The sequence below is a fragment of the Limnohabitans sp. B9-3 genome (genome assembly GCF_002778325.1).
Classification (GTDB): domain Bacteria; phylum Pseudomonadota; class Gammaproteobacteria; order Burkholderiales; family Burkholderiaceae_C; genus Limnohabitans; species Limnohabitans kasalickyi.
In genome coordinates, this window is sequence record NZ_NESI01000003.1 from 329,876 (window position 1) to 384,997 (window position 55,122).

Sequence of the window (55,122 nt, forward strand, 5' to 3'; positions counted from 1 at the left end):
TGCCAAACCAAAAGCCAAGATGCGACCAAACAAGGTGAGGGCATACACGTCTTGTGTGAACCACGCGTACACCGGCACGGCGGCCAAGGCGGTGATGAGCAGGCCAGCCAATAAGGTACGCAAACGGGTGTGTGATGTTGCTTGCGGGGTACTCATTGTTGACGAGCCTTCACCGGAAACAGGCCATCGGGTTTGAACGCCAGCACCAAGACCATCAACAAATACACCAGCATGGAGGCCAGGGCCGGACCTGCGGCATTGGCCACGGAGGCGTCAAACAATTCACGCAGCCAAATTGGCAGCAACACGCGGCCCATTGTGTCGACCACGCCAACGACCAAGGCGCCTAGGAAAGCACCGCGAATCGAGCCAATGCCGCCAATCACGATGACCACCAAGGTCAACACCAAAATCGGCTCGCCCATGCCTGGCTGGATGGACAAAATCGGCCCCACCATTGCGCCTGCTAGACCGGCCAAGCCTGCGCCCAAGGCAAACACAAAACGGTTGAGCCAGCCAATATTCACGCCCAACGCTGACACCATCTCGCGGTTGCTCGCGCCTGCACGAATCAGCATGCCAATGCGCGTGCGCTCAATCAGCGCATACAAACCCACAGCCACGCTCAGGCCCACGCCGATGATGGCGAATCGGTAAGCGGGGTAATTGAATCCAAAAATTTGCACCGAGTTCGACAGCGCCTCAGGCGTGTCCATGAACAGCGGTGAATTGCCCCAAGCCCAGCGCACAAATTCGTTGCTGAACAACACAATGCCAAAGGTGGCCAGCACTTGGTCGAGGTGGTCTCGCCTGTGCAGCACAGCCAACCCGCCGGCATCCAGCAGCGCGGCCAAAACAAACACGCCTACCGCAGCAGCCAGCAAGGCGAGAGCGAACGAGCCTGTGGCCGCAAATACCAAAGCGGCAAAGTAAGCGCCAAACATATAGAGTGCGCCGTGGGCGAGGTTGATGAAGCTCATGATCCCGAAGACCAAGGTCAGCCCCGCCGCCATCAAAAACAACAGCACACCAAATTGCAGCCCGTTGAGGCCCTGTGCCAACAGCAAATTGAAACTCATGCGATCTTTAAAAAATAACCGGGGTTTGCCTCACAGCCAACCCCGGTGTGTAGGACAAGACAGTGCTTATTTCAGTGGGCATTCATTCACATAAGGATCGGCCAAGTCTTTGAGGGGGGTTGAAGAAGTTTTCAGAGAAACACGGCCTTGTGCATCCTTGGCCACTTCAAACACGTGCATGTCTTGGATAGGGAACCCGTTTTTGTTGAATCGGAAATTGCCACGCACTGACTTGAAATCGGCCGCACGCAAGGCGGCTGTCAACGCCGCTTTGTCACTGGCTTTGCCACCTGTTTTCTTCAAGGCGCTGTCGATCAACAACGCTGAGTCGTAAGACTGCGCGGCGTATTGCGAAGGAATGCGGTTGTACTTTTTCTCAAAGTCGGCCACAAACTTTTTGCTCGCTGCGTTGGTGAAGTCTGGGCCCCAGAAGGTGCCCGAGATCACGCCGAGCGCGGTTTCTTTCAGTGCAGGAAGGGTCGAGCCATCCGTGGTGGACACCGACAGCAAAGGAATTTGGCCCAGCAAACCGGCTTGGCGCATTTGCTTCACAAAGTTCACGCCCATGCCGCCTGGGTAAAACACAAACAAGGCGTCAGGCTTCGCCGCTTGCATTTGTGCAATTTCAGCCGAGTAGTCGGGTTGGTTGACGGTGGTGTACACCTCGCCCGCCACGCCACCTTTGAAGTAGCGCTTGAAACCTGCCACGTTGTCTTTGCCCGATTGGTAGTTGGGCGCCATGATGTAGACGTTTTTGAAGCCTTTGTCGGTGGCGTATTTGCCCACCACTTCAGCCTGCATGTCGTTTTGCCAAGAGGTGAAAAAGAAGTTGGCATTGCACTGAGCACCAGCCAAGGGGGCAGGGCCAGCGTTGGAGCCGACGAACACCGCTTTGCCATCGGCCAAGGGTTTGGCCACGGCCATCATCACGTTAGAGAAGGTCACGCCGGTGACGATGTCAACCTTGTCGCGCTCGATGAACTTACTGACGATTTGCACGCCCAATTCAGGCTTGAGTTGGTCATCTTCTTTGAGCACTTCAATGGCTGCGCCGCCCAGCTTGCCGCCTGCGTGCTCCACCCCCAACATGAAACCGTCGTACATGTCTTGGCCCAACGAGGCTGCGGGGCCTGACAAGGTAGACATGAAACCAATTTTCACTTGGGCAGAGGCCGATGTGGTGGCGAATGCGCAGGTGGCAATGGCTGCTGCGCAAATGGCTTTGAGGGTGCGTTGTTGCATGAGCTGAGTCTCCGGTGTGGTTCAAAAAATCAAAGGGCCGTGTTGGGGAAATTATGTGCGCAACGTTGGTGCCAAGTTTGCCAGTCTCTACCAGCATGAACCGTACCGCAATTCGGGCATGTGCGTTGGGTATCTGTGGTGTCGTAAAACGAAGCAAAGGCTTTGGGTAAATCTTCCACGATGCTCTGCAGTTGCAACTCGCGGCGTGCCACCCTGTGGCCGCATTCGGCGCAATACCACTCGAAGGCATCGATCTGGCCCAGAGGGCGGGTGCGTTCAATCACAGTGCACAAGCTCCCCGCTTCAGGGCGTTGGGGAGAGTGGCGCACAAAAGCGGGCAACAAAAACACATCGCCTTCGCGCAGATGCACGCGTTCAAACTTGCCGCGATCGGCAATCAGCAAAGAGGCATTGCCTTTGAACTGGTGAAAATACTCTTCAAACGGATCAACATGAAAGTCGGTGCGTTGGTTGGGTCCGCCCACAACGGTGCAAATCAAATCGGAATTTTTCCAGATTTGCTGGTTGCCTACCGGCGGCTTGAGCAAATTGGCGCGTTCATCGATCCAATTCTGAAAATTCAACGGTGCGCTGTAGTGGTCCACGCGTGGGATCTCATGGGCGGAAGACATAAGCGTTATTTCCTAAAAAAGTGCTGCCACCAACGGTGCAGCGGTTGAAACAAAGCATAAGAGAAAAACCAAGCCCCACGCCTCGGGGGTTCACCCGATAGAGCGCATGAAAAGCGTTCAAAAAACTGCTCACTCAGACGCTGTGCGCTGGCTTGTACCAAGCGGTTGCCAAGTTGCGCCAAGGTGCCTTGAAGTTGTGGGTCTGCGGTCCAAACCAGGCGCGTTTGCGCTCCAACTTGTCGCAAATGCACCTGCACTTGGGCTTGTCCGCTGCCCAAGGCCCCGGCTTGCCCTGAGACGTGCAAACGGCATTGGGCATGCTGTGCGTCACCGCTGGGTTCGACTTCGGGCGTGAGTTGCACCGTCGTCTCAAATTTCGCAGACACCGGGCCTAGACCGACTTTGACGGTGGCTTGATAGTGATGTGTGGCCAACAAACGCAGGGTCGAACACCCCGGGATGCTGGCCTGCAAGATGACGGGATCGAGCAGCGCTTGCCACACACGGGGCAGCGTGGCATTCAGAACGTGTTCGCCGGACAGCGTTTGTTCAGGTGTGCAGCCTGCATTGTGGGGCGCCTCTGGTGTGCGCGATGCAGGGTTGGCCCCGTGTCGATTCACGCGCGGCATAGCGGCCAATTCGCCGGTTTGCTGCGCCAAGGCGCGTCGGCACAACACCGCCATCAGATGAGCGCGGTAGTCTGCGCTGGCATGCACATCGCTCAATGCCCCTTCCTTTTTAGCTAACACCTCGTCGAGTGCACGCACGCCCCACTGGCCGTTGAGCGCTTGCTCGGCTTCTGACCAACGCACGATGCCATGTCCCAGGCCCGTGACCGCCACGCGCACCTTGTGTTGGATGTCGCGTGCGACGGCCACGCCCACCAAAGCGAAACGCGACGCCGGTTGCTCGTACTTGAGGTACTGGGCTGATGTGATGCGCGGAAACTTCACACCCACGATCAATTCACCAGGGCGCAGCGCTGTGGTAAATAAGCCTTGAAAAAACTCATCTGCTGACAGGTCACGCTGCGTGGTGACCACGGTGGCCCCACAGGCCATCACACCGGCTGGCCAACAAGCTGCCGGGTCGTTGTTGGCCAAAGAGCCGCCCAGCGTTCCCACGTGGCGTATTTGCGGATCGGCAATGCCACCCGCTAGGTGCGCGAGCATGGGGCACCACGTCTGAACGTCTTCGCTGTTGGCTACCGCTTCGTGCGTGACCATGGCACCTATCCACAAATGATCGGGGTGGCGTTTGATGTGTTGAAGTTCTGGCAGGTCCTGCAAGTCCACACAATGCGTGGGATGGCACAGGCCCAGTTTCATGGCCGCCAGCAGGCTTTGTCCCCCTGCCAAGGCTTGTGCGTCTGGGTGTTTAGCCAGCATGGCTTGCGCTTGGGCCAAGCTTTGCGGGCGAAGGTAGCCGGTGTTTTTCATGGGGCAGTTGCACCCGGTGCAGACGAGCGCAACAACGTCAGGCCTTCACACACCGCTTTGACAATGCCTTCATAACCTGTGCAGCGACACAAATTACCTGACAAGGCATGACGCACCGCTTGGTCTTCGGCTGGCACATCTTCTTGCACCATGGCCAGAGCGCGCATGACCAAACCGGGCGTGCAAAACCCGCATTGCAAGGCATGGTGCTTGCTGAAGCACTGCTGCATGACATGCAGGTCTGATGCGTTGGGCGCCACACCTTCGATGGTGGTGATGTGCTGTCCGCTGCATTGCATGGCCAAGCGATTGCAGGACTTTACGGCGGCACCATCGACCAGCACGGTGCAAGCCCCGCACTGGGCAGTGTCGCAGCCTTGGTGTGTGCCGGTGAGTTGGCATTGTTCGCGCAACACATCCAGCAGCAAGCCCGACGGTGCCACGTCCAAGCGCAAGGCTTGACCATTGACATGCAGCTGCAGCGAGAGCTTCATGTCAGGCCGTGCGCAAGCCGCACTGGGCAAACGCTTGGCGTGTGGCTTCGCGTTCGGCTTCGGTCAGTTGCAGCAATGGACGACGCACAGGCCCGCCGTGTTGACCGAGCAACTCTTGCCAGTACTTGCCATGCGCTTGGGGTTTGCCTTTGGGTTTGCTGTGTTTGATGGCGTCGCGCACGGGGTCCAAACTGTCGCGCACTTGGCGGGCTTCGTCAAACTTGCCTGCAAACGCAAGTTGGGTGTACTCATTCATGCGTTGGTCCACTTTGGATTGCAGCAAGAAGGGCGGTGTGGAGCAGAGGTAGAGCTTCCAGCCGAGTTCGATGACGTTGTCTAACCAATCGGGTTCGTCAGGATTGCTGACGTGAATTTTGTCACCCACCATTTCGGTCAATCGCTTATATCTGGCGCGGTCGGTGCTGTATTTGATCGCCACCACGTTTGGCAATTCGGCAATGCGGGCGCACAACTCGGGGCTCATCACGTAGCCGCAGTCGGGGTGGTTCCACATGGCCAAGCCGAGGTCTATTTTTTCGGACAGGTAACGGTAGTACTCGTAAATGGTTTCGTCGGTGTCTGCCCCAAAGTGCAGCACGGGGCTGTGCACGATCACGTAGTCAGCACCCACGTTTTTGGAGTGCTCGGCCAGCTCCAACACCACATCGAGGTTGGTGTCAGAGCAGGAGGTGACGATGCCGCAGGCACCTGCGCCGTTGCGGTCACCTGCGTCGCTGGCGACTTCTACCGAGAGGTCGATCAAACGCTTGCGTTCTGCGATGGACATCGAGAAAAACTCAGCCTGCTTACCAGCAATAAAAATGCCACCCAGTTTCAAGTCGTTGATCCAGTGGTTCAAGTTGTCGCGGTAGGCCTTTTCATCGAGCTGCAAGGCATCGTTGAAAGGGGTGAGGTTGGCCGCCCAAACGCCCACCATGTGTTCGCGTGCGTATTCCTTGGCTTCTGATTTTTTGTATGTCATGGTGTTTCCTTTTCAAAATGGGTCGACAAAACACGCCAGAGTTGTTCTGACGTGAGGGGAAGTTGCAAATCGAATTCGCCCAAAGGCGAAAGCGCATCACGCGCGGCATTCATCAACGCAGCGGGCACGCCAATGCAGCCCGCTTCGCCCACGCCTTTGGCCCCCAACAGGTTGTTGGGACTGGGGGTGTGCATGCTGCTGATGTGGATGGGGGGCATGGTGTCGGCGCGCGGGATGGCGTAGTCCATCAACGAGCCGGTGATGAGTTGGCCTTGGTCGTCGTAAACCAAGCGCTCCATCATGGCTTGACCCAAACCTTGGGCAGCTCCGCCTATCAATTGACCGTGCACCAACTGCGGTTGCAGCACATGGCCTGCGTCATCGACCCAAGTGATCCGCTCGATGGTGGGCGTGCCGGTGTCGACGTCGATGCGCATCTGTGCAATCACGCAGCCGTAGCTCCAGGCTTCGCTGGCGGTGAATTTTTCTTCCGCGGTGATGGGCAGTGCTTCGCCACCCTCGCGGCGAGCCAGCACAGTACGACACGCTTGCACGATGGCACTGCCCCCAATGGCCGTGCTGCGGCTGGCCAATGCACCGGTGCCCGCTGGGCAGAGCTCGGTGTTGCCCAAATGGACCTCGACCTGCCTAGGCGCGCAGCCCAAGGTGTCGGCGGCCAATTGTGCAAACGTCGTGACGTGGCCTTGGCCCTGTGCGGGCGCTCCGCTCGCTACGGTGACGCGTCCGTCTTCATGCAGGATGACGCGTGCAGATTCCCAGCCTTGGCCGCAAGGCTCCACATACAAGGCCATGCCGATGCCCACCATTTCGCCTTCACGGCGACGTTGGGTTTGATCCGCGCGCGCCTGGGTGTAAGCAAATTGTTCGCAGGCTTTGTGCAAAGCCAAGGCGTAGTCGCCTGAGTCAAGCACTTCGCCGGTGGGCGTGGTGTAGGGCATGGCGTCAGCCGCAATGAGGTTGCGCTTGCGCAGTTCTACTGGGTCGATGTCGCACCGACGGGCGGCTTGCTCGATCAAGGTTTCCATCAGCAATGCCGCTTCAGGGCGGCCCGCACCGCGGTAAATATTCACAGGTGCCGCGTGCGCACGGGTGGCCATGCCTTCGATGTCGATGTGTTGCAGCGCATAAGGCCCAGGCAAGATACGCGCCGCATTGCGCAGCGGCACCACGGCCGAAAAAGGCAGCCATGCGCCCAGCGTGAAATGCAGCCGCGCCCACAAGCCTTCCAACAGGCCTTGGGCGTTGACGTGCAAGCGACCTTCCAGCACTGAGCCACGGCCTTGCATGCCCGCCACAAAATCATCCGAGCGACTGGCCAGCCACTGCACGTTGCGTTGCAGGTGCTGTGCCGTGAGGGCCGTCAGCAAGTCTTCCGGACTGACCGAGGCTTTGGCGCCAAATGCGCCCCCGACATCGGGACTGATGAGCAGCACCTGTTCGGTCGGTAGATTCAGCACGCGGGCCACATCGGCCTGTGCGCGTGAGGGGGTTTGTGTGCCCAGCCACACGGTGATGCGATGTGGGCTTTCCACATCCGTCGTCGCGTCGATGCCGTGCACCCTGGCACTGCAGGCGCGTGGCTCCATGGGCATGGCGCTGACACGTGGCGAGCGGATGTTTGCCTCCACCACATGCGCGCTGTTTGTGGGCATTTGGCCACTGCGATGCTGGGTACGTGTGGTGGCGTCTTCGGATGCGAAGTCATTGCTTGGCGGTAAGGTGTGCAGGGTCAAGGTGACAGCGCCTGCGGCTTCACGTGCGATGGCTTGGCTGGTGGCAACGACGATTGCCACAGGTTGGCCTACATAGGCCACACGGTCAAGCGCGAGCAAAGGAAACGTGGTGTCTTGCGTCACGGGCAACAAAGGGTTGTGGGTGGGCAGGCTGTGTTGCCCCAAGTCGTTGCTGGTCAGAACCGCCAGCACACCGTCAATTTGTAAGGCCGCATCCGTTTGAATGCCCAGCAGCTGTGCATGCGCTTGTGGGCTGCGCACAAAGGCGATGTGGCAGACGTTGGGAATCACCACGTCTTGTCCAAAACAGCCTTCTCCCCTCAGCAAGGCGCTGTCTTCGCGGCGCAGCGTGTTGGTTTTGGCTTGATGCAGCGATGCTGCATTGCCAGAGGGGAGCGTGGAGTTCGGGTGAGTCACTGTTGAATTTAATCAAACCTTGCGTGTGCGTGGCGCGATAAAAATTGAACAATCGTGCAGTCAATTTGTTGAATCAGGGATGGCCATCAGCGGCATAAACTCTGGCTATGAGTTCCAAGTTTGCTGCTTCCAATTTGAGTTTGAGACAACTGCGTGCCTTTTTGGCAGTCGCGCATGCGTCGAGCATGACCCGCGCTGCTGAAAAACTTCACCTCACACCCTCGGCTTTGTCGATGTTGGTCCGCGGCATGGAGGATGACTTAGGCGCACGATTGTTTGACCGGACCACGCGGCGTTTGGTCTTGACCGAGGCAGGCCTTCAGTTTTTGCCGACTGTGGAACAGGTGTTTGTGCAATTAGAAGCAGGCATTGCGGCGTTACAAAACACACAACAAGTGAAGGCAGGACGCTTGCGCGTGGCGGCCTCGCCTTTGTTGGCGAGTGCGTTGTTTCCGAAAGTCATTGCGAGTTTTCGTTTGCATCACCCGCAGGTCAAGGTCACGTTGCTGGATGCCTCAGTCGAGTCTTTGCCCGATTTGGTGCGTCGCGGTGAGGTAGATATGGCGGTGTGTACGGCCAGCAGCGATGCCACTGATTTAGTGGCCACACCTGTCTACACCGACAAGCTGATGCTGGTGTGCCCCAGTGCACACCGATTGGCAAAGCGGCGTGAGGTCGAGTGGCAAGATTTACTGGATGAGCCTTTGATTTTGATGCGCCACGGTAGCGGCTTGCGTGCACTGGTCGACAAAGCTTTTGCCAAATGGAACAAACACATGCAGCCCGCCTACGAGGTGTCGCAAGTGGCCACGGCCTTGGGTTTGGTCAGTGAGGGCGAGGGTATTTCTGTGTTGCCCTCTTACGCGATCTCGCGGGCGCAAACGCTGTCGTCGGCCACCGTGGTGGCGACGGTCGATTTGGTCTCACCCAGCGTGTCGCGCGAAATTGTGGCCTTGACCAAAGAAGGGGCTGAGATGACGCCCGCTGTGCTGATGTTTGTGGATCAGTTCAAGAAACATGCGGGAGCAGGGCTGTTTTGATCAAAAAAGCCCAGCAACTTGCTGGGCTTTAGGTGTGTAGCGCTAGTTAGGCCTTGGTGTGATAACTCGTCACACGTTCCACTTCGTTCTTAGAACCCAAAATCACGCTCACACGTTGGTGCAGTTGTGTGGGTTGGATGTCCAAGATGCGTTGTTGGCCGTTGGTGGATGCGCCACCCGCTTGCTCGACCAACCAGCTCATGGGGTTGGCTTCGTACATCAAGCGCAGCTTGCCGGCTTTGCCGGGTTCACGCTTGTCCCAGGGGTACATGAACACGCCGCCACGGGTCAAGATGCGGTGCACATCGGCCACCATGGAGGCAATCCAACGCATGTTGAAGTTCTTGCCGCGTGGGCCTTCTTCGCCTAACAAACATTCGTCGATGTAGCGCTTCACGGGTTCGTCCCAGTGGCGCATGTTGCTCATGTTGATGGCGAATTCTTTGGTGTCAGCGGGAATGCGCACGTTTTCTTGTGTCAAGACAAACGAGCCTTGCTCACGGTCCAAGGTGAACATGGCCACGCCATCACCCACGGTCAAGACCAAGGTGGTTTGGGGCCCATACACGCAATAGCCCGCTGCCACTTGGGCGGTGCCAGGTTGCATGAAGTCGTCTTCGCTGACGCCTTTGTTGGGGTCGACTTTTTTCAACACGCTGAAGATGGTGCCGATGCTCACGTTCACGTCGATGTTGCTGGAGCCATCGAGGGGGTCAAACATCAACAGGTATTCACCTTGGGGATAGCGGTTGGGCACCACGTGGATGCTGTCCATTTCTTCAGACGCCATGGCCGCCAGGTGGCCGCCCCATTCGTTGGCTTCGATCAACACGTCGTTGGCGATGATGTCGAGTTTCTTTTGCACTTCGCCTTGCACGTTTTCGCTGCCCGCCGAGCCCATGACGTCGCCGAGTTCGCTGCCCAAGGCACCCTTGTTCACGGCGTGGCTGATGCTTTTACAAGCGCGTGCCACCACTTCGAGCAACAGGCGCAGCTCAGACGGGATACGGCCTTTGGCGCGTTGTTGTTCGACCAAATAGCGGGTGAGAGAAATGCTCATGAATCAGTCCTTAATGGGAAAGGGCGCGGGAGACAACCTCGCGCACATCGTTGCTTAAATCGGCTTTGGCGGAGACACGTTTGATCGCCTCGTGCGCGGCGGTGCGGTAGGGCTCGGCCAGCTTGCTCCAACGGTCCAAAGCGCGCGCCAAACGGGCGGCGACTTGGGGGTTGATGGCGTCGAGCTCCAACACGCGCTCGCTCCAAAACACGTAGCCTGCGGCATCGGTGCGGTGGAAGGCACCGGGGTTGGCACTGCAGAAACTGAAGATCAGGCTGCGGGCACGGTTTGGGTTCTTAATATGGAAATCGGGGTGCAGCATCAGGTGACGCACCACGGGCAGCACGTTGCCACCGCGGTCAGGGCAGCCAGCTTGCAGGGCAAACCATTTGTCCATCACCAAAGCTTCATTGGAGAAGAGGTTGTAAAAGCGCTGCAAGGCATCGGCGGCCAAGGCGTGGCCACTGCTGACCAAGGCATTCAAGGCGTTGAATCGGTCGGTCATGTTGTGGGCGTCTTTGAAGCTTTGCAGTGCGCGGCCTGGCCACACCACATCGCCGGACTGGCGGGCGTCTAAACACAGCATGGTTAGCGATAAGCCGCTTAAGGCGCGGCGTCCGCTGGACAGAGGGTCGGGGCGGTAGTTGCCGTTGTCGCGGTGGGTGTTGAAGGCCCAAGCCCAATCGTCGTGCAACTCGCGCGCGAGTTGGGCGCGCATGGCTTCACGCACGGCATGGATGCGCTGTGGGTCCACCACATCGAGCTGTTCGGCGATGTAGGTTTCAGAGGGCAGCGTCAGCACCAGTTCTTTGAACGCGGCATCCAAGGTGGGGTTGCGAAGCACGGTGCGCAGGGCTTGCACCAAGGCCGCGTCGAGCACTTGCGAGAGTTCACCCTTGGCTTTCACGGCTGAGAGTGCGGCACTCAGGCACAGGCGTTGTGCGGCTTCCCATTGGTTGAACGGGTCGGTGTCGTGCGCCAAGAGCGTGAGCAATTGGGCAGGGGTGAAGGCCATCTCCAACACCACGGGCGCGCTGAAGTCACGCAACAGCGATGGCACAGGGGCTTCGTCGCTGGTGACGGGTAAATCGTGAAATTCAAAGGTTTGTGTGGCTTCGGTGAGCACCAGCAATTGGCTGGGCAGCACTTCGCGGCCATCGGCGCCGATCAAGCCCATTTGCACGGGAATGACAAACGGGGCTTTGACGTCTTGGCCTGGGCTGGGTGGGCAGCTTTGGCTCAAGGTGAGGGTGTAGCGGCGCGTGGTGGCGTCGTAGGCGCCCGTCGCTTGCACACGGGGCGTGCCTGCTTGGGCGTACCAACGTTTGAATTGCGGCAAATGCTGGGCCAAGGCCGACTGGGGGTTCGCGTCGGCAATGGCTTGGGCGAAGTCGTCGCAGGTGACTGCTTGGCCGTCGTGGCGCTCGAAATACAGCTTCATGCCTTGGGCGAAGCCTTCACGCGATGAAATATTGGAAGCTGGCGTTGCCGCCAAGGTCTGCATCATGCGGACGACCTCAGAGCCTTTTTCGTAAATCGTGACGGTGTAGAAGTTGTTGATTTCCACATAGCTGTCCGGACGCACGGGGTGGGCCATCGGACCTGCATCTTCGGGGAACTGTGCAGTGCGCAACAAACGCACGTCTTCGATGCGCTTGACGGCTTTGGCCGATGCTGCAGCGGCGCGGCCATGCGCAGGGTCTGTGGCGCTGACGGTCAATGCCTCAGCGGCCAAGTCTTGGCTGAACTCTTGGTCGCGGAAAACGGTGAGGCCTTCTTTGAGCGAGAGTTGGAACCAGTCGCGGCAGGTCACACGGTTGCCAGTCCAGTTGTGGAAGTACTCATGGCCCACCACGCTCTCAATGTTGGCGTAATCGGTGTCGGTGGCGGTGGACGAGTTGGCCAACACAAACTTGGTGTTGAAGACGTTGAGACCCTTGTTCTCCATCGCGCCCATGTTGAAGTCGCTGGTGGCGACGATCATGAAGCGTTCCAAATCAAGGCTCAAGCCAAAGCGTTGTTCGTCCCACGCGATGCTGGCCATCAGCGAGTTCATGGCGTGTTCGGTTTTGTCCAAGTCGCCCGAGCGCACGAAGACTTGCAATACGTGGTCTTTGCCCAAGCGGGTTTTAACGCGTTGTTCGCGGCACACAAACTGGCCAGCGACCAAGGCAAACAAGTAGCAAGGCTTTTTGTGCGGGTCGACCCATTTGGCAAAGTGACGGCCGTCGTCGAGCGGGCCTTCTTCCACCAAGTTGCCGTTGCTCAGCAGCACGGGGAAGGCGGCTTTGTCGGCGCGTAGTGTGACGCTGTAGTTCGACATCACATCCGGGCGGTCCAAGAAATAGGTGATGCGGCGAAAGCCTTCGGCCTCGCACTGCGTGAAGAACGAGTCGTTGCTGACATACAAGCCCATGAGCTTGGTGTTCTTGGCGGGCAGGCAGGTCGTGAAAATTTCCAGCGCGAAAGGCTCATGGCCTTCCGGCAAGTTCTCCAACACCAGCTGGCTGCCGTCCATCTTGAAGGAGGTGCCTTGGCCGTTGACCAGCACGCGCGCCAAATTGAGCTCGTCGCCATCCAAACGCAGAGGCTGTGCCGCCACGTCGGGGTTGCGGCGCACGGTCATTTTGTTGAGCACGCGGGTCTTGGCGGGGTCCAAGTCGAACGTCAGGTCGACGGTGTCGATCCAAAACGCGGGCGCGGTGTAATCCGCACGTTGAACCAGTGGGGCAGTGCCTTCACGCAGCATGATGGTGTCCTAGAGAGAGGGAAAAGGGCGAAAAACGGGCGAGCCGTTAAACGCCTTGTTTGAGCGAAGCTTCAATGAATGCATCCAAATCGCCATCCAGCACCTTTTGGGTGGCTGAGATTTCGACGTTGGTGCGCAAGTCTTTGATGCGGCTGTTGTCCAGCACGTAGCTGCGAATTTGATGGCCCCAGCCCACATCGGTCTTGGTGTCTTCGAGCTTTTGTTGTTCTTCTTGGCGCTTGCGCATTTCAAAGTCATACAAGCGCGAGCGCAGGCGCTTCCACGCCACGTCACGGTTGCTGTGCTGGCTACGGCCATCTTGGCACTGCACCACGATGCCGGTGGGCATGTGGGTCAAACGCACGGCAGAGTCGGTTTTGTTGATGTGCTGACCACCCGCGCCAGACGCACGGTAGGTGTCGGTGCGCACGTCGGAGGGGTTGATGTCGATCTCGATCGAGTCATCAATCTCTGGGTACACAAACACCGACGCAAACGAGGTGTGACGACCGCCCGAGCTGTCAAAGGGCGACTTGCGTACCAAGCGGTGCACACCCGTTTCGGTGCGCAGCAAACCAAAGGCGTATTCGCCTTCGATCTTGATGGTGGCGCCTTTGATGCCGGCCACGTCACCGGGGGATTCGTCTTCCACCGTGGTTTTGAAGCCCTTGCGTTCGGCGTACTTGAGGTACTGACGCAACAACATGCTGGCCCAGTCGCAGGCTTCGGTGCCACCGGCGCCGGCTTGGATGTCGAGGAAGCAATTGAGCGGGTCCGCTTCGTTGCTGAACATGCGGCGGAATTCGAGCTCTTCGATGGTTTTGACCAAGCCTTGTGTGTCCGCTTCGATGGTCATTAAGCCGTCTTCGTCGTTGTCGGCCTTGCTCATTTCAAACAACTCGGTGTTGTCTGCCAGCTCTTGGGTCAGGCGGGTGAGGGTGACCACCACGCCATCGAGCGTTTTCTTTTCACGCCCGAGTTCTTGAGCCTTTTTGGGGTCGTTCCAGACCGTGGGGTCTTCTAGCGAGGCGTTGACGGTGCGCAGGCGTTCGGCTTTGGCATCGTAGTCAAAGATACCTCCGGAGGTCGACCGTACGCACGCTCAAGTCTGCGAGGGTGGTGCCAATGAGGTTGGTGCGTTCAGCTTCCATGATGGTGTCTTCTTTACGAGTCTGGGAAAACCGTAGATTTTCTCACGTTCAGAAGTCGTGGCTGTACGCCAGCAAAAAGCCTGCTTTCCCAAGCAACGACGCTTGCACCGCATGGTCCCCCGAGAAGCGATAGCCCAACGATGGAATGATGGCGGGCGCAATGCCGAAGTTGTTGAACGGGATCTTGTCTTTGTAAGCCCCTTTGTAGCCATAAATCAGGCCACCAGAAACCTTGACGAACACGTCTGGGTTGCCCAGCACACCCGTCCAGCGTTGACCCACAAAGCCGTACAGCGAGGGTTGACCAAAGGAGTTGGTGAAAAAGGCGAGGCCGCAAAAACGCCCGCTGGCGTCTTGGCGCTCTAGGCCAATCAAGCGCACAGGGCGGTGTTCTGGGTTGTCACTCCAATGCTTGGCATAGGGCGAAAGCATCAATTGCCAGGGTTTGGCATGGGGGGTGTCCGGTGTGTCGTCCGCCTTCAAGGCACTGGGGCAGGGCTGCCAGCGGTGTGCGTCGCTCGATAATTCACCTGTCTGAGCGTGGGCTACAGTGATTGCCCCTAAAAAAGCCATCCAAATAAGCAGATGGCTTGTTAATTTACAACGCATTCAAAAACCTAGTTTTGGATCAAAAGTAGTCAATTTTAGGTCAGGTTGATGTCAACGCCGTGTCATCGCTGCTGGCCCTATGTCTTGTAGGGGGCCGAGGGGGTTGTGCTGCACGTCTACCTCGCGAACTTCGGGTTGCCCGCCCCAAGAGCGGTACACCACCGTCTCATCGACCAACAAAATCAAGGCATTGAAGCGCCAGCCTGTGGTTTCGGAGCGACGCCGGAAGTTGGTGAAGTCAGCCAAGAAGCCTCCTGTGCGGGCTTTGCTGATTTTGGAGATGCTCACCTCCCAGCCATGACAGGCGTCACGCGCATTGATGCACATCAGGATGCCAGGCCCCAAATCGGCTTTGGTCAAGACGGTGCCATTCACCACGCGCCGCACGATATCGGGGTAGGACAAGATCGTGGTGTTGGGTTGATAGGCTGGACCGAGCTTCAAGGCCGACACCTCTGCGGCGTGGCTTTGCATCGGCACCAAGCTCTCAATGGCGGTGCGTGCCTCGTCAAAGGTTTGAAACGTGGGCGATTCGGTGCGCGCTTGCGGCAACAGACTGGTACAGGCGGCGAGTCCCGAGCAGGTAGCCAGCAAGGCGAGTCGCGTCATCGCGCGGGAGAGAGGGTGACGTTTGGGCATAAAAAAAAGCGCATTGCGATGCAATGCGCCCTTGTTTGAGGGATTGCTCGACTTAGAAGCGTGAACCAACCGACAACGCAAAGCCTTTGGCAGAGATGTTGTCTTTGTCAAAGTAGTTCATGTAGTCCAGTTGGCCGTAGACGGTTTTGGTGAAGTTGGTTTGCACGCCAACGCCATACGACAAATCGGTGCCTGTGTGCGAACCCGCTGCCGATGCGGTGATGTCTGAGCGTGTCACACCCAAGCGTGCAAACACCAAAGTGTCTTGCGTCAAGGCCATTTTGGGTTTGATGTGAATGCCGTAATTGCTGACCGTGGCGTTGAAAGCGCCGCGGTCGTCTTTGGACATCGTGGTGGTGTACATGCCTTCCACCGCCAACGTGGGGCTCAAGTCTTTACCAATGATGAAGCGTGCAGCTTTCGGCTTGGAAGTGCTGGCAGCGCTGTCGCCCACTTCGAGGGGTGAATAAGCAATTTCACCGTAATAACCCACGTCAGCGTTGGAGCGACTTTGCGCTTGTGCGCCAGTGCCCATCAGTGAAGCCAAAAGAGTGAGAGCAACGAAATAAGTGGTTTTCATACAAGGTCCTTTAAAAGAGTCTTGATGGTCCATCTTTGTGGGTGTGGCGTCTGTGTGCTGCCACACGTAGGCACACTTTTTTTAATGTGTACGTCAGCAGACAGACGCATCGGTTTTAACTTTGAACAATCAGCCGACACGTTATGCATGACGTGCGGTTCGATCTTTATTCATTTTTTGAAAGCCACTATGACACTCCAAGACACCCCCAAGCACGACATCAAGCACGACACCGCTACCGCGAGCACAGAGCATCAGCACCATGTGCAAGCCGCTGAGCATTTGGAGCTTGCAGCGAAGTCCCACAAGGAAGCCGCCAAGTTGATCAGTGCAGGCGACCACAAAGCTGCCTTGCAACATGTGGAGACGGCTAAAACCCACACAGCACATGCCAGTGATCATGTGAAAGAAGCACAGAAGAAAAGCATGTCAGCTGTGAAAGCTCACGCTTAAGCTGTTGCTTAAAAGGAAGCCGCCAACTGAAAGGTTGGCGGCTTTTTTTATGCAAAAACCAGACGCATGAGTTCGCCCATGCGCTCAAAGTAACGGTCAGCCAATGGGGTGGTGACCAAGTATTTGGTGCGACGGTCTCCCTTGTGAAACACCATGTCGATCAACAAGCTTTCGCGCAAGGTATCGACACGGCGATGGATAGTGGCTGGACTGGCCAGGTGCTGCAGTGCCATGGTTTGCATGACCGTCAAAGGATGTCCTTCGGCGTTGGCAACCGCAATGATGCCCAAGAGCGCTTGGCCGTCGGGTGTGATGTTGGGGGGCAGGTTATCGGTGTGCGGAAATTTGCAAAGCGATAAAAATTGAAGGTACGAGTTTTGATGCGACATACTGACTTTCAAAACGCAAAAGATACGGAACCCTCGAAGGCTCAAAAGCGCAAGACGGAGCGTCGCCGGAGTTTTTCTCTGTCTTGCGCGAGGATGGCTTATCGAGCCGCTGGACGTGAGCCAGTTACGTCAATGTCCACACGACGATCCGGCTGCAAGCAAGCGATCACAGCGGCTGAGGTTTTGATGCCTTTGCATTCACCCTCTGCAGTCGCTGGCGCGCTGCTGCCTTTGCCCACGGTTGTGATCTTGGCGGCAGATAAACCACTGGTGTTGACCAAGTAATTTTTCACAGCCTCGGCGCGTTGCAGCGACAACTTTTCGTTATAAGCCGCTTGACCAATACGGTCGGTGTGGCCTTCGACCGTGATGTGGTCATACTCGACGCCTTTGAGTTCTTGGGTGAACTTGTTCAACGCTTCTTTGCCACCCAGGCGCATGTTGGCGTTGTCAAAGCCAAACAACACGTCGGCGTTAAAGCTCACACGCAAACGCTCAGGCTTAGGCGCGGGAACAGGCACAGGTGCTGGCACTGGCGTTGGCGCGGGTGCAGGGGGTGCCACGATGATGATGGGCTCTGGTGTTGGCGCTTGTTGATAGACCACGCGCTCCACCACTTTGGGTGCGGGCTCGGGGGTGCGACCAAACGGAAACACCAAGCTCAAAGACGCCACGTTGATGTCGCCTTTGTTGCCCACCGCGTCGTTGATGCGGTAACGCTCCAACTCGCCGCGCAGCGCCATCGAGGGGCTGAACTGGTACGCAAAGCCAAAGCCCGCTTTGTAGTTGGTTTGGGTTTTTTGTGGGTTCGGGTCGAGGATCACCACGTTGCCTGTGCCTGTGAAGGTGTCACGTGCGCGTGCATTGTGTACACCCACGCGGCCCAACAAAGACAGTTGGTTGTTGATGGGCAAGGTGCCCACCAAGTCAAGGTTCACACCGTCTAACTTGATGCGGCCATCGAGCGAACCCGTTGGGTTGGTGGTTGACTTGAAGCCAAATTGACCCAAGTTGAAATAGCCCGCTTCCACACCCCAGTAGGGGCTGAATTGGTAGCCACCAAAGACTTTGTAGGCCGCATCGCTCTCATCGCGCGTCATGCTGGTCGTTGTCATGCTGGGGTTGGCGCTGAGCAAGTTGGCGTTGATGCGGTCCACATCAATTTTGGAGCGGGCTTGGCCCATGCCAATACCCCCGTAGTAATGGCCTTCGGCTTGCGCGTGGGCGGTGAGGGCACTGAAAGTGCTCAGGCCGGCGAGACTCAACAGGCACAAGGCCCGAAGTGGTTTCAGTTGGAATTTTTTCATACGTTTCTTTCTAGGGTTGATAAAACAAGAGGGATCAAGGGGCAACGACGGTGGTGTTGACCATCGTCACGGAGGCATTCAGACCGATGGCGCGGCCTGTGAGGGTGGTTTGTTGGGTTTGTCCGGCGGTGGAGATCGTCACGCCGGCTGAGGCGAGGATGGTGCCCACCATCACGCTGCCGTTTTCAATGCGTGCGGCACTGCCCACTTGCCAAAACACATTCTTGGCTTGTGCGCCATTGAGCAAATACACGTGGCGTGGCGTGGCGACCTGGCCAATCGTCAGCGACGAGCTCATTTGGAATACCCACACGGCGTTGGGGTCGCCCAATGCATCCAGCGTCAAGTCACCCGTCGTGATGTCAAACGAACCACCAGGCGCTGAGTACAAGCCAGGGGCGAGCGTGGCGCCGGCCAATGAGCCGCTGCTGTAAAGCACGGGCGTGAGCGTGGCCAAGTCGGTGTAAGCCTGCAGCGCATCGGCGGCGCCTTGTGTCGCAATCGCCATCGTGGCCGTAGTGCCAGGGAATGGTGCGTTGCAATAGACACTGCCATTGACCAAGCCGATGTTCAACGTGGTTTCTGTGAAGACGTTCACAGCATCATGAAAGCCGGTGATGGCCGTACACACGGCGGTGGTGCCCAAGTGGCCATTGACCACGGTGTTCACCCCTTGGTTGGTCACGCCCGCGCCACCACCAAAGCTGCCGAAGGCGGCGATGGTGCGTAAATTCACGGGTGCCAAGCAGGCCTGAGTGCCCGTGGTGAAGTTCCAAGTGAAGGCGCTGGCCATGGGGTTGGCGGCCAAGTCTGTGACGCCCGTGGTGACAGTGGCGACCAAGTTGGTGCTGGGTGCAAAACCGGTGGGGTTGGTGGGCACAAAGGTGGCCACTTTGCTGGGCGCGTCATACGTCACCGTGCCGGGCACCAACACGCTGGCGTTGGTCAGGGTGAAGTTACTGGCGCTGATGGAGGCCGGCGCCATGGCTTCGCTGAAAGTGGCGGTCACGCTCTTGGTCAAACACACACCTGTCGCGCCATTCAACGGACTGACCAAGGTGACGGTCGGTGCGGTTGTGTCACCGGTGTTGCTGGTGGTGAAGGTCCACACAAAGTCGGTGGCCAAGGTGTTGTTGGCCAAGTCTTTCGCTAATGTCGTGATCGTGGCTGTGAACAGGGTGTTGTTCGCCAATGTGTTGGGTGACGTGGGGGTGAACGTGGCCGTGCGGCTGCTAGGCGTGAAGCCCACCGTGCCGGTGACGGCTGTGCTGGTGGCCATGTTGGTCAAGGTGAAGCTGCTGGCGTCGATGCTGCTGGCCGTCATGTCTTCACTGAAGGTGGCGCTGATGGCTGTGTTGTTGGCCACGCCTGTGGCTGCATCGGCTGGGAAATTCACAGTCACGGTGGGGCGTGTGGTGTCGGGCAGCGCAGCCGTGGTGAACGTGCTGGTGAAGGTGCTGGCGAGCGGGTTGCCAGCCAAGTCTGTCATTGCGGTGCTGAGCGTCACGGTGTAGAGCGTGTTGTTCGCCAACGGCGTGGGCAAAGTGGGCGTGAACACCGCTGAGTTGCTGGAGGGCACGTAGAGCACCGTGCCTGTCACGGCGGTGTTGAGCGTGGTGTTGCGCAGCGTCATGGTGCTGGCGGTCACCGTGCTCGGCGCCATGCTTTCGCTGAAACTCACATTCACATTGGTGTTCACGGTCACGCTGCCGGCGTTGTTGAGTGGGGTGATGGCGATGACGGTGGGCGCCGTGGTGTCCGCAGCCGCAGCGGTGCTGAATGACCAGACATACGGAATGAGCAAGGCCAAGCCTGTGCTGTCTTTGGCGTCGGTGTTGATCGTGGCTGTGCAAATGGTGTTGCTGGCCAAGGCCGCTGTCGGGTGAAGTGTGGCGGTGCGCGTGGGCACGTCGTACGTCAGCGTGGTGGCCACAGTGCCGCCGTTGACGCAATCCAATGCAAAGCTGTTGGTGGTCAGCGTGCTTTCAGTCATGGGTTTGCTGAAGGTCGCAGACACCACCGTGTTGATGGCCACGTTGCTGGCGATGGGTGACGTGTTAGCTGGTGACGTCCAAGTGACCGTGGGCAAACTGCCTAAATTGGCAGTGCCCAAGATGGGGGACTGGCCACCGCCGCAGCCGACCAAATAAGCCACGGAAGCCAGCGTCAAAACGCGACCTGTGGTTTGACGAAATCTGTCGAGAAATTTCATAAGTTCTTTCGTGTGGTGTGTTCACCTGAACACTGGCCATGGACGAATTTGAAAAGAGTTGGCAATCTGCGTCTGTTCGTTAACGAACGTTCAATGTGCATTTCTAGGAGCGTGGGCTAACGCACAGACACGCACAGCTTGACGCTCTAAATTCGCGCCAAAGAGGTCACTCTTTTAAACCGCGGACTCCAACTTACTCAAGGAACTTTTATGAAAATTCGTCATGCCTTACTCACCTCATTGGTCGCCTTGGTCGTCATTGCCAGCACAGGTTGCGCCGTCACCCGTGACCAAGAAACCATGGGCGCCTACATCGATGACAGCGTCATCACCACCACTGTAAAAAGTCGTTTCTTTGACGACAAGAGCGTGGACGGCTCATCCGTCAGTGTTGAAACTTTGAACGGCACTGTCATGTTGTCGGGCTTTGCCAAAAACACGACCGAAAAGAAAACGGCTGAAACCATTGCTTGGAAAGTCAAAGGCGTGAAAGCCGTCAAAAACGATTTGATCGTTCGCCCGTGATCTAGGTTTCAGGTCTCTCCTTGGTGCCCCGCGAGATGAAAATTTCGCGGGGCTTTTTTACGTTTTATTTTTTAATTTCGTGGCCAATGACGCCGCCAATGGCAGCGCCACCGATCGCACCAGCCGCGCTGCCACCGGTCAAGATTGAGCCGCCAATGGCCCCCGCACCCGCGCCGATGGCAGTCGATTTTTCGCGTTCAGACATGCCAGCGCAGCCGGTGAGATAAATGAGCACGCTGATGGCGATGACGCGGGCGGCGTTGCGTTGAATGGAGGAAAGGGTGTGCATGAGAGGCTCCTTAAGGGTGAGTGAATGACCTGTTCGTGTAGACCGAACAGGTGGACCTTAGGGACGAACAAAGCTGCGGTCTGTGCGGTGCTGCACTGTGTGCGTCAACAGACAGATGCGGCGCAAATTGCCCTCTATCTTTCGGGGTGTCTCTTCACCTCAACTTCGAAAGCTCACCATGACCGATCACAAAATGTCTTCTCTCGACAAAGTCGAAACCCTGCGTGCTGAACTCTCAGACACGGTTCAAGATCTGATCAACGAAGCCAAGCCTATGGTGGACCGGGTCGCCCACCGCGCTTCCAAGCGCGTCAGCGACTTGGCCCACGAAGGCATGGAGGCCGCTTGCCATGGCAAACATGTGTTGGAAGACGAGGCGCGTGATGCCAGCGAGAAAGCCATGCGCCTGATTCGCCGCGAGCCCTTCAAGGCCATGCTGATCGCGGCCGGCGTAGGGGCTGCTGCGGTGGCGGTGGTGGGCTTGATGACGCGCTCGCGCACACACTGATGCTCTCGATGTTGCTCAAACTCATCGTCAAGCAACCGAGCTTGCTGCTGAACCATGCGCAGGCCTACACCGACTTGGCGTTAGACGAGACACGTCGTTTAACCCGACGTTGGCGCACCCAAGCCACACTTTATGGATTGAGCTTCATCAGCTTTGTTTTAGGTTTGGTGTTTGGGGGCGTTGCACTCATGCTGTGGGCGGCTTTGCCGGTCACAGCAGCGCAGACCAGCTGGGTTTTGTTGGCGTTGCCTTTGGTCTGTGAGACGCTCGCTTGGGCTTTTTACCTTGCCGCACAAAGTCGTGCAGCGCCCCCAGCGTTTGCCATCATGCAAGAGCAACTTAAATTGGATGTGTTGGCCTTGCGTGAAGCACGGTCTGCGCACTCCGTATGAGTACCCCGCTGACACCCGAGCAGCGCTTGGCCTTGTCACGCGAGCGCATCCGGCTCGCGTTGCAAGAGCCGGCGTGGGGGGGCTTGTTGCGCTGGCTTCTAGCGCGAGCGACTAAATAGCCAAGACATCCGGTAGCAGGCGGTCATATTCTTTTTCACCACGGCGTAGCACTCGCAGGTGCGCGCCTCCAACCCCACCCGATCTGTGACCGTGATGTGGCCTCGCACATAGCTGATCAAGCCGGCTTTTTGCAAACGTCCGGCCGCTTCGGTCACGCCTTCACGGCGAACGCCCAGCATGTTGGCGATCAACTCTTGCGTCATCACAAGGTTGGAGGTGGTCAGTCGGTCCATGCTCAACAACAACCAACGGCAAAGTTGCTGGTCCAGGGAGTGGTGGCGGTTGCAGACGGCAGTTTGCGTCATTTGGGTAATCAGCGCTTGTGTGAAGCGCAGCAGCAGATGAATCACAGGCGGTGAGTTGTTGAACTCATCTTTTAAAAACGGTGTCCGCAGCCGGTAGCAACGACCGGCGCTTTGCACCACCGCCCGACTGGGGGTGGTTTCGCCGCCCATGAACAGCGAGATGCCCACCATGCCCTCAAAGCCTACGACGGCAATTTCTGCCGACGACCCATTTTCTAAAACAAAGAGCAGTGAGACGATGCAACTTTCCGGAAAGTACACATATTGCATCTTGCCGCCCGATTCGTACAAGACTTGACCGAGGGCCAAGTCCACCAATTCGAGTTGGGGTTGCCAGCGGCTCCAAACGTCATCATTGAGCGCTGTGAGCAGGTGGTTTCGGCATCTTTTGGAGTCATATGACATACGTCACCTTTGTTTTAATATTTATCAAAGGTGACTGTAGGGCTTGGGGCCCATTACTTATGTTCGCTAACGAACAAAGTCCTCAATCAGTTGGGCCAATTGTTGCGGCTGATCATGGTGCAACATGTGGCCAGCATCTTCAATCACGGCATGTTGTAACTGGGGCACCGAGGCAATGCGCGCCATAAAGTCGGCCAGTGTGTATTTGTCTTTCCACCACTGGGTGAGACTGTCGGTGCCCGCCACTACGCACAGGGTGGGTGCGGTGATGCGCTCGTAAATGGCCTGAACTTCGTCCGCCTTGAACAATTGGGCGTTGGTCACCTTGTGCGCTGCATGGCCCAAGATGCGCCATTCGCCTTGGGCATTGGCCTGTGACCAATGCTCGGCCAGCCAATGTGCTTTGTCTGCACCTAAGCGCGGGTTGGTTTTCATCAAACGTTGGGCCACGCCTTCTAAGTTGGCATAGGGCTTGAGGTCCATCTCGCCACGCTGAATGGCTTTGAGCTCGTCCATCCATTTGGCATAACGCCCGGGTGCTTGTGAAGGCCGTGAGGCGGGCATGCCAAAGCCCTCCAAGTTGACCAAGCGTGCAATGCGCTCAGGTCGAATGCCGCTGTACATGGTGGCAATGTGCCCGCCCATGCTGTGGCCCACCAAATTAACAGGGCGATCGCCCACGTAGTGGTCGAGCAACTGGTCGAGGTCGGCCAAGTAGTCAGGAAACCAGTAGTTGTCGATGCCGGGCGTTTCGGTCAGGCCAAAGCCGCGCCAGTCGGGGGCAATCACCCAGTGGTCGTGGGCCATGGCGTCGATGACGAATTGGAACGAGGCCGACACATCCATCCACCCATGCACCATCACCAGCGGCGTGCGCTCGGGGCTGGGGGTGCCCCATTGGCGGACGTGGTAATTCAAATGTCGTATAGGTACAAATTCGGTGCGGGAGGCTTTTTGGATTGGGTACATTCTTTCCATCATAAGGAAGCACCCGATGAGACAGCGTCAAACACATGACACCCTAGCGCCCCTCGATTTCTACAACGCCATGCAGCAAGGCTTCGGCTGGGCTGTACCCGAGCACGTCAACATGGCCGAGTTGTGCAGCCGTCGTTGGGCCGCCTTGCCCGATGCGGCGCAGCGCGTGGCCATCGTGGCGCACCAAGCTGCGACTGCAGGTGCGCAGAGCGCTGCGCCGCTGACCTTCAGCTATGCCGAGTTGCAGCAGGCCGCTGATGCCCTCAGCCATGTGTTGGTTGCTCAGGGCGTGCAGCGCGGTGACCGCGTGGCCATCGTGTTGCCCCAACGCTTTGAGACAGCCGTGGCCTACATGGCGGTGCTGCAAATGGGCGCTGTGGCCATGCCCTTGTCGCTGTTGTTTGGCCCCGACGCCTTGGAATACCGCTTGCAAGACAGCGAGGCCGTGGCCGCCATCGTCGACGCCTCGTCGGTGGGCAACCTCTGGGCGGTGCGCGAGCAGTGCCCCGCCTTGCGTGACGTGATTGGTATTGATTTAGAACATGCCGACGACATGTTGCGCGTGGAGGTGGACTACGCCAGCGCCATCGCTGATCAACAGCGCCAATTCACGGCGGTGCAAACCAAGGCCGACGAAGCGGCGGTGTTGATCTACACCAGTGGCACCACGGGGCCACCCAAGGGGGCGCTCATTCCGCACCGTGCCTTGATCGGCAACCTCACGGGCTTTGTGTGCAGCCAAAACTGGTTTGGTTTTTCAAGCGATGCAGCGTCGACCGCCCCTGCAGGCGAGAGCCAAGCCGTGTTTTGGTCCCCCGCCGATTGGGCGTGGACCGGCGGCTTGATGGATGCCTTGCTGCCCACGCTTTACTTTGGCCGCCCCATCGTGGCGTGGAACGGGCGCTTCAGCCCCGAACTCGCCTTCACCCTCATGCAGCAGCACGGGGTCACACACACCTTTTTGTTCCCCACCGCGCTCAAAGCCATGATGAAGGCGTTCCCCGCGCCCAGCGCTCAGTTCAAGCTCAAGCTGCAAGCCCTCATGAGTGCCGGTGAGGCCGTGGGCGACGCGGTGTTTGGTTATTGCCAATCGCAGCTGGGCGTTACGGTAAACGAGATGTTTGGCCAAACCGAGATCAACTACATCGTGGGCAACTGCGCCATGAACGGCCAACCACGCGACGGCATTGGCTGGCCCGCCAAGCCCGGCAGCATGGGCAAAGGCTATCCCGGCCACCGCGTGGCGGTGATCGACGACCACGGCCAAGAATGTGCCGTGGGCGTGCCCGGCGACGTGGCCTTGCACCGATTCAACCAACATGGCCAGCCCGACCCCATTTTCTTTTTGGGCTATTGGAAAAACCCAGCGTCCACCGACAAGAAGTACACGGGCGACTGGTGCCGCACCGGCGACATCGCCACCCGCGATGCCGACGGCTATCTTTGGTACCAAGGCCGTGCGGACGACGTGTTCAAGTCAGCCGGTTACCGCATTGGCCCCAGCGAGATCGAAAACTGCTTGGTCAAACACCCCGCTGTGGCCAACGCCGCCGTGGTTCCCAAGCCCGACCGCGAACGCGGTGCCTTGGTCAAAGCTTACGTGGTGTTGGCGGTGGGTTTTGAAGCCTCCGACGCCTTGGTGCAAGAACTTCAAAACCATGTGCGCGGCCAGCTGGCGCCCTATGAGTACCCCAAAGAAATTGAGTTCACACCAGAGCTGCCCATGACCACCACCGGCAAGGTGCAACGCCGTGTCTTGCGCCTGCAAGAAGAGGCCCGCGCCAAGCTTTAGACTTGTCAGCTTTTGAAAACCCCCTTTGTTGGAGTTGTTCCCATGACTTTCCCCCTCGTTCAGCTGGGCACCAGCGACTTGCGCGTGACCCCCATTTGCTTGGGCACCATGACCTTTGGTGAACAAGTGAAAGAAGCCGACGCCCACGCCATCCTCGACCGTTCGCTGGCGCGTGGCGTGAACTTCATCGACACCGCCGAGATGTACGCCGTGCCCGCCAAAGCCGAGACCTGCGGCGCCACCGAGACCATCATTGGCAACTGGTTGGCCAAAAACCCAGGCGCCCGCGAAAAATTGGTGCTCGCCACCAAAGTCGCAGGCCCCTCACGCGGCATGCCTTGGATTCGCGAAAACAGCGGCATGAACGGCCAAGACATCTTGGCTGCCTGCGATGCCAGTCTGCGCCGCTTGCAAACCGACGTCATCGACCTCTACCAAATTCACTGGCCCGAACGCCATGTGCCAGCGTTTGGCATGGCCTATTACGACCCCAGCAAAGAAAAATCGGTTACCTCCATTCACGAGCAACTCGACGCCTTGGCCCAGTTGGTCAAAGCCGGCAAGGTGCGCTACGTGGGCTTGTCCAACGAGACGCCTTATGGCGTGCATGAGTTTGTGCGCTTGGCCGAGCAACACGGCTTGCCCCGCGTGCAGACCGTGCAAAACCCGTATTGCCTGCTCAACCGCACCTATGAAAACGCACTCGACGAAACCTGTCACCGCTTGAACGTGGCCTTGCTGGCTTATTCGCCCTTGGCCTTTGGCCTGTTGACCGGTAAATACGACGAAGGCGGCATTGACGGCCCCACCGCACCCCAAGGCGCACAAGGTGGCCGCATGTCCGCTTACGAGAGTATGCGCAAGCAACGCTGGGGCCGCCCCGAAGCCTTGGCCGCAGCTCGCCGCTACAACACCTTGGCTCGCGACAACGGCATGACGCCCACGCAAATGGCCTTGGCGTTTTGTTACACCAAGTGGCAAGTGGCCAGCACCATCATTGGCGTCACCTCGGTGGCGCAATTGGATGCCGACTTGGACGCGTGGGGCACTACGCTGTCGCCCGAGGTCTTGGCCGCCATTGACGCCATCCGTTGGGACGTGCGCGACCCCGCGCTGTGATTGAGGTTGTTTATGTTTTCTGATTCTTCAACCGTGTTGCTGCTCGTGGTGGGCGCGTACTTGGTGGGCTCTTTGTCGTTCGCGGTCATCGTGAGCCGCGTGATGGGCTTGGACGACCCTCGCACCTACGGCAGCCAAAACCCAGGCGCCACCAACGTGCTGCGCTCGGGCAACAAAAAAGCCGCCATCGCCACCTTGTTGTTTGATGCCCTCAAAGGCTACTTCCCTGTTTTGCTGGTCAAGCTTTACGGCCCCGACTTTGGCTTGGACGACCGCGCTGTGGCCTTGGTGGCCATCTCGGCCTTCATCGGTCATTTGTGGCCTGTGTTCTTTGGCTTCAAAGGCGGCAAAGGCGTTGCCACGGCTGCAGGTGTGTTGTTTGGCGTGGAACCCGTCTTGGGCGCAGCCACCATGGGCACATGGCTGATCGTTGCCGTTTTCTTCCGCTATTCCTCGCTCGCCGCCTTGGCCGCCTCGGTCTTTGCCCCTGCTTACTACTGGCTGGGCGACACAGTGGCTTGGGCCACCAGCGACGCCGAGTTATTGGCTGTCGTCGCCATGAGTGCCTTGCTGCTGATGCGCCACAAAGACAACATCGCCCGTTTGGTCGCGGGGCAGGAGACGCGGATTGGGGCGAAGAAGGCGGCGTCAGAAGACGCCTCTTAAGTCAACGGCATCTGCTGTTGCATTGCAAGAAAAAGGGCCTCACGCGTGAGGCCCTTTTTCTTTTTAGAGGTGCGTTTGCTTGTGGGAATCTGTGTGACTGTCTACAATTGTGGTAAATCCTGAAAGGCACACCATGTCAACCGTTTCCATGCGCATCGATGAGTCTTTGGTTGGCGCAGCCCGTGTGGCTGCCAAGGCAGAATTTCGCACCGTGCAGGGGCAGGTCGAGTTCTGGGCCAAAGTGGGCCGCGCCGCGCTGGACAACCCCGATTTGCCTGCATCGTTCATTGCCGAAAGCCTGATGAGCCTAGGCGAGCCACGAGAGGACAGCACGCCCTTTGTTCCTCGCAGTACCGCCAACACGCTGCCAGCATGAGCTGGCAAGTGCTGCAAACGCGGCGCTTTGCCCGCGTTTACAAAAAGCTGACCCAAGTCAGTCTGATTGCCGACACGGATGCCGCCGTGGGGGCCGTGGCCGACAACCCCGACGTGGGCGAGCGCAAAAAAGGCGACTTGGCACAACTGTGGGTCTACAAGTTTCGCAGCCAAGGCCAGCTGTACCTGCTGGGCTACACCCGAGAAGACACCGTGCGCCTGATTTACCTAGAAGCCATGGGTCCGCACGAAAATTTTTACAGGGATTTGAAGCGCTGAGTTTTGATTTTTAAATGAGCGCTTGTTGCAGCGAGGCGCTGGCCATGGGCCTTAACCGCGCATAGTCCAGAAGCTCCGCCAAACGGGCGCCTTTGCCTTGCCACTCATACACCACTGACTCACCCAGCAACACGTAATGCCAAGGTGGCCCGCCGCGTTGTTCTTCGGTGAGGGTGTTGATGCGATCACACCAGGCCAACGCGGCTTTCAGTTTGCGTTTCACATTGGGGTGGATGGTTTGTTCCTGGCCTTTGGTTTCGACCAAGTACACCGCGCCTGGGGTGTGCACCAGAAAGTCGGGTGAATAGAAGGCGGGCAGGCCGTCCTCTTTCACGTAGCGCAGGCGGGCAAAGGTGTGGCGGTTTTCGCTGATCTTGCAAAACGCCAGCACCTGCGTGTCAGCTTGTGCCCAATGGATGAACGACTTTTCTAGTCCGCCGCTGCGGCTGGGCCAGCCCAGTCGGGTGTAGATGCACTTGGACACTTCCAGCGATGCACTCTCGCGCACCATGAGCTTGGGTACTTCGCTCAAATAGCGCAGATGCACTTCGGTCTGGCCCGTGGTGTGCTTTTCTTCCGATTCGAGCAGGCCGACTGCAAACACCTTGGTGATGTGATCTACCACAGGCTGCAAAAGCAGCAAGCGCCAGTTCTCATCTTCCAGCGGGTTGAAGGTGCCTGCAAACAGTTGCGTCCAGACGAAGTCGTCGATCCAACCCGTCAGTTCGGCGGTGTTCACTTGCAGATAGGGCTTGGCCAGGTGCGTGGCGATCTTGTTGCCCTTGGGCAGTGGCTCGCTCAGCGCCTGGCTGATGCGCCGCGTCAAGCGCGACAGGTAATCGTTGTAGCCGCTCACGTTCATGATTGCGCCGTCCACCCGGTAATCACCAAACAGCGTGGAACTTTGCAGGTCTTGAGAGATAAAGGTGTCACCCTTACCCAGCATGCCCTTGAGCTGCTCCGATGTCATGGCCGTGAAGGCGGGTAGGGCGGTCACGTCGATCTGGTTGTGGTCGCGCAGTTCATCGGCTTCTTGCAGGATGAACGGGATGCCGAAGTCAAAGGCTTCAAAGCCTTCGCGCAGTTCTGCTGCGATCACGTCACCCGTGGCTGAGCTGCCGTCACCGTCGTCATCGCCTGTGGTGCCAGCCAGTCCTTCGTTGATCAGATCGTCATAGAAAGACTGAAACGCCGGGTGTTCCACGATGGACAGCACATCGAGCAAGCTGCCAGGTTCTTTGCTGGCTTCGATCAGTTCGCGGTTTTCGCGTTTGATGTCGTTGTATTCGGCGTCGCGCCACATCAGGCGCAGGCCGCGCCCGATGGTTTGCTCCAGCAGAATCTGCGCCTGGCTGGAGCGCAGCGGCACGATGACGCAGATGTTGTTCACGTCAAAGCCCTCGCGCAGCATCAACACGCTCACGATTACACGCGGGGTGGCGTGGTGGTCCACGCTGAACAGGCGCTCGCGCACAGGAGCCCAGTCTTTTTCGCCCAGCTCAGCCTTTTTGCCCGAGTCGATGGTCATCACCTCGTCTTCGCTCAGGCCTTCTTGGTCGCGCAAGAACTCGGCCACCAGCGGTGACACGGTGGTGTCTTCGCAGACCACCAGCATCTTGGGGTGACGGTGCGGGTCAATGGCGGCAAAGTCTTTTTCGAGCTTGCGCAGCTTGGCCAAGCCTGCCCGCAGCATCACGCGCTGGCCTTCGCTCAGGGCGGGGTTACCCGATTCATCGCGCTCGGCTTTGAACTCCAGCGGCAATGCGCCGATTTCTTTGCGGCGGTCCAGCACCAGCGACTTGACTAGCCCGGCACGCATGGCGCTTTTCAGGTCAAAGTCGGTCACGATGTGCGGAAAGTAAACCTTGCGTTTGTTCTTGCCCGAGCCCACGTCGTTGTAGGGTGTGGCCGAAAAGTCCACCTGCACAAAGCGGCGACCCTTGGTCTGAGCGATGCGACTCAGACTTTTTTGCCATTCCACTTCGGTGGTCTCGCCTTCGCGCTTGAACTCGTGAATGTGGTGCGCTTCGTCGTTGAACACCATCAGCTCGGGCAGCTGCGCCAAAAACTCCAGCACATTGCCGCGTGCATACCGGCGGTCCAGCACGTCCAGGCTGTTGCCCGTGGCGCGTCCTGGCGTCAGCGGCAGCACCTGCGCCACCACATCTTGCGGGTCCATCGGTGCTCCCAAGGCTTCGACTTCTTCGATGTCTTCGGTCACATCGCCACCGTCTGACAGCAGGTGCCAGTTGGTGATGGCGATCATGCCGTTGCCCGTGGCTTTGAGGCCAATGTCGTTCTTGCTGCACACATTCCCTCGCACAAAGGCAAATACCGACTCGCGATGTGCCTCGGGGATGAACAGGTCGGCAAACTTGGCCATGTCCGAGCTGACGAAGTCACGCGAGCCATTGCCACCCGCAATGAGCTTGCCGCAAAACGCATCGAGCAAGCGCTCATAAACAATCAGACCAGGCGCCACCACCATGAACTGGCGGGTAAAACGTGGGTCGTCAATGCCTTCGGCCAGCGCGGCAGTTTTGTTGAGCAGCTGCCAGATCATCAGCGCTTGCAGCACCCAGGTCTTGCCTGTGCCCGTGGCCATCTTCAGGCAGTACTTAGGGTGGCCGTGTTTGTCGGCAGACACCTCATTCAGTCGCGTGCCCGTCAGCAACGCATCGGGCGCGGCGGCGCGGTACAAGTCCAGCAGCGTCCAGCGGTCAAGGCCAGCGCCGAGCACCTCGTGCGCCACGATGGCGTTCAAGATGGCTTGCTTTTGTCCGGCGTGGAAGTTCAGACCTCCACCACGTGTGATGCTCCCACCCCGGGCCATCACCATGTCTTCGCCAAACCACCAGGCCAGCAAATCGGCGGTGGTGGGCGTAACCAGTTTCAGAATGTCTGCTGCACCCGATTCGAGGCCCAGGCAAAGCTGATTGGTTTTGGCGGTCAGGCCTGCGGCCAGGGCCAGTTGGTCATCGGCTTTGTGAGCTGCTGTACTCATGCGGCCTCCACGGTGGAGACCACTTCGGCTTCAAAGCCAAACACATCGACCACGCGCACGCACACTTTGCGGGCACCTGTTTTGGCGGCGACGGTCACTTGCGCCTGCGTGACCACGCGCAGCACATCGGCATCGTTGGCGGTGTTGCCCCGGTAGTCTTGCCAGACGGAGCGGAACACCTTGCCGTCGTAGTCCGGGTCCACCGCCCAATACTCGATCAGGGCCAGCGGCTCCTTGTTGGCCACTTGCTGCAAGGCTTGGCGGTTTGCGTCGTCCAGATTGATCGCCTCGGGCGAGAGCAGCACATAATTTTTGAGCTTGACCGTGAGTGTTTCGGTCGAGGGTTCATCGCCTGCATTGGCTGACACTTGGCGTGTGATCGGCTCGATGGTCAGGTATTGCAGCGACGAGAACCGCACTTGACCACGCAGCTTGTCGATGCCGCCTTTTTTCTTGAGGCGGTCCATCAGGTCGGGTGGGATCACCAGCACTTCGAGGCGGCTGTCGTTGAGCGCGGTGATGGTTTCTCCAATCGAGGGCTCAAAGTTCCAGCCCAGCACCACCACGCGGTCCCAGCCGCCCATGAGGTTGTCGCGCTGCGCGATGGCCTTTTTGAGTGTGGCCATGCCGGTGAGCTTGTTGGGCGAGTCGGCCAGTACCAAGGTTTTGCTGCCCCGGCCAGCGCCGAGAGCCATGCCCGCAATTTGCCCGAGGTTGCGCTGCGGGTTCACATCGGGAGGCAAGGGCAGGGCACCGTACAGCGAGAGGACGATCTGCGACAAATCGCCAATGCGGAAATCCCGGCCCAGATGTGCTTTTGCTGCTTCGACTTGGTAGTCGCCGATGGCTTGGTAAAGGAACGGTTTGGCCTCTTGGTCGATAAGGCGTTTGCGCATGATCATGCAGGCAGGTTTGCCGAGATCGGTTGTGATCCAGCGGCGGCCGAGCTTTTCGGCGACAGCGGCTGTGGTGCCTGAGCCTCCATTGAAGTCTGCTACAAGTGAGCCCTCGTTAGAGGATGATCGCACGATGCGTTCCAGTAACTCTTCGGGCTTTTGAGTTTGGTAGCTGATTCGCTCATCTGCTAGATGGTGAATTTTTCCAATGTCAGTCCATACGGATTGGATTGCCAAGCCTGGCATTTCATCCAAGTAGTACTTGTATCGAACAAGTCCCTTACCCGTGTAATCCAAGCGTCCTTCTGACTTGTAGCGTTCCATTGTTTGAATCGGACAACGCCAAGAACGCGTAATACCGTTCCATTCATATATGTACCCGCCACCTGATAGTCCTGAAGCCGATAAGTCAGCGGATCGATAGCGCCGCCCAGATTCCTGCTCTATATATTTAAATTGACGTTCTATGTACTCACTTGTGTATGGCGTGTACTGCCTATTCCAAATATTGTTGCGTGTTTTTTTATAGAAAAAAATCACGTCATGTACCGCACCGAAAGCACTCGCGTCTGAGTGCGCTTCAGAGCGTTTCCAAATAATCTCATTCGTAAAATTGTCTTTGCCAAACACTTCATCCAAGACCAACTTCACGTAATGCCCCACATGCCAGTCCAGATGCACGTAGATGGACCCGGTATCGGCCAGCAGTTCACGCATCAAGATCAGGCGCGGCGTGATCATCGCAAGGTAAGAGGCAGTGCCATCGCTCCAGGTGTCTGAATAGGCGAATTGCTCGATCACCGTGGGCTTTTGCTCGATCTCCATACCCGGCAGTGTGACCTTGGTGCGGTAGTCGGCCTTAGAGTCAAAAGGCGGGTCGATGTAGATCAGGTCCACCTTGCCGCGCAGGCTGGGCGTGTTCTCGTCACCCGCAAGCAAGGCGGCCATGGCCAGCAAGTTGTCGCCATAAATCAGCCGATTGGCCCAAGGCGCTTCGGGCGCGGCACCCAACGTGGCTTGTGGGTTTTCGATCAGGCTGGCTTGCCCCGGTGCAAACACCTCGCGCTGGCTGGTCCTGTTTTGCTGGGTGACCCAGTCTTGCGCTGCGGTGTCACGGGCTGGCAGCACCACTTCACGGGTCTGTAGCCCCACACGGTGGCGGCTCTCGATGCCTTCCAGGATTTTTTCAGCTTGTTTGCGGCCGTTGGCCACGATGTCGGGGAGTTGTTCGAGGAGGGACTTGGGCATGTTGACTTCGTTGTTGTCTCTGAAACAGCAGAAACTAAAACGTAATCATAAGTTACGTTAATTACGTAACTATTTAATTCTGTCACTTGACGGCTAGCGGTGGCGGATAGCGTAACCACATGGAAAACGCAAAGACTATGTTTGCGAACCGGTTACGTGAGGCAATGCAGGCTGCGGGCTACGAGCCTAAGCCTGCCGTGCTGGAACGCGAGTTCAATACCCGTTACTGGGGCAAACCCATGACGTTGCACGGCGTACGCCGTTGGCTGCGCGGTGAAACGTTGCCCACGCATGACAAATTATTGGTTTTAGCTGCGTGGCTGGCGGTTCCGCCTGAGCGCCTGAATTACGGTGACGAAATTCATCGGAAAGTTGAAACGCGCAAGGCGCGTTGGGACAGTGGTATCGGCTACCAAGACCGAGATATTTTTGAGGCGTTTCTCAAGTTGCCAGTGCCACAACGCAAACTGATCCGAGAAGTGATCTTGACGTTTTCCAAGGTGCATTCAGAAACACCGAAGACATAGTGTTTTACCAAATGCAAAAAGGGCCTCACGCGTGAGGCCCTTTTTTTGAGTCAAACCTAGTCGATTTACAAGGCTGGGTAATCCGTGTACCCCACCGCCCCAGGCGCATAAAACGTTTTAGGTACGGCCGCATTCAGCGGTGCGTTGAGTTTCAGGCGTTGAACCAAGTCGGGGTTGGCAAGCCACCTTGGCCCGGGTAGCAGTACGCGGTATATTTTCGCTAACCGGGCCAAGGTGTCCCACCTCCGCGCGCCGGTTAACTTGAACGTTAGTCGTCGTAAAAGGAGATTCCCACTTGGCAACCCTCAATGAAAAACCGGTCCGCTTACTCATGCAAGACATGATCGGCTCGATGGGCCTTACACCCGGGGTAGCCTTCACCCGCGAGCAAGCAGTGCAGTGGTTCCAGGAGCACTACCCGAACGTCAAGCAAGGCACTGTTGCGGCACTCCTTATCCGTTTGTCTACGAACATCCCGACCCGAATGCAATACAGCCCGAAGGCAGATGGTTCGGATGATCGCTTCTTCAAACTGAACAGTTCGCAGTTTCGGCTGTATGAACCTGGTGTCGACCCGGTACCCATTTCTTCATTAACACCTGTCGAAGAAGATCAGGTTGAAGTGACGGTTCAATCATCTAACGAATTCGCGTATGAACACGATCTGAGAGACTACCTCGCAAGGAACCTTCACATTATCGAACCGTCTCTCAAACTGTATTCCGAGGAAGGAATTACCGGTGTTGAGTTTCCGGTTGGCGGCCGTTTCATTGATATCCTGGCGGTAGATGCAAGCGGCGGCTACGTCGTAATTGAGCTCAAAGTATCAAAGGGCTACGACCGAGTCGTGGGTCAACTACTTCGATACATGGGCTGGATCAAAAAGAATCAAGCAGAGCCTAGCCAGGCCGTTAGGGGCGTGATTATTGCCAAAGAGATCAGTACCGATCTAGTCCTTGCATGTTCCGAACTTAGCGCAGTTTCGTTATTTGAATATTCGCTGTCCGTATCTGTGAAGCGTGTCGAAAATTCCAATGACGTCTAACTAAACTCAACGCCTACTCACCCCAACCGCCCATACCCCCACCAAACCCGCATCCCGTCATCATCGAACATAACCCAGTAAATCCATATGCCAAAACAGCAAAGTGTTCAGGCCAGATGCACATGGCGGCAGATGGATGTGACCGGCTAGGCGCTAAAAAATGCAAAAGGGCCTCACGCGTGAGGCCCTTTTGTTTGAGTCAAACCTGGTCGATTTACAAGGCTGGGTAATCCGTATACCCCACAGCCCCAGGCGCATAAAACGTTTTGGGCACGGCCGCATTCAGGGGTGCGTTGAGTTTCAGGCGTTGCACCAAGTCGGGGTTGGCGATGTAGGGGCGGCCAAAGGCGATTGCGTCGGCACGGCCTGAGGCTATGGCGTCAATGGCCATGTCGCGGGTGTAGCCGTTGTTGGCAATGTAGGTGCCTTTGAAGGCTTGGCGCGCGCCTGCGTAGTCAAAGCCCGGTACGTCGCGTGGGCCACCAGTGGAGCCTTCGACGAAGTGAATGAAGGCAATGCCGCGTTTGTTGAGTTCTTCCACCAAATGGCCAAACACGGCTTGGGGGTGGCTGTCGGACGAGTCGTTGGCAGGGCTGACAGGCGAGAGGCGAATGCCCACGCGGCCTGCGCCGATTTCGGCCACACACGCATCGACCACTTCGAGTGCAAAGCGGCAGCGGTTTTCTACCGAGCCTCCGTACAGGTCGGTGCGGTGGTTGGCCCCATCGCGCAGAAACTGGTCGACCAAATAGCCGTTGGCGCCGTGAATTTCTACGCCGTCAAAACCGGCACGCATGGCGTTGGCTGCGCCGCGGCGGTATTGGTTCACCACCTCTTGAATTTCTGCCACGCTCAAGGCATGGGGCACGGGCGCATCTATTTTTCCGTTGCGGGTGTAGGCGGCAATTTTGGGTTGTACGGCCGAGGGCGCGATGGGCTGTGCGCCGCCAGTCAATTCAGGATGGCTAATGCGGCCTACATGCCAAATTTGCGCCACGATTTTGGAGCCTGCGTCGTGCACGGCTTGGGTGATGGGCTTCCAGCCTGCCACCTGTTCGTCCGAGTAAATGCCGGGCGTGGCCATGTAGCCTTTGCCCTGCGGCGACACCTGTGTGCCCTCGCTGATGATCAGGCCCGCGTTGCTGCGTTGGCGGTAGTACTCAATGTTGATGTCGCTGCCGGGAATGTCGCCCGCCGCTTCGTCGGCTCGGCAGCGCGTCAAGGGCGCCATGACCAAGCGGTTGGCTACCTCAATGTCGCCGATGCGGGTGGGTTGAAAGAGTTTCAAGGTGTCAGCGGTCATCGGTCGAAATTCCTAAATACGGGTCAAAGGGCAAAGCTGAATTGTGCGGGTTAACTGGCGCGACTTGATGGGCCGTAGCCGCCACCGCCTGGGGTTTGAATTTCAAACACATCGCCTTCGTTCATTTCGGCTTGGGCAATGTGGGTGAGTTCTTCGACACGGCCATCGCGTCGGTACACGCGGTTCACGCCCACGCCACCGTCTTGTCCACCGGCCATGCCAAAGGCGGGAAAGATGCGGCCATTCGACAAAATGCTCGCGGTCATGGGCGTTAAAAATTCGATGCGACGCACACCGCCATCACCCCCGCGCCACTGTCCATTGCCGCCCGAGTGGGTGCGAATTTCGTAGCTTTGCAGTCGCACAGGAAAGCGGAATTCCAAAATTTCAGGGTCGGTCAAACGCGAGTTGGTCATGTGCGTTTGCACCACGCTTGTGCCCGCAAAGCCTTGACCTGCGCCACTCCCGCCCGAAATGGTTTCGTAGTACTGGTAGGTGGCATTGCCAAAGGTGAAGTTGTTCATGGTGGGCTGACTGCCGGCCATGACCCCCAAGGCACCGTACAAGGCATTGGTGATGCAGCTCGATGTCTCGACGTTGCCCGCCACCACAGACGCAGGCGCGTTGGGGTTGAGCATGGAGCCTGCTGGGATGATGACGTGCAAGGGCTTCAAACAACCCGCATTCAAAGGAATGTCGTCATCCACCAAGGTGCGGAACACATACAGCACAGCGGCCATGCACACGGCTTTGGGTGCGTTGAAGTTGTTGCGTTGTTGCTCGGAGGTGCCGGTGAAATCAATCACGGCACTGCGCGCTTGGGCATCGACACGAATGGCGACGTTGATGTGTGCACCGTTGTCCAAGTTGAGCGTGAAGGCGCCGTCTTTCAAGCGTGTGATCACGCGGCGCACCGACTCTTCGGCGTTGTCTTGCACGTGCTGCATGTAGGCCTGCACCACGTTCAAACCAAACTGCGCAACCATCTTGTGCAACTCTTGCACGCCGCGTTCGTTGGCCGCGATTTGTGCTTTCAAATCGGCCATGTTTTGCGCGGGGTTGCGGCTGGGGTGTGCGCCACTTTGCAGCAAGGCCAGCATCTCGGCTTCGCGCAGCACGCCGTGTTCGACCAGCAGCACGTTGTGAATTTGCACGCCTTCTTCGTCGATGGTGGTCGAGAAGGGCGGCATGGACCCTGGGGTGATGCCGCCAATGTCCGCATGGTGGCCGCGTGAGCCGACAAAGAAATCGGGCTGCGTGGAACCATCCAAATAGACGGGTGTGATGACCGTGATGTCGGGCAGGTGGGTGCCGCCGTGGTAGGGGTCGTTCAAGACGTACACCTGACCGGGTTGCATGCGGCCCGCGTTTTCTTGAATCACGGTTTTGATGCTTTCGCCCATGGAGCCCAAGTGCACCGGCATGTGTGGTGCGTTGGCAATCAAGTTGCCTTGCGCGTCAAACAGGGCGCATGAGAAATCTAAGCGCTCTTTGATGTTCACGGAATGGGCGGTGTTTTGCAGTTGCAAACCCATTTGCTCCGCGATGTTCATGAAGAGGTTGTTGAACACCTCCAGCAACACGGGGTCGGCGTGTGTGCCTGCGGCGTAGCGCACTTGGCGGGCCTCGCGGCGCTGCAGCACCAAGTGGTCCAGGGCGGTGAGGGTGGCTTGCCAGCCGGGTTCGATGACGGTGGTGGCATTTTTTTCGGCCACGATGGCTGGGCCCGTGATGACGTCACCGGCGCGCAAGTCTTCACGCACCACCAAGGAGGCCGCGTGCCACTGACCTTCGGCGAAGAACTTCACGGTGTCACGCACCGGCACCTCACGCGCGGGGTGTAAGGCCAAGATGGCTTCGTTGGCCGCTTCTCCTGGCAGCAGCACCTCTACAGAGACGGCCTCCACGATCAAGGGCTTGCCGGTCATCAAAAAGGCGAAGCGTTGGCGGTAGGCTTGTTCAAAAGCCGCAGTGATGTGGGGCAGGTCACCCATCGGAACCACCAAGGACGCATCGCTGCCTTGGTAGCGAACGTGCACGCGTTGGTGTGTGATGAGTTCGCGCTCGGACACCTGCTGTCGTGTGAGTTCATGCTGCGCAGTTTGCGTGAGGGCGTGCATAGCTTGTTGCAAAGTGGGCATGGCTTGCAGCGTCAGTGGCAATTCGATGGCTTGCTCGCGAATCACGTTTTGATCGGCCAAGCCCATGCCGTAGGCCGACAGCACGCCCGCCAAGGGATGCACCAGCACACGCGTCATGCCCAAGGCATCGGCGACTAAGCAGGCATGTTGACCGCCAGCACCTCCAAAACATTGCAGGGTGTAGCGGGTGACGTCATAGCCCCGTGCCACAGATATTTTTTTGATCGCATTGGCCATTTGTTGCACAGCAATTTGCACAAAGCCTTCTGCAATTTCTTCAGAGGGGCGCTGCATGCTTTGTGACAGCGCTTGAAACTGCTCGGCGACCACGTGATGGTTCAAGGGCTCGTTGGCTTGGGGCCCAAAGACGCTGGGGAAGTAAGCGGGTTGAATTTTGCCCAGCATCACGTTGGCATCGGTCACGGTCAGCGGGCCACCGCGACGGTAGCTGGCAGGGCCTGGGTTGGCCCCCGCGCTTTGTGGCCCGACACGCAGGCGCGCACCATCAAATGCCAACACCGACCCACCGCCTGCGGCGACGGTGTGAATGCTCATCATGGGCGCACGCATGCGCACACCCGCCACTTGGGTTTCAAACTCGCGTTCAAACTCACCTGCGAAATGCGACACATCGGTGGAGGTGCCGCCCATGTCAAAGCCGATCACCTTGACGTTGGTCTGCGCGGCCATGGTCTGGCTAGCTTCGTGGGCAAAAGCCAGTTGTGCGGTGCGGGCCATGCCCACAATGCCACCTGCTGGGCCAGACAAGATAGCGTCTTTGCCTTGGAAGGCGTGCGCATCGGTCAAGCCGCCGGAAGACTGCATGAAGAACAAAGGCACACCGGGCATTTGGCTGGACACCTGATCGACATAGCGCCTGAGGATGGGCGATAAATAGGCATCGACCACCGTGGTGTCGCCACGGCTGACAAATTTCATCAGCGGGCTGGTGCCGTGCGAGGTGCTGATTTGGGTGAACCCGATGTCTTGGGCCAACTGCTGGGCCATTTGCTCGTGTGCGGTGTAGCGGTAGCCATGCATGAATACAATCGCCACGCTACGCAAGCCGCGTGCGTAGGCGTCGCTCAGGGCGGTGCGCAGATGGGTTGGGTCCAAGGCTTCAACCACTTCGCCATGCGCGCCCATGCGTTCTTGCGCTTCAATGACGTCTTGGTAAAGCAGTTCGGGCAACACAATGTGTCGGTCAAACAAACGCGGGCGGTTTTGGTAGGCAATGCGCAGGGCATCGCGAAAGCCGCGTGTGGTGACCAACAAGGTGGGCTCACCTTTGCGCTCTAACAAAGCGTTGGTCGCCACGGTGGTGCCCATCTTCACGCAGGCCACCAAATCTGGCGTGAGCGGCGCATCTTTGGCAAGACCTAGCAAGTGGCGCATGCCTGCCACGGCCGCGTCGTTGTATTGCTCGGGGTTTTCTGACAACAGTTTGTGGGTGACCAAGCGGCCATCGGGTCGCTTGCCCACGATGTCGGTGAAGGTGCCGCCTCGGTCGATCCAAAATTGCCAGCGGGAGAAGGGGGTGTTGGAGGTGTTCATCGTCAAAACAATCTCAAAGGGATGCCGCAGCACGGGCGGCTTGGTCATACATGCCAGATAAAACGCGGAGCAAGCGCCCCAAGTCGCCAATGTCTTTGTTCAACGCGTCGTCGGCTTTGAGGACTTGAATCAAACAGTTCTCCCGCACAGCGCGGTAGCGTTGAACATAGTCCTTACCGAGTGGCGTCGCGGCATAGGTGACTTCTTTGCCCTTTTTCTGGGCTGCGACCACGCCGAGCGCCACGAGTTTTTTCAGCGCGTAGTTGATCAAGTGGGTGTCTTCCACATTCATGATGAAACAAATGTCAGACAGACGTTTGTCACGCGCACGGTGGGTGACGTGGTGCAGGATGAGCACGTCAAGTGGTGTCAAATCTTTCAAGCCAGCTGCACTCATGCAGTGCACGATCCAGCGTTCAAACGCATTGCCCGCCACGATCAAACCAAATTCAAACTCACTCATTTCCGCACTCTGAGGAGACACCAAATGTGCCGACGACACGATGGGCGGTGCTTTGGTTGTTGAGGTGGTAGATTTTTTGGTCATGATTCATTGTAGAAATTTAATCAACAAATTGTTGACAATTTGTGTATATAAAGGGAAAGTCCTAGGCGTGAGGTAGGTGTCCCACTGGCTATAGTCTGCGCATCTACACCGTGCTTGTATTTCGTCATTGATCAGGAGTTTTTTCATGCAACGTCGTCATCTCCCTTTTGCTGCCATCGCTCTTAGCCTCTGTGCCGGTACGGCATTCGCGCAAACCAAATGGGACTTGCCTGCGGCGTACCCCGCGACCAACTTTCATTCCGAAAACTTGATTCAATTTGCCAAAGACGTGGAGGCAGCGACTGCAGGGAAATTGAAAATCTCGGTGCATGCCAATGCCTCGCTTTTTAAAGCCAACGAAATCAAACGCGCTGTGCAAGGCGGTCAGGCGCAAATTGGCGAGGTGCTGCTGGTCAACTTCGAAAACGAAAACCCAATTTTTGGCACCGACGGCATTCCTTTCTTGGCCACCAGCTACGCCGACTCCAAGCGTTTGTATGACGCGCAAAAGCCCGTGCTCGAAAAGCTACTCGCGGGTCAAGGCATGAAGCTGTTGTATGCCGTGGCGTGGCCTTCACAAGGCATCTTCGCCAAGAAAGAAATCAACTCGGTGGCCGATTTGCGTGGCATCAAGTGGCGCGCTTACAGCCCTGCCACGGGCAAGATTGCAGAGCTCATTGGCGCGCAACCCGTCACCATTCAAGCGGCGGAGCTCTCACAAGCTTTGGCTACGGGTGTGATCGAGAGCTACATGAGCTCAGGCTCGACCGGCTACGACACCAAAACCTACGAGAGCTTGAAATACTTCTACGACACCCAAGCTTGGTTGCCCAAGAACGCGGTGATCGTCAACAAAAAAGCGTTTGACGCACTCGACCCCACCACACAAGCGGCACTGACCAAGTCAGCCTCAGACGCCGAAGCGCGTGGCTGGAAAGTCAGCGCAGAAAAAGATGTGTATTACAAAAAGGCCTTGGCTGAGAAGGGCATGAAAGTGGTCACGCCTTCGCCCAAGCTCATGCAAGACATGAAGCAGGTGGGCGGCATCATGTTGTCGGATTGGCAAAAACGCGCAGGCCCTGACGGTGAAGCCATCATTGCGGCCTATGCCCAATCAGACAAAGCGGCCACCAAAGCTAAGAAGTGATGCGTCGCTTTTTAGATCGGCTGTATCTGGCTGCGGGCGCCGTGGGCGCCTTGTTCATTTTGGCGATTTGTGTGCTGATGATTGGCCAAAGTGTGATGCGCGAGCTTGGCATTCGCACCGGTGCGGTCAACGACGTGGTGTCGTGGTGTTGTGCGGCAGCTGCGTTTTTCAGCATGTCGCACGCTTTCAAACACGGTGACTTTGTGCGCGTCACCTTGTTGCTTGAAGCTGTCTCGCCCGTTTGGCGCAGGCGGCTTGAAATTGCGGCATTGCTGATAGGGTCTTGTGCGGTGGGCTACTTGGCTTGGTGGGCTTGCAAGTTCACGTATGAGAGCTGGGAGTTCAACGATGTCGCCCAAGGTTTGTTGCCCATGCCCATGTGGATTCCGCAACTGAGTTTTGCAATCGGCTCGGTGTTGTTGTGGGTGGCTGTTGTCGACGAGTTGGTCTTGGTGTTGCAAGGTCAAACGCCGACTTATGTGCGCTTGGTGCAAGAGCGACACGCGCGCGGCGATTTTTCTTCGGACGTTTGAGTCCACTGATTGAACAGGTTCCCATGGACATTCTTCTCGTAGGCGGCTTGCTGCTGGTCATCATGATGGTGCTGCTGTCAGGTGGCGTGTGGATTGCGATGACCTTGGCCATTTGCGGTTGGGTGGGTCAAGCGTTTTTTACCGACACACAGCCCGGTAAAAACCTGTTCAGTGCGTTCTGGGAAAGCAACGCCAGCTGGGAACTCGCGGCCTTACCGCTGTTCATTTGGATGGGCGAAATTTTGTTTCGCACCAAACTCAGCGAAGAAATGTTTGAAGGCTTGCGCCCTTGGCTCAACCGCGTGCCGGGGCGCCTCATGCATACCACCATTCTGGGTTGTGGCATTTTTGGCTCGGTCTCGGGTTCATCTGCTGCCACCTGCGCGACCATCAGTAAAGTGGCGTTGCCTGAGTTGCTCAAGCGTGGCTACAGTGAAAAACTGGCGTTGGGTTCCTTGGCCACGGCGGGCACCTTGGGTATTTTGATTCCACCCTCCATCACCATGGTGGTGTATGCGGTGGCGGCCGATGCCTCCATCATCCGTATTTTTTTAGCGGGCTTTTTACCCGGCATTTTGCTGATGATGCTGTTCAGCGGTTACATCATGTGGTGGAGTTTGCGCCACCCCGACCAAGTGCCTGCCGCCGATCCGCCCACGACGTTCATTGAAAAAATCAAACTCTCGCGCAGCCTGATTCCGTGTGCTGCTTTGATCGTGTTTGTGTGCTGGGTGTTGATTGCGGGCTATGCCACGGCCACCGAATGTGCTGCTTACGGCGTGGTGGGCGCTTTGGCTTTGGCTGCGTGGAGTCGCAGCCTGACATGGTCTAACTTCTGGGAGGGCTTGATGGGCACCACGCGTTCAAGTTGCATGATCATGTTCATCTTGGCGGGCGCTGCCTTTTTGACCAAAACCATGGCCTTCACAGGCATCCCACGCGAATTGGCAGAGTGGGTCAACGCCATGCACTTGTCACCTTTGGCATTGATTGGGGTGTTGACCGTGGTGTACCTGATTTTGGGGACCGCATTGGACGGCATCAGCATGATTGTGCTGACCAGCGCCGTGGTGTTGCCCATGATTCAAAAGGCCGGGTTCGATTTGATTTGGTTTGGCATCTTCATCATTTTGTTGGTGGAAATTGCTGAGGTCACGCCGCCCGTTGGGTTTAATTTGTTCGTGTTGCAAAACATGACGGGCAAAGACAGCAACACCATTGCTCGCGCAGCCATGCCGTTCTTTGCGTGTCTGGTGGTGTGCATCGTGCTGGTCACTGTGTTTCCACAAATCGTCACCATCCTGCCCGACATGGTGATGGGCGTTGATCAGTAAATACTTGCGCACAGAGGCGTTTGTTGAGCGCTGGATTTAAGCGCTGTAAGCCAAGCCCGAGGCCACGCCGCCAAACAAGTCGCCTTCGACCATCGCCACTTCGGGAAATGCATTTTGCAAAACGCGTTGAAACGGGCGCAGGGCTGATGAGCCACCTGTTAGATAGATCGCATCAATGCCCGTGTGTGTCAGGCCCGCCGCTTCGACGCAATCTTGCGCACAAGCCACGGTGCTTTGCAGCAAGGCGTCTAAGTTGCTTTGCATGTGAGAGGCATCGAGCGGTGCGCTCAAATGGGCTTCTAGGCAAGACAGATCCACCGAGGTGTTGTCGTCGGTCATGGAGCAGCGAATTTTGGCTTGCTCTACCTCGTGCGCGATGTGGTGCCCGTGGCGTTCGGTCAGCACACGCATCAATCGTTCGTGCAGTCGCGGGTCGTTGTAATTGGTGCGTAGCGCTTTGGCTTGGTTGATGGCGCGGGGCTGGTACAGCCAGTTGATCAAGTGCCACGTGGACAAATCAAAAAACAAGTTGCTGGGCACCATGCGCTCTTGTGGGCCAAGGTGGCGGTAGCCCAACAGCGGCATCACGTTCTCTAAGCTGAGCTTTTGGTCGAAGTCGGTCCCGCCAATGTGCACGCCGGTGGTGGCCAAGATGTCTTGGGCGCGGTCGGAGCGTGCAATACGGTCTGGCCCCAAACGCACCACGGTGAAGTCCGAGGTGCCGCCGCCTAAGTCGACCACCAGCACGGTGCTCTCGCGGGTGAGGCGGCGTTCGTAGTCCAGCGCGGCGGCGATGGGCTCGAGTTGAAACGACACCTCGTCAAAGCCCACGGCTTGCGCGGCTTCGCGCAGCGATTGTTCGGCTTGGGCGTCGCGTGCGGCATCGTCGTCCACAAAGTGAACAGGGCGGCCCATGACCACGCGTTGGGGCGCGAAGCCCAGCGTGTGTGTGGCGCGGTCGCGCAAGGTGGCGAGGAAGGTGGCCACGATGTCTTGAAAGCTCACTTGGGTGTTGTGGATGAGGGTGGTCTCCATCAACAACGGGCTGCCCAGCAAGCTTTTGAGCGAGCGCATCAAGCGGCCCTCTGTGCCTTCGAGGTACAGGCCAATGGCTTCGCGGCCAAAGTGGGTGGTGCCGTCTTCGGCGTTGTAAAACACCGCAGTGGGCATGGCCAAAGCGTCGCCTTCTAAGGGAATGAGGCGTGCGGTGCCTTGGGGGCTGGCCCACGACACGGCCGAGTTGGACGTGCCAAAGTCAATGCCGAGGGTGCCTTGGCGGGAAGTGGTCATAACTTAGAAAAGATAAAGCATGGGTTCACCCCGCAGCAAGAATGCGCGGGGCGAGCCAGAGGTGTGAAAAAGAGAAAAGGTGCGGCTTAGCCGCTGCACGTCAGTCGCTCAGTTTGAGGCTGCACTTGTCGCCACTGGCGGGGCGCTCAATCGTGATGCAGGCCAAGTTGGGCAGGCTGTCTTTGAGTTGCTTGTGCAAGAAGAGGCACAAATTCTCTAAGGTGGCGGGGCCAATGCCTTCCACTTCATCGAGGAAGTGGTGGTCCAGCGTGAGGCGGGCTTTTTCGACCTCTTGGCGCAAAAAACCAAGGTCCATCATCATGCCGGACTCGGGGTCAGGCATGCCTGCAATCGTCACTTCAACGTGGTACGTGTGGCCGTGGATGCGCAAGCTGCCCTCGGCGTCGATTTTGCGGCGCAGGGTGTGGGCGGCTTCAAAGTAAAAGCGTTGGCTGAGTTCAAATTTCATCGGATGCCGATCAACTTATGGGTCTGCACGCTCAAGCGCCATTGCGGGTGGTTTTGGCAATAGGCGACGGCGTCAGCGGTGTTGGCTGCCGCGAGCGGGCCGTCCATGGGTTGGAGGTAAAAGTTTTCAAAATCTAGCGCGGCGAACTGCTCGGGCAGGGCGGTGGCTTGGGGGTAGACCAGCTTGAGTTCTTGGCCCGAGGTCACCAGTTGTTTGCTGCCGGCTTTGGGGCTGACGCACAACCAGTCAATGCCTGCGGGCGGTAGCACGGTGCCGTTGGTTTCCACCGCGATGGTGAAGTGCCGTGCGTGCAAGGCGTCGACCAATGCGGTGTCGACTTGCAGCAAGGGCTCGCCGCCGGTCAGCACCACAAAGCGGTGTTGGGTGTCGTGGGCGGGCCAAAAACTGAGGATGTTGTCGGCCAAGGCTTGGGCCGATTCAAACTTGCCACCTGCCGTGCCGTCGGTGCCCACAAAGTCGGTGTCGCAAAATTGGCACACGGCGCTGGCGCGGTCTTCTTCACGGCCGGTCCACAAATTGCAGCCCGCAAAACGGCAAAACACAGCGGGTTGCCCCGCGTTCGCCCCTTCGCCTTGCAAGGTGTAGAAGATTTCTTTCACGCTGTATGTCATGCCGCTATTTTCGCAGCAAGTGGGGACGGTCTTGAAAGATGTCACCCGTGTACGTTGGCAGACAGGTTTTTCGGGCACGATTGGGCGTTATGACATTCATTTCGTACCTACCTCTCATCCGTCAAAGGTCGCCCTTATGCGAAGCCTCGTCCGCCGTTCATTCCTTCAAGGCTGCAAGCGCCAAGCTTGCGCGCTCATGTTGAGCGTGTTGGGCGCGGCCAGCGCCTCGGCACAAATGGTGCAGCACTTTGCCCCGACGGGCGTGTTGCGTGCCGCGATCAACTTGGGTAACCCCATCTTGGCCCAAAAAGACGCCACCACCGGCTTGCCCGTGGGCGTGTCGGTCGATTTGGCCACGGGGCTGGCCGCCAAGTTGGGGGTGCCGTTGAAGTTGGTGGTGTTTGATGCTGCCGGCAAGTCGGTCGACGCGGTAAGTACCGAGCAAGCCGACATTGGATTCTTTGCCATCGACCCTTTGCGCGGTAACGCCATTGCCTTCACCCCGCCTTATGTGTTGATTGAGGGCAGTTATTTAGTCAAGCAAGACTCGCCGCTGACCCGCAATGAGGAGGTGGACCAAGCCAAGCACACCGTGGTCGTGGGCAAAGGCAGCGCTTACGACTTGTATTTGAGCCGCGAAATCAAACACGCCCAATTGCTGCGCAGCCCCACGTCACCCACCGTGGTTGATTTCTTTGTGGCCAACGGTGCCGATGTGGCGGCTGGCGTGAAGCAGCAGCTCGAAGCCGATGCCGAGCGCGTCCCGAATTTGCGTTTGTTGCCTGGCCGCTTCATGGTCATTTCGCAAGCCATGGGACTGCCCAAAAGCCGTGGTGACGAGGCCGCCAAGTATTTGAGCCAGTATGTGGAAGAGATGAAAGCCAGTGGCTTTGTCGCTCAAGCGCTCAAGCGGCACCGCATTGAAGGTGCCGCCGTCGCGCCCTAGCTAGCAGTTGGCCGCCCTTATTCAGCCACGATGCCTTTGAGCTGAATCACGCGGCCCCAACGGGGGTAGTCCTTGGCCATGATGGCCCCCAATTCATCGGGCGTCGATGCGCTGGCATCTAAGCCCGCTTTGCCCAAAATTTCTTTGATTTGCGGCTGCTGCAAGATGCTGGTGAATTCAGCATTGAGTTTGTTCACCGTGGCGGCCGGTGTTTTGGTGGGCACGAAAAAAGCGTACCAAAGGTCCACATCAATGGCTTTGTAACCCAGCTCTTGAAAGGTGGGCACATCGGCCGCCACAGGGTGGCGTTTGGTACTGCCCACGGCCAGTGCGTTGAGCTTGCCCGACTTCACAAAACCTTGGGCGACGTGCACGGGCAAAAAGCCCACCATCAACTCTCCCGCCAACAGGTCTTGCGTGTAACCGGCGGTGCCACGGTAGGGCACATGCAACATGAACGTCTTGGTCTCTATCTTGAACAACTCCATGGCCATGTGGTGAGGGGTGCCCACACCGGGCGAGCCAAACGACACATGGCCGGGCCTGGCTTGAGACGTGGTGACCAAGTCTTTCAGCGACTTGATGCCCGTCTTGGGGTTGGCCACCATCATCAAGGTGCCGTAGGCTGACATCGACACGGGGGCGAAGTCTTTGGTCGGGTTGAACGACGCGTTTTTGTAGAGCTGCGAGGCGATCAACATGGTGTTGGCACCCATCAAAATGGTGTTGCCGTCTGGTGCGGCCTTGGCCACAAAGTCCGCGCCAATGTTGCCGCTGGCGCCGGGCATGTTTTGCACCACCACGGTTTGCCCCATCTTTTCGGCCAACTGCGCTTGCACGGTTCGGGCAATGGTGTCCATCCCGGTGCCCGGCGTGAAGGGCACGATGATTTTGATGGGTGCCGTGTTCGGTTGAGCGAATGCGCTGCAGGCCAGTACAAGGCTGGTGCAGCAAAGGGCTAAGTGGCGGCGTAAGGTCATGCGGTTCATCGGGTGGTCCTTCATTGCGCTCTGGCTGGAATTTTGAACAAGGCTTCGGCGTTGCTTGGGTAGAACTTTTCTTTGGTGGCAGGGTTCATGTCCATGCCGTCCAAGGTGTGCAGTTCGTCCATGGCGTATTGCTAAGGATAGTCCATCGCATAAAGCACGCGGTCTTCGCCGATCACGTCATGCGTGAAAGCAATGGATTTGTGCCAGCATGATGTGTTTGGCGCGTTCGCTGGGACGAAACGCCTTTTCGGTGGCGATGCGCAAATAAGGCGCTTTGCCGAGGCGTTGGGCGTTCGCCAGGGTCATGGGTTAAACGATCTTGACGCTCAAATTAGGAAGGCCGTCGATGTGCATTTCAATCACATCTCCGCGCACGACGGGGCCCACGTTTTCTGGCGTGCCCGAGTAAATGATGTCGCCAGGAAACAGCTCAAACGCTTCGGAGAGTTGGACAATTTGTTCGGCCACGGACCAGATCATTTGGCTGAGGTCGGCTTTTTGTTTCACTTGACCGTTGACCTTGAGCCAAATGTCGCCTTTCGCAAAGTGGCCGGTTTGTGCGACTTTGTGCACTGCGCCAATGGGGGCGGATTGGTCAAAGCTTTTGCCAATTTCCCAAGGCTTCTTTTGGTCGCCCATGCCCCGTTGCAGGTCGCGGCGCGTCATGTCTAGCCCGAGGGTGTAGCCGTAGACCAGATCGAGGGCTTTGTCCATGGTGATGTTGCGCCCGCCCTTGCCCAGCACGGCCACCAACTCGGCTTCGTAGTGGTAGTTTTTGGTCAGCGTGGGGTAGGCGTGATTGGCCACGGTGCCGGCGGGCACGTATTGAATGGCGTCCGTGGGTTTTTGGAAAAAGAACGGGGGTTCGCGTGTGGGGTCCGAGCCCATTTCGCGGGCATGCGCCGCATAGTTGCGGCCGATGCAGTAGATGCGGCGGATGGGAAACATCTCGTCCGATCCCACGATAGGAATGTAAGTGGCAGGCACTGTGAACGGTGTTTTGGGTGCGCCGGATGCGAAGCCGGGTGTGGCACAGCCCACCAAAGCACCGGTGGTGACCAAGGCAGAGTTTTGGAAAAAGTGACGACGGTCCATGAGCTTGTCTCCTTGAAAGAATTTATGACTTGGCGGCGAAACCCGCCACTTGCTTATAGTTGTCCGAGATTTGGCGCAGCGCAGCTTGGCTGATCAAATTGTCGATGTGGCCAAAGGGTTGGCCACCGCTGAGTGCATCGGCCTTCATGATGATGGCGTCTGGCGGTACGGTGCGGTTGGTCTGCACAATTTTGGCAGTGGTGGGCAAGCGCAGGTATTGGTACTGCTGCAGAGCGGCCACAACATCGGTGTTTTTGCTCAGTAGGTCGGCCAGGGTGCGCGCGTCGATCAAGCTTTGTGCCGAGCCGTTGGAGCCGCGTGGGTACATGGGGTGGGCAGCGTCGCCCATCAAGGTGATGCGTCCAAAGCTCCACTGAGGCAGGGCGTCTTTGTCCACCATGGGGTACTCAAACACGCGTTCGGATGACAAGATCAAGTTGGGCACATCGAGCCACGGAAATTTCCAATCTTTGAAAATATCCACGCAGTCGTTGGCGTTGCCGGGTTTGTTCCAGTCGTTCATTTTGGTGCCGGGGCGTTCGATCTCGGCCATCCAATTGATGAGTTGGTTGCCTTGGCCGTCCACGTTGTTCACGATGGGGTAGATCACCATTTTGCCGGTGTCGATGGAGCCCACACGCATGTAGCTTTTGCCCGTCAAGATGGGTTTGTGCACGGTCACGCCACGCCAAGTGTTGATGCCTGCAAAGCACACCTTGTCGTCGGGGAAAAACTGTTTGCGCACGCCGGAGTTCACGCCGTCGCAAGCCACCGCGACATCGGCTTGCACTTGGCGTGTGCCGCCTGAGGCCAATTCAAACGTGATGGTGGCGTGCTGCTCGTTTTGGTCCACGCGAATGCAGCGGTGGCCGGTGTGCACACGGTCGGCACCCAAGCGTTTGACGGTTTCGTCAAACAAAATGCGGTGCAATTTGCCGCGGTGAATGCCCAGCTCAGGCGTGGCGTAACCATCGTGGCGGCCGCGCAACTCTTTGTAAATGTATTGGCCGTAGCGGTTGTAAAACACGCTCTCCAAGTTTTCGATGGCCACCGCTTCGAGTTGCGGCAGCACGCCCAAGGCGGCCAGTTCTTTGGTGCCGTGAGGCAGCAAGGTGATGCCGACACCCATTTCTTTGACTTCGGGCACGCTTTCGTAGATATCGCAGGCGATCCCGCGCTCATGCAGGCCCATGGCAAAGGCTAAACCTGCAATGCCGCCGCCAATGATCGCTACGTTGATATCTGTCATCGTTTATCCCGATTCATCGGGGTGTTTTGGTTTGTTAGCATGCAAACGATTATTGTTGGCAGCCACGCTTGTGCGTATCCATAGAAACCCGAATTCATGACCCTGTCTTACATGTACCAACGCCCTGGTTTTTTGCTCAGGCGCTCTCACCAAATTTCTGCCGCCGTGTTTGAAAACGTCTGTGCAGGTGTGGGTCTGACACAAGCGCAATACGGCGCTTTGATGGTGCTGGCCAGCGAGCCCGGTATTGACCAAAGCCGTTTGGCCCGCGCCTTGGCGTTCGACAAAGTGACGGTGTTGCGCGTGTTGCGCGGCTTAGAAGATCGGGGTTTGGTGTCGCGTGAGGTCTCGGCCAGCAGCCGTCGGCAAATGGCCGTTCAGCTGACCGCGGAGGGCAAGCGTTTGCTTAAAAAGGCCGAGGCACCCGTGCATGAGGCGTATGAGCAATTGATGGCCCCCCTCGATGAGGCGCAGCGTCAACAGTTGGTGAGCTTGCTGCAGACCTTGACGGACAATTTGGGTGAACAAGCGCGGGCCGCTTTTGTACCTTTGCAACATGGCTGATCTGCCCATTCTTTATTCGTTTCGGCGTTGCCCTTACGCCATGCGCGCACGCTTGGCCTTGCGTGTCAGCGGTGTGGCTTATGAACACCGCGAAGTGGCGCTGAAAGCCAAGCCTGCGCCGATGTTGGCGGCGTCGCCCAAAGGCACGGTGCCGGTGCTGTGTTTGCCCTCGGGTGAGGTGTTGGATGAAAGCGTGGACATCATGTATTGGGCCTTGCAGCACAACGATCCTCAGGGTTGGCTGCCCAGTTCGCCCGAAGCGCAGGCCTTGGTAGACGGGAGTATTGCGTTGAACGATGGGGAATTCAAAGCCCACCTGGATCGCTACAAATACCCACAAAGATTTGGCTTAGAGAACGGCTTGCAACATCGCGCGCTGGGTGCCAAGGTGTTGATGCAGTGGGCGTTGATGCTGGAAGCAAACCATCAAACCCATTCTCAAATGCAAGCCTATTTGGCGGGCCTGCAGTGGGGACTGCTCGACGCCTGCGTGGCCCCCTTTGTGCGTCAGTTTGCGCGCACCGACCGCCAGTGGTTTGACGCGCAGCCATGGACTCTGTTGTCGCAATGGCTCACGGCATTTGAAAATTCAGAGGCGTTTGTTGATGTGATGGCCAAGCACGCGTTGTGGGCGGCGCCAGAAGCCTGAAGCCTTGGCATGTTGCAAACGCATGGGCGCGCTTAGGCGGCAGACTTTAAAAAGTCCATCACCAACGCCCATTGCCCCGGCACATTCAAAGCGGGCGCATGGCCGCAGCCTGCAATTTCCACCGTTTTCAGCAAGCCTTTGGCGCCCGGGCCGCGCGTGTGCATGGCTTGCAGGGTATCGGTTGAAATCAAGTCGGAGTTGGTACCGCGCATCACCATCACGGGAATGTCGAGCGTGTCGTACTCAGTCCACATGGGGTACTCGGGCACTTCACGAAAAAATTGCTGGGTAATGTTCGGGTCGTAATGGGGCGTCACGCGGCCATCGGGCAAACGTCGTGTTGAAGTTTCCGCCAAATGCGTCCACTGGGCATCGGTGTGAAAGCCGAACGGGGCATAGGCTTGGCGAAAGAAGGCTTCGAGTTCGGGCACGGTGTCAAACGCGGGGGGCTGGCCAGCGTAGGCTTTGATGCGTTCGACCGCGGTGGCTGAAATCTCTGGCGCAATGTCGTTGAGTAGCAGGCTGCGAATGCGGCCCTTGCAGGCGGGCAACTCAAGGCCTGCCGCACACACCAAGCCCAAAGCCCCGCCCATGGAGGTGCCAATCCAGTGGGCTTGATGGATGTTCAACCCGTCCATCAACGCCAAGGCCGTGCGTGCGTAAGTGGCAAAGCTGTAGTCGTGCTGGGGTGCATGGCTCCATTGGCTCAGGCCTCGGCCGATGGTGTCGGGGCAGATCACGCGGTATTGACTGCAGAGTTGTTCAGCCAAGGCATCAAAGTCGCGGCCCGTGCGGGCCAAGCCGTGCCACGCGATGACCGCAGGCAGCGACGGGTCACCCCATGCGGTGTAGTGGAGGTTGAAGCCGTGGCATTGCAAATAGTGAGAGCTGAATTTCATGGTGGCTTCAGTTTACGATTGCGCCATGCAACTGCAAGAAATTTTGTACTCCCAAGGCTTTGGTACGCGCCGTATTTGCGCGGGTTTGATTCAGCAAGGCCATGTGCAGGTCGACTTGGGCGAGGGCCTGGTGGATTGCGACAACCACCTCGAAGACGTGGCCGTCAAAGCTGGCCTGATGTATTCGGTGCAAGGCGTGCTGTGGCCGTACCACGAGAAGGCCTATGTGCTGCTGCACAAGCCCGCCGGTTACGAGTGCTCGCATAAACCTTCGGCGTGGCCCAGCCTTTACACCTTGCTGCCGGCCGCGCTGCGCCAACGGCCGCAAAAAAGTGCGGTGCAAGGCGTGCAAGCGGTGGGGCGCTTGGACCAAGACACCACCGGCATGCTCGTGCTCACCGACGACGGCCCCTTGATTCACCGCATGAGTTCGCCGCGTCACCATGTGCCCAAGGTGTACGAAGTGACGACCGACGATCCGCTCGATGCCACGCAGGTTCAACGCCTGCTCGACGGTGTGGTGCTGGACGATTCGCCCAAACCCGTCAAAGCCGCCGCTTGCGAAGCAGTGGCCGAGCATCACATGCGCCTGACCTTGACCGAGGGCAAGTACCACCAAGTCAAACGCATGTTGGCAGCGGTGGGCAATAAGGTGGTGGGGCTGCATCGCTCGCAAATTGGCGCCATGCCTTTGCCGGCTGAGTTGGCGCCGGGTAAGTGGCGCTGGATTTCTGAGGATGAGTTGAAGCTGTTGGCCACCAACAGTTTGACGGCTGCCTGAGTCGGCCTTTAAGGCTTGTCGCTTAAAAATTCGGTGATCAACGCCAGCGTTTGCGCCGGTTGATCGCGGTGCGGCGAATGCCCGCAGGCGGGAATGGCGTGGCGTTGAATCTCTGAATTGGGTGCAATTTCTTCAATTTGCGCCAAGCTGCCGTAGGCGTCGTTCACGCCTTGCAAGGCCAACACGGGGCAGGAGATGGCTTGGCATTCAGCGCGAATGTCAAAGTTTTGAAAACCGGGCGACAGCCACACGTCGTTCCATTGCCAAAACGCCGTGTCCACATGGGCATGAAATTTGGCCAAGCGTTCGCGCAAGCGGCCACCCTGAGGCGTGCTGTCTAAAAAAGCCGCACGCGCGGCTTGAATGGCTTGGATGGACACCGCCTCCACCTTCACATGCGGTGCCATGACGATGCACGCGCTCAAGGTGTGGCGTGCCGCGTGCAGCAACGCGATGGTGCCGCCGTCGGAGTGTCCCAGCAAGACGGGCGCTTGGATGTGCAATGCTGCCAACAGTTCAGGTAGCACGCCCCAAGCTTCGTGGTGCATGTAATCGGGGGGCAAGGCGTTGGCCCCACGTACATCGGCGATGTCCTGCGACTGGCCGTAGCCCCGCCTTGAAAACACCACGCCTGCGCGGCCTGTGGCGTGGCAGACCTGTTCGGGCCAAAAGCCGTCGCGACTGCGCCACATGGCGACCGAGCCCAAGCCTTCGTGCAAAAACACCAAGGTCGCGCGCAACGTTTGGCCCTCGGCAGGGGGAAGGGCGGGGATGTGCACCACTTCGAGGCGTGAATCTTTGAGCTGCATCGAATTCATCGCGCCATCGTAAGGCGTCGCGCACGAGGGACAAAGACGCGCTCGTTACACTTGGGACACGTTTTTCAAAGGTGTTTACCCCGTGATTTTGTTTCAACGCGTGACGCAGGCCCTCGCGGCCGCACTGGTTTTGGCTTGCTTCTCGGCGCAGGCTGCCAACCCGATTTTTGTGCTCAATTCGCTAGACGCCAGCGTCAGCGTGATTGACCCCACGACCTGGAAAGAAACCCAACGCATTGCCACGGGCAAAGAGCCGCATCACATGTACCTCACGCCGGACGAGAAATCGGTCATCGTGGCCAACGCAGGCAGCGACTCGTTGACCTTCATCGACCCCCGTACCGCCCAAGTGCAGCACATGATTCGCGGCATCTTGGACCCCTATCATTTGCGCTTTTCACCTGACATGAAATGGTTTGTGACGGTGGCCAACCGCCTCAACCACATCGACATTTACCGCTGGGACGGCCAAGCGCTCACCTTGGCCAAGCGTATTCCCTCGGGCAAAACGCCCAGCCACCTTTGGATTGACACCAAAAGCACCACGGCTTACGCCACCATGCAAGACAGCAACGAGCTGGTCGCCGTGGACTTGGCCACACAAACCGTCAAATGGCGCGTCAAAACGGGCCAAATGCCTGCCGACGTATTTGGCACGCCCGACGACAAACACCTGTTGGTCGGCTTGACCGGCGACAACCATGTGGAGGTGTACGACGTTTCTGGCCCGCAAGCCAAATTGGTCAAAACCATTCCGACAGGTCAAGGCGCGCACGCCTTCCGTGCTTTGGGCGATGGACGTCATGTGTTCGTGGGCAACCGCGTGGCCAACACCGTGAACAAAATCGACTACACCACCTTGACCTCGGTGGCGCAGTTCAAAGCTCCCGGCGGTCCAGACTGCATGGAAGTCACGGCCGACGGTAAGTTGCTGCTGGTGTCTTCGCGTTGGATCAAAAAAGTCAGCGTGATTGACTTGAGCAATGGTCAGTTGTTGCGCCAGGTGAACGTGGGCAAATCGCCGCACGGCATTTGGACTTTGGACCACGCTAAACGTTTTTAAACGGCATGTTTTTTAACAAGACCTTGGCCCAATGCATGCCCAAGTTTGTGCGTCATGGGCTGACGGGTTTTGGGGCGTTTGTGATCTCGGCCAGTTTTACCGCCCAAGCTGCGGCGCCGTGCAACAAACCGCTCTACCTCACGTTTGATACGGGGCACATGGGCGTGGCGCCTTTGATTGCCGAGGTGTTGCAGCGGCAAAACGTGAAGGTCACGTTCTTTGCGGCTAACGAACCCACCCAAGAGGGCGACGGCACCTTGGGCGAGCATTGGGCGAGTTGGTGGCGGGCGCGCGGCGCGGAAGGCCACGCGTTTGCCTCGCACACGTATGACCATGTGTATTGGCGCGCCGACGTCGGTCATGGCAGCTGGCAAATGCGCGCCAGTGCAGGCCCGAACAAAGGCAAAACCGAGGTCTG

The 55,122-nt window shown here is 57.8% G+C and carries 54 protein-coding genes and 1 pseudogene (2 of these 55 only partly in view); 21 read left to right on the forward strand and 34 right to left on the reverse strand.

The window, feature by feature from the left end; translation table 11 throughout:
- From B9Z42_RS06960 to B9Z42_RS06995, 8 genes are all read right to left on the reverse strand, one after another.
- Positions 1 to 156, reverse strand: partial view of a branched-chain amino acid ABC transporter permease gene (locus tag B9Z42_RS06960; RefSeq protein WP_100132616.1) — the start only. It extends 792 nt beyond the left edge of the window; 156 of the gene's 948 nt are visible here — the first part of the coding sequence; it begins with the start codon at positions 154 to 156; the stop codon falls past the left edge of the window.
- Positions 153 to 1,079, reverse strand: coding sequence for a branched-chain amino acid ABC transporter permease (locus B9Z42_RS06965; RefSeq protein WP_100132617.1), 927 nt, complete (start codon positions 1,077 to 1,079; stop codon positions 153 to 155). The genes B9Z42_RS06960 and B9Z42_RS06965 overlap by 4 nt, the downstream gene beginning before the upstream one ends.
- Positions 1,080 to 1,145: 66 nt before the next feature.
- Positions 1,146 to 2,321, reverse strand: coding sequence for an ABC transporter substrate-binding protein (locus B9Z42_RS06970; RefSeq protein WP_100132618.1), 1,176 nt, complete (start codon positions 2,319 to 2,321; stop codon positions 1,146 to 1,148).
- Positions 2,322 to 2,350: 29 nt separating this feature from the next.
- Positions 2,351 to 2,953, reverse strand: a complete 603-nt coding sequence (locus B9Z42_RS06975) for a 3-hydroxyanthranilate 3,4-dioxygenase (RefSeq protein WP_100132619.1) — start codon at positions 2,951 to 2,953, stop codon at positions 2,351 to 2,353.
- Between the two features lie 5 nt (positions 2,954 to 2,958).
- Positions 2,959 to 4,392: an FAD binding domain-containing protein gene (locus tag B9Z42_RS06980; protein WP_100132620.1), complete on the reverse strand. Its 1,434-nt coding sequence runs from the start codon at positions 4,390 to 4,392 to the stop codon at positions 2,959 to 2,961.
- Positions 4,389 to 4,886, reverse strand: coding sequence for a (2Fe-2S)-binding protein (locus B9Z42_RS06985; RefSeq protein WP_100132621.1), 498 nt, complete (start codon positions 4,884 to 4,886; stop codon positions 4,389 to 4,391). Before B9Z42_RS06985 ends, B9Z42_RS06980 begins: the two co-directional genes overlap by 4 nt.
- Before the next feature lies 1 nt (position 4,887).
- Positions 4,888 to 5,868, reverse strand: a complete 981-nt coding sequence (locus B9Z42_RS06990) for a dihydrodipicolinate synthase family protein (RefSeq protein ID WP_100132622.1) — start codon at positions 5,866 to 5,868, stop codon at positions 4,888 to 4,890.
- Positions 5,865 to 8,039, reverse strand: coding sequence for a xanthine dehydrogenase family protein molybdopterin-binding subunit (locus B9Z42_RS06995; protein WP_199171999.1), 2,175 nt, complete (start codon positions 8,037 to 8,039; stop codon positions 5,865 to 5,867). Before B9Z42_RS06995 ends, B9Z42_RS06990 begins: the two co-directional genes overlap by 4 nt.
- 107 nt (positions 8,040 to 8,146) lie before the next feature.
- Here B9Z42_RS06995 and B9Z42_RS07000 point away from each other — a divergent pair, with 107 nt between their 5' ends.
- Positions 8,147 to 9,079 carry a LysR family transcriptional regulator gene (locus tag B9Z42_RS07000; protein WP_100132623.1) on the forward strand — a complete coding sequence of 311 codons (933 nt, stop codon included), beginning with the start codon at positions 8,147 to 8,149 and terminating at the stop codon, positions 9,077 to 9,079.
- 46 nt (positions 9,080 to 9,125) lie between these two features.
- Here the strand turns inward: B9Z42_RS07000 and B9Z42_RS07005 are convergent, their stop codons facing one another.
- From B9Z42_RS07005 to B9Z42_RS07030, 6 genes are all read right to left on the reverse strand, one after another.
- A complete protein-coding gene (locus B9Z42_RS07005) occupies positions 9,126 to 10,139 on the reverse strand; it encodes a class 1 fructose-bisphosphatase (protein WP_100132624.1) in 1,014 nt (337 codons plus the stop codon).
- 10 nt (positions 10,140 to 10,149) lie between these two features.
- Positions 10,150 to 12,888: an aminopeptidase N gene (pepN, locus tag B9Z42_RS07010; protein WP_100132625.1), complete on the reverse strand. Its 2,739-nt coding sequence runs from the start codon at positions 12,886 to 12,888 to the stop codon at positions 10,150 to 10,152.
- A gap of 46 nt (positions 12,889 to 12,934) precedes the next feature.
- A protein-coding gene (gene prfB, locus B9Z42_RS07015) for a peptide chain release factor 2 (RefSeq protein ID WP_100132626.1) occupies positions 12,935 to 14,039 on the reverse strand; the annotation gives its coding sequence in 2 pieces (ribosomal slippage) (positions 12,935 to 13,957 and positions 13,959 to 14,039; 1,104 coding nt in all).
- Between the two features lie 48 nt (positions 14,040 to 14,087).
- Positions 14,088 to 14,612 (reverse strand): hypothetical protein, encoded by a 525-nt coding sequence (locus tag B9Z42_RS07020; protein ID WP_100132627.1) that lies wholly within the window; start codon positions 14,610 to 14,612, stop codon positions 14,088 to 14,090.
- Positions 14,613 to 14,699: 87 nt separating this feature from the next.
- On the reverse strand, positions 14,700 to 15,287 hold the full coding sequence (locus B9Z42_RS07025) for a hypothetical protein (protein WP_143474049.1): 588 nt from the start codon (positions 15,285 to 15,287) through the stop codon (positions 14,700 to 14,702).
- Between the two features lie 52 nt (positions 15,288 to 15,339).
- Positions 15,340 to 15,867: an outer membrane beta-barrel protein gene (locus tag B9Z42_RS07030; RefSeq protein WP_158235920.1), complete on the reverse strand. Its 528-nt coding sequence runs from the start codon at positions 15,865 to 15,867 to the stop codon at positions 15,340 to 15,342.
- 189 nt (positions 15,868 to 16,056) lie between these two features.
- Here B9Z42_RS07030 and B9Z42_RS07035 point away from each other — a divergent pair, with 189 nt between their 5' ends.
- Positions 16,057 to 16,320 carry a hypothetical protein gene (locus B9Z42_RS07035; protein WP_199172000.1) on the forward strand — a complete coding sequence of 88 codons (264 nt, stop codon included), beginning with the start codon at positions 16,057 to 16,059 and terminating at the stop codon, positions 16,318 to 16,320.
- Positions 16,321 to 16,367: 47 nt separating this feature from the next.
- Here B9Z42_RS07035 and B9Z42_RS07040 read toward each other — a convergent pair whose 3' ends face one another.
- The 3 genes from B9Z42_RS07040 to B9Z42_RS07050 all read right to left on the reverse strand — a co-directional run bounded on the left by B9Z42_RS07040 (position 16,368) and on the right by B9Z42_RS07050 (position 20,228).
- On the reverse strand, positions 16,368 to 16,709 hold the full coding sequence (locus B9Z42_RS07040) for a MarR family winged helix-turn-helix transcriptional regulator (RefSeq protein ID WP_100132630.1): 342 nt from the start codon (positions 16,707 to 16,709) through the stop codon (positions 16,368 to 16,370).
- A 98-nt stretch (positions 16,710 to 16,807) separates the two neighbouring features.
- Positions 16,808 to 18,016 (reverse strand): OmpA family protein, encoded by a 1,209-nt coding sequence (locus tag B9Z42_RS07045; protein ID WP_100132631.1) that lies wholly within the window; start codon positions 18,014 to 18,016, stop codon positions 16,808 to 16,810.
- A gap of 34 nt (positions 18,017 to 18,050) precedes the next feature.
- On the reverse strand, positions 18,051 to 20,228 hold the full coding sequence (locus B9Z42_RS07050) for an Ig-like domain-containing protein (RefSeq protein WP_100132632.1): 2,178 nt from the start codon (positions 20,226 to 20,228) through the stop codon (positions 18,051 to 18,053).
- 210 nt (positions 20,229 to 20,438) lie between these two features.
- Between B9Z42_RS07050 and B9Z42_RS07055 the strand changes: the two genes are divergently transcribed.
- Positions 20,439 to 20,753: a BON domain-containing protein gene (locus tag B9Z42_RS07055; RefSeq protein ID WP_100132633.1), complete on the forward strand. Its 315-nt coding sequence runs from the start codon at positions 20,439 to 20,441 to the stop codon at positions 20,751 to 20,753.
- A 64-nt stretch (positions 20,754 to 20,817) separates the two neighbouring features.
- On the opposite strand, the gene B9Z42_RS07060 is transcribed toward B9Z42_RS07055, so the two are convergent.
- Positions 20,818 to 21,042 carry a glycine zipper 2TM domain-containing protein gene (locus B9Z42_RS07060; RefSeq protein WP_100132634.1) on the reverse strand — a complete coding sequence of 75 codons (225 nt, stop codon included), beginning with the start codon at positions 21,040 to 21,042 and terminating at the stop codon, positions 20,818 to 20,820.
- 178 nt (positions 21,043 to 21,220) lie between these two features.
- On the opposite strand from B9Z42_RS07060, the gene B9Z42_RS07065 reads away from it, so the two are divergent.
- Together B9Z42_RS07065 and B9Z42_RS07070 are read left to right on the forward strand one after the other, a co-directional pair.
- Positions 21,221 to 21,550 carry a hypothetical protein gene (locus tag B9Z42_RS07065; RefSeq protein ID WP_100132635.1) on the forward strand — a complete coding sequence of 110 codons (330 nt, stop codon included), beginning with the start codon at positions 21,221 to 21,223 and terminating at the stop codon, positions 21,548 to 21,550.
- An 8-nt stretch (positions 21,551 to 21,558) separates the two neighbouring features.
- Entirely contained in the window at positions 21,559 to 21,942 is a 384-nt protein-coding gene (locus B9Z42_RS07070) for a hypothetical protein (protein WP_143474051.1), read from the forward strand.
- A 111-nt stretch (positions 21,943 to 22,053) separates the two neighbouring features.
- On the opposite strand, the pseudogene B9Z42_RS07075 reads toward B9Z42_RS07070, so the two are convergent.
- Both B9Z42_RS07075 and B9Z42_RS07080 read right to left on the reverse strand, forming a co-directional pair.
- Positions 22,054 to 22,772, reverse strand: a pseudogene (locus tag B9Z42_RS07075) (Crp/Fnr family transcriptional regulator).
- Between the two features lie 66 nt (positions 22,773 to 22,838).
- A complete protein-coding gene (locus B9Z42_RS07080) occupies positions 22,839 to 23,741 on the reverse strand; it encodes an alpha/beta fold hydrolase (RefSeq protein WP_100132637.1) in 903 nt (300 codons plus the stop codon).
- A 25-nt stretch (positions 23,742 to 23,766) separates the two neighbouring features.
- Between B9Z42_RS07080 and B9Z42_RS07085 the strand changes: the two genes are divergently transcribed.
- The 5 genes from B9Z42_RS07085 to B9Z42_RS07105 all read left to right on the forward strand — a co-directional run bounded on the left by B9Z42_RS07085 (position 23,767) and on the right by B9Z42_RS07105 (position 27,981).
- Positions 23,767 to 25,542, forward strand: a complete 1,776-nt coding sequence (locus tag B9Z42_RS07085) for an acyl-CoA synthetase (RefSeq protein ID WP_369806850.1) — start codon at positions 23,767 to 23,769, stop codon at positions 25,540 to 25,542.
- A gap of 42 nt (positions 25,543 to 25,584) precedes the next feature.
- Positions 25,585 to 26,661, forward strand: a complete 1,077-nt coding sequence (locus B9Z42_RS07090) for an aldo/keto reductase (RefSeq protein WP_100132638.1) — start codon at positions 25,585 to 25,587, stop codon at positions 26,659 to 26,661.
- A 12-nt stretch (positions 26,662 to 26,673) separates the two neighbouring features.
- On the forward strand, positions 26,674 to 27,327 hold the full coding sequence (plsY, locus tag B9Z42_RS07095) for a glycerol-3-phosphate 1-O-acyltransferase PlsY (protein ID WP_100132639.1): 654 nt from the start codon (positions 26,674 to 26,676) through the stop codon (positions 27,325 to 27,327).
- Between the two features lie 133 nt (positions 27,328 to 27,460).
- Positions 27,461 to 27,703: a ParD-like family protein gene (locus B9Z42_RS07100; RefSeq protein ID WP_100132640.1), complete on the forward strand. Its 243-nt coding sequence runs from the start codon at positions 27,461 to 27,463 to the stop codon at positions 27,701 to 27,703.
- Positions 27,700 to 27,981: a type II toxin-antitoxin system RelE/ParE family toxin gene (locus B9Z42_RS07105; RefSeq protein WP_100132641.1), complete on the forward strand. Its 282-nt coding sequence runs from the start codon at positions 27,700 to 27,702 to the stop codon at positions 27,979 to 27,981. Before B9Z42_RS07100 ends, B9Z42_RS07105 begins: the two co-directional genes overlap by 4 nt.
- Positions 27,982 to 27,991: 10 nt before the next feature.
- Here the strand turns inward: B9Z42_RS07105 and B9Z42_RS07110 are convergent, their stop codons facing one another.
- On the reverse strand, positions 27,992 to 30,985 hold the full coding sequence (locus B9Z42_RS07110; protein ID WP_100132642.1) for a DEAD/DEAH box helicase family protein: 2,994 nt from the start codon (positions 30,983 to 30,985) through the stop codon (positions 27,992 to 27,994).
- Positions 30,982 to 33,129: a site-specific DNA-methyltransferase gene (locus B9Z42_RS07115; protein WP_100132643.1), complete on the reverse strand. Its 2,148-nt coding sequence runs from the start codon at positions 33,127 to 33,129 to the stop codon at positions 30,982 to 30,984. Before B9Z42_RS07115 ends, B9Z42_RS07110 begins: the two co-directional genes overlap by 4 nt.
- A 119-nt stretch (positions 33,130 to 33,248) precedes the next feature.
- On the opposite strand from B9Z42_RS07115, the gene B9Z42_RS07120 reads away from it, so the two are divergent.
- On the forward strand, positions 33,249 to 33,656 hold the full coding sequence (locus B9Z42_RS07120) for a DNA-binding protein (protein ID WP_100132644.1): 408 nt from the start codon (positions 33,249 to 33,251) through the stop codon (positions 33,654 to 33,656).
- 295 nt (positions 33,657 to 33,951) lie between these two features.
- A complete protein-coding gene (locus B9Z42_RS07130; protein ID WP_100132645.1) occupies positions 33,952 to 34,701 on the forward strand; it encodes an endonuclease NucS domain-containing protein in 750 nt (249 codons plus the stop codon).
- A 214-nt stretch (positions 34,702 to 34,915) separates the two neighbouring features.
- Here B9Z42_RS07130 and B9Z42_RS07135 read toward each other — a convergent pair whose 3' ends face one another.
- Genes B9Z42_RS07135 through B9Z42_RS07145 form a run of 3 tightly spaced genes read right to left on the reverse strand, consistent with a single transcriptional unit; the run spans position 34,916 to position 40,246 of the window.
- On the reverse strand, positions 34,916 to 36,004 hold the full coding sequence (locus B9Z42_RS07135) for an alkene reductase (RefSeq protein ID WP_100132646.1): 1,089 nt from the start codon (positions 36,002 to 36,004) through the stop codon (positions 34,916 to 34,918).
- A gap of 50 nt (positions 36,005 to 36,054) precedes the next feature.
- Entirely contained in the window at positions 36,055 to 39,699 is a 3,645-nt protein-coding gene (locus tag B9Z42_RS07140; protein WP_100132787.1) for a hydantoinase B/oxoprolinase family protein, read from the reverse strand.
- A gap of 13 nt (positions 39,700 to 39,712) precedes the next feature.
- Positions 39,713 to 40,246, reverse strand: coding sequence for a winged helix DNA-binding protein (locus tag B9Z42_RS07145; RefSeq protein ID WP_100132647.1), 534 nt, complete (start codon positions 40,244 to 40,246; stop codon positions 39,713 to 39,715).
- Positions 40,247 to 40,391: 145 nt separating this feature from the next.
- Between B9Z42_RS07145 and B9Z42_RS07150 the strand changes: the two genes are divergently transcribed.
- The 3 genes from B9Z42_RS07150 to B9Z42_RS07160 are packed head-to-tail and all read left to right on the forward strand — an operon-like array spanning position 40,392 to position 43,260.
- Positions 40,392 to 41,393 (forward strand): TRAP transporter substrate-binding protein, encoded by a 1,002-nt coding sequence (locus B9Z42_RS07150; protein ID WP_100132648.1) that lies wholly within the window; start codon positions 40,392 to 40,394, stop codon positions 41,391 to 41,393.
- Positions 41,393 to 41,926: a TRAP transporter small permease gene (locus B9Z42_RS07155; protein WP_100132788.1), complete on the forward strand. Its 534-nt coding sequence runs from the start codon at positions 41,393 to 41,395 to the stop codon at positions 41,924 to 41,926. Before B9Z42_RS07150 ends, B9Z42_RS07155 begins: the two co-directional genes overlap by 1 nt.
- Positions 41,927 to 41,949: 23 nt before the next feature.
- Positions 41,950 to 43,260 (forward strand): TRAP transporter large permease, encoded by a 1,311-nt coding sequence (locus tag B9Z42_RS07160; protein ID WP_100132649.1) that lies wholly within the window; start codon positions 41,950 to 41,952, stop codon positions 43,258 to 43,260.
- Positions 43,261 to 43,296: 36 nt separating this feature from the next.
- On the opposite strand, the gene B9Z42_RS07165 is transcribed toward B9Z42_RS07160, so the two are convergent.
- The 3 genes from B9Z42_RS07165 to queE form a co-directional block, all read right to left on the reverse strand.
- Positions 43,297 to 44,550: an Hsp70 family protein gene (locus tag B9Z42_RS07165; RefSeq protein WP_100132650.1), complete on the reverse strand. Its 1,254-nt coding sequence runs from the start codon at positions 44,548 to 44,550 to the stop codon at positions 43,297 to 43,299.
- 100 nt (positions 44,551 to 44,650) lie between these two features.
- Entirely contained in the window at positions 44,651 to 45,019 is a 369-nt protein-coding gene (locus B9Z42_RS07170; RefSeq protein ID WP_100132651.1) for a 6-carboxytetrahydropterin synthase, read from the reverse strand.
- On the reverse strand, positions 45,016 to 45,651 hold the full coding sequence (queE, locus tag B9Z42_RS07175; protein WP_100132652.1) for a 7-carboxy-7-deazaguanine synthase: 636 nt from the start codon (positions 45,649 to 45,651) through the stop codon (positions 45,016 to 45,018). Before queE ends, B9Z42_RS07170 begins: the two co-directional genes overlap by 4 nt.
- 235 nt (positions 45,652 to 45,886) lie before the next feature.
- Between queE and B9Z42_RS07180 the strand changes: the two genes are divergently transcribed.
- Positions 45,887 to 46,597 carry an ABC transporter substrate-binding protein gene (locus B9Z42_RS07180; protein WP_369806857.1) on the forward strand — a complete coding sequence of 237 codons (711 nt, stop codon included), beginning with the start codon at positions 45,887 to 45,889 and terminating at the stop codon, positions 46,595 to 46,597.
- Between the two features lie 17 nt (positions 46,598 to 46,614).
- Here B9Z42_RS07180 and B9Z42_RS07185 read toward each other — a convergent pair whose 3' ends face one another.
- The 4 genes from B9Z42_RS07185 to B9Z42_RS07195 all read right to left on the reverse strand — a co-directional run bounded on the left by B9Z42_RS07185 (position 46,615) and on the right by B9Z42_RS07195 (position 49,930).
- Positions 46,615 to 47,586 carry a tripartite tricarboxylate transporter substrate binding protein gene (locus B9Z42_RS07185; RefSeq protein ID WP_100132790.1) on the reverse strand — a complete coding sequence of 324 codons (972 nt, stop codon included), beginning with the start codon at positions 47,584 to 47,586 and terminating at the stop codon, positions 46,615 to 46,617.
- Positions 47,587 to 47,763: 177 nt separating this feature from the next.
- Positions 47,764 to 47,892: a hypothetical protein gene (locus tag B9Z42_RS16490; protein ID WP_255407989.1), complete on the reverse strand. Its 129-nt coding sequence runs from the start codon at positions 47,890 to 47,892 to the stop codon at positions 47,764 to 47,766.
- A 3-nt stretch (positions 47,893 to 47,895) separates the two neighbouring features.
- Positions 47,896 to 48,681 (reverse strand): fumarylacetoacetate hydrolase family protein, encoded by a 786-nt coding sequence (locus B9Z42_RS07190; protein ID WP_100132653.1) that lies wholly within the window; start codon positions 48,679 to 48,681, stop codon positions 47,896 to 47,898.
- 22 nt (positions 48,682 to 48,703) lie between these two features.
- A complete protein-coding gene (locus tag B9Z42_RS07195) occupies positions 48,704 to 49,930 on the reverse strand; it encodes a flavin-dependent oxidoreductase (protein WP_369806851.1) in 1,227 nt (408 codons plus the stop codon).
- Between the two features lie 96 nt (positions 49,931 to 50,026).
- Between B9Z42_RS07195 and B9Z42_RS07200 the strand changes: the two genes are divergently transcribed.
- Positions 50,027 to 50,494: a MarR family winged helix-turn-helix transcriptional regulator gene (locus tag B9Z42_RS07200; protein WP_100132654.1), complete on the forward strand. Its 468-nt coding sequence runs from the start codon at positions 50,027 to 50,029 to the stop codon at positions 50,492 to 50,494.
- On the forward strand, positions 50,487 to 51,143 hold the full coding sequence (locus B9Z42_RS07205) for a glutathione S-transferase N-terminal domain-containing protein (RefSeq protein ID WP_100132655.1): 657 nt from the start codon (positions 50,487 to 50,489) through the stop codon (positions 51,141 to 51,143). Before B9Z42_RS07200 ends, B9Z42_RS07205 begins: the two co-directional genes overlap by 8 nt.
- Before the next feature lie 32 nt (positions 51,144 to 51,175).
- Here B9Z42_RS07205 and B9Z42_RS07210 read toward each other — a convergent pair whose 3' ends face one another.
- Entirely contained in the window at positions 51,176 to 52,042 is an 867-nt protein-coding gene (locus B9Z42_RS07210) for an alpha/beta fold hydrolase (RefSeq protein ID WP_100132656.1), read from the reverse strand.
- Between the two features lie 25 nt (positions 52,043 to 52,067).
- Here B9Z42_RS07210 and B9Z42_RS07215 point away from each other — a divergent pair, with 25 nt between their 5' ends.
- Positions 52,068 to 52,823, forward strand: a complete 756-nt coding sequence (locus B9Z42_RS07215) for a pseudouridine synthase (protein WP_100132792.1) — start codon at positions 52,068 to 52,070, stop codon at positions 52,821 to 52,823.
- An 8-nt stretch (positions 52,824 to 52,831) separates the two neighbouring features.
- On the opposite strand, the gene B9Z42_RS07220 is transcribed toward B9Z42_RS07215, so the two are convergent.
- Positions 52,832 to 53,641, reverse strand: a complete 810-nt coding sequence (locus B9Z42_RS07220) for an alpha/beta fold hydrolase (RefSeq protein WP_100132657.1) — start codon at positions 53,639 to 53,641, stop codon at positions 52,832 to 52,834.
- Between the two features lie 100 nt (positions 53,642 to 53,741).
- On the opposite strand from B9Z42_RS07220, the gene B9Z42_RS07225 reads away from it, so the two are divergent.
- Together B9Z42_RS07225 and B9Z42_RS07230 are read left to right on the forward strand one after the other, a co-directional pair.
- Positions 53,742 to 54,704: a YncE family protein gene (locus tag B9Z42_RS07225; protein ID WP_100132793.1), complete on the forward strand. Its 963-nt coding sequence runs from the start codon at positions 53,742 to 53,744 to the stop codon at positions 54,702 to 54,704.
- 35 nt (positions 54,705 to 54,739) lie between these two features.
- Positions 54,740 to 55,122: the 5' portion of a polysaccharide deacetylase family protein gene (locus B9Z42_RS07230; RefSeq protein WP_100132794.1), read on the forward strand. It continues 403 nt past the right edge of the window; the window shows 383 of its 786 coding nt (coding positions 1-383); the start codon lies at positions 54,740 to 54,742; its stop codon lies beyond the right edge, outside the window.

Coding starts and splice junctions, on each gene's coding strand:
- B9Z42_RS06965 (WP_100132617.1), bottom strand. CDS start 1,079: ATGAGTTTCAATTTGCTGTTGGCACAGGGCCTCAACGGGCTGCAATTT.
- B9Z42_RS06970 (WP_100132618.1), bottom strand. CDS start 2,321: ATGCAACAACGCACCCTCAAAGCCATTTGCGCAGCAGCCATTGCCACC.
- B9Z42_RS06975 (WP_100132619.1), bottom strand. CDS start 2,953: ATGTCTTCCGCCCATGAGATCCCACGCGTGGACCACTACAGCGCACCG.
- B9Z42_RS06980 (WP_100132620.1), bottom strand. CDS start 4,392: ATGAAAAACACCGGCTACCTTCGCCCGCAAAGCTTGGCCCAAGCGCAA.
- B9Z42_RS06985 (WP_100132621.1), bottom strand. CDS start 4,886: ATGAAGCTCTCGCTGCAGCTGCATGTCAATGGTCAAGCCTTGCGCTTG.
- B9Z42_RS06990 (WP_100132622.1), bottom strand. CDS start 5,868: ATGACATACAAAAAATCAGAAGCCAAGGAATACGCACGCGAACACATG.
- B9Z42_RS07000 (WP_100132623.1), top strand. CDS start 8,147: ATGAGTTCCAAGTTTGCTGCTTCCAATTTGAGTTTGAGACAACTGCGT.
- B9Z42_RS07005 (WP_100132624.1), bottom strand. CDS start 10,139: ATGAGCATTTCTCTCACCCGCTATTTGGTCGAACAACAACGCGCCAAA.
- pepN (WP_100132625.1), bottom strand. CDS start 12,888: ATGCTGCGTGAAGGCACTGCCCCACTGGTTCAACGTGCGGATTACACC.
- B9Z42_RS07020 (WP_100132627.1), bottom strand. CDS start 14,612: ATGGCTTTTTTAGGGGCAATCACTGTAGCCCACGCTCAGACAGGTGAA.
- B9Z42_RS07025 (WP_143474049.1), bottom strand. CDS start 15,287: ATGCCCAAACGTCACCCTCTCTCCCGCGCGATGACGCGACTCGCCTTG.
- B9Z42_RS07030 (WP_158235920.1), bottom strand. CDS start 15,867: ATGAAAACCACTTATTTCGTTGCTCTCACTCTTTTGGCTTCACTGATG.
- B9Z42_RS07035 (WP_199172000.1), top strand. CDS start 16,057: ATGACACTCCAAGACACCCCCAAGCACGACATCAAGCACGACACCGCT.
- B9Z42_RS07040 (WP_100132630.1), bottom strand. CDS start 16,709: ATGTCGCATCAAAACTCGTACCTTCAATTTTTATCGCTTTGCAAATTT.
- B9Z42_RS07045 (WP_100132631.1), bottom strand. CDS start 18,016: ATGAAAAAATTCCAACTGAAACCACTTCGGGCCTTGTGCCTGTTGAGT.
- B9Z42_RS07050 (WP_100132632.1), bottom strand. CDS start 20,228: ATGAAATTTCTCGACAGATTTCGTCAAACCACAGGTCGCGTTTTGACG.
- B9Z42_RS07055 (WP_100132633.1), top strand. CDS start 20,439: ATGAAAATTCGTCATGCCTTACTCACCTCATTGGTCGCCTTGGTCGTC.
- B9Z42_RS07060 (WP_100132634.1), bottom strand. CDS start 21,042: ATGCACACCCTTTCCTCCATTCAACGCAACGCCGCCCGCGTCATCGCC.
- B9Z42_RS07065 (WP_100132635.1), top strand. CDS start 21,221: ATGACCGATCACAAAATGTCTTCTCTCGACAAAGTCGAAACCCTGCGT.
- B9Z42_RS07070 (WP_143474051.1), top strand. CDS start 21,559: ATGTTGCTCAAACTCATCGTCAAGCAACCGAGCTTGCTGCTGAACCAT.
- B9Z42_RS07080 (WP_100132637.1), bottom strand. CDS start 23,741: ATGTACCCAATCCAAAAAGCCTCCCGCACCGAATTTGTACCTATACGA.
- B9Z42_RS07085 (WP_369806850.1), top strand. CDS start 23,767: ATGAGACAGCGTCAAACACATGACACCCTAGCGCCCCTCGATTTCTAC.
- B9Z42_RS07090 (WP_100132638.1), top strand. CDS start 25,585: ATGACTTTCCCCCTCGTTCAGCTGGGCACCAGCGACTTGCGCGTGACC.
- plsY (WP_100132639.1), top strand. CDS start 26,674: ATGTTTTCTGATTCTTCAACCGTGTTGCTGCTCGTGGTGGGCGCGTAC.
- B9Z42_RS07100 (WP_100132640.1), top strand. CDS start 27,461: ATGTCAACCGTTTCCATGCGCATCGATGAGTCTTTGGTTGGCGCAGCC.
- B9Z42_RS07105 (WP_100132641.1), top strand. CDS start 27,700: ATGAGCTGGCAAGTGCTGCAAACGCGGCGCTTTGCCCGCGTTTACAAA.
- B9Z42_RS07110 (WP_100132642.1), bottom strand. CDS start 30,985: ATGAGTACAGCAGCTCACAAAGCCGATGACCAACTGGCCCTGGCCGCA.
- B9Z42_RS07115 (WP_100132643.1), bottom strand. CDS start 33,129: ATGCCCAAGTCCCTCCTCGAACAACTCCCCGACATCGTGGCCAACGGC.
- B9Z42_RS07120 (WP_100132644.1), top strand. CDS start 33,249: ATGGAAAACGCAAAGACTATGTTTGCGAACCGGTTACGTGAGGCAATG.
- B9Z42_RS07135 (WP_100132646.1), bottom strand. CDS start 36,004: ATGACCGCTGACACCTTGAAACTCTTTCAACCCACCCGCATCGGCGAC.
- B9Z42_RS07140 (WP_100132787.1), bottom strand. CDS start 39,699: ATGAACACCTCCAACACCCCCTTCTCCCGCTGGCAATTTTGGATCGAC.
- B9Z42_RS07145 (WP_100132647.1), bottom strand. CDS start 40,246: ATGACCAAAAAATCTACCACCTCAACAACCAAAGCACCGCCCATCGTG.
- B9Z42_RS07150 (WP_100132648.1), top strand. CDS start 40,392: ATGCAACGTCGTCATCTCCCTTTTGCTGCCATCGCTCTTAGCCTCTGT.
- B9Z42_RS07155 (WP_100132788.1), top strand. CDS start 41,393: ATGCGTCGCTTTTTAGATCGGCTGTATCTGGCTGCGGGCGCCGTGGGC.
- B9Z42_RS07160 (WP_100132649.1), top strand. CDS start 41,950: ATGGACATTCTTCTCGTAGGCGGCTTGCTGCTGGTCATCATGATGGTG.
- B9Z42_RS07165 (WP_100132650.1), bottom strand. CDS start 44,550: ATGACCACTTCCCGCCAAGGCACCCTCGGCATTGACTTTGGCACGTCC.
- B9Z42_RS07170 (WP_100132651.1), bottom strand. CDS start 45,019: ATGAAATTTGAACTCAGCCAACGCTTTTACTTTGAAGCCGCCCACACC.
- queE (WP_100132652.1), bottom strand. CDS start 45,651: ATGACATACAGCGTGAAAGAAATCTTCTACACCTTGCAAGGCGAAGGG.
- B9Z42_RS07180 (WP_369806857.1), top strand. CDS start 45,887: ATGGTGCAGCACTTTGCCCCGACGGGCGTGTTGCGTGCCGCGATCAAC.
- B9Z42_RS07185 (WP_100132790.1), bottom strand. CDS start 47,586: ATGAACCGCATGACCTTACGCCGCCACTTAGCCCTTTGCTGCACCAGC.
- B9Z42_RS16490 (WP_255407989.1), bottom strand. CDS start 47,892: ATGACCCTGGCGAACGCCCAACGCCTCGGCAAAGCGCCTTATTTGCGC.
- B9Z42_RS07190 (WP_100132653.1), bottom strand. CDS start 48,681: ATGGACCGTCGTCACTTTTTCCAAAACTCTGCCTTGGTCACCACCGGT.
- B9Z42_RS07195 (WP_369806851.1), bottom strand. CDS start 49,930: ATGACAGATATCAACGTAGCGATCATTGGCGGCGGCATTGCAGGTTTA.
- B9Z42_RS07200 (WP_100132654.1), top strand. CDS start 50,027: ATGACCCTGTCTTACATGTACCAACGCCCTGGTTTTTTGCTCAGGCGC.
- B9Z42_RS07205 (WP_100132655.1), top strand. CDS start 50,487: ATGGCTGATCTGCCCATTCTTTATTCGTTTCGGCGTTGCCCTTACGCC.
- B9Z42_RS07210 (WP_100132656.1), bottom strand. CDS start 52,042: ATGAAATTCAGCTCTCACTATTTGCAATGCCACGGCTTCAACCTCCAC.
- B9Z42_RS07215 (WP_100132792.1), top strand. CDS start 52,068: ATGCAACTGCAAGAAATTTTGTACTCCCAAGGCTTTGGTACGCGCCGT.
- B9Z42_RS07220 (WP_100132657.1), bottom strand. CDS start 53,641: ATGAATTCGATGCAGCTCAAAGATTCACGCCTCGAAGTGGTGCACATC.